The sequence below is a fragment of the Caldivirga sp. UBA161 genome (assembly GCF_002506515.1).
Lineage (GTDB): Archaea > Thermoproteota > Thermoprotei > Thermoproteales > Thermocladiaceae > Caldivirga.
Genome location: NZ_DAXS01000007.1, coordinates 1,170 through 49,056, shown reverse-complemented (window position 1 = coordinate 49,056; position 47,887 = coordinate 1,170). Strand labels below are relative to the sequence as shown.

Genomic DNA, 47,887 nt, shown 5'->3' with positions numbered 1-47,887 from the left:
TTAAGGTTTCGCAATTATGTTTAGGTACGTGGCATCTTCCCCCTTCTAGGGTTAGGGATGAGTATGGTGTTTATAAGGTTGATGAGGATGAGGCTGTTAGGGTAATTAAGAGGGCTATTGATTTAGGCATTAATTTCATTGATACAGCTAACGTATATCATGGGACAATGTCTGGGCCAGACTACATTCATGCAGGTAATGCAGAGAAGATACTTGGTAAGGCAATAAAGGGCTATGATAGGGAGTCCTTAGTCATTGCAACCAAGGTTAGATTCAGGATGGCTCCTTGGCCTAATGGTGAGGGCTTATCTAGNNGTGGCAGATTAAGGAATCACTAAGTAGAATGGGAATAAGCTACGTGGATATATACTTAATGCATAGGCCAGACCCATCCACACCAATTGAAGAAACCCTAGATACTTTAAAGGACCTGGTTACTCAGGGTCTTGTTAATTATATTGGTGAAAGTTACTTCCACCCAGAGGACATAGAGTATATTGTGAACTACTCAAGGCAAATTCACTTACCATTCATAGCCATGCAGGAGCCATATAACCTCATTGAGAGGGATATTGAGAAGGATAAGGTACCATTAGCCAGTAGATACGGTTTAGGCATAATGGCCTACATTCCTTTAGCCCAGGGAGTATTAACAGGAAAGTACCTTAATGGTATACCTGAAATGTCCAGGGCAAGTTACATCGATGAAATACGGTGGAGGTACTTAACTCCAGAAACGTTAAAGGCAATGAGGGAGTTCCATGAGTTGGCAAGGGAATTAGGGGTTACTGATGCTCAATTAGCGTTAGCATGGATTTTAAGGAAGTCGGAGGAAATGGGGGTTACTATAATTCCAATAATAGGTGCCACAAGTGTGGCTCAACTTGAGGATGATGTGGGAAGCATTAATGTTAAGTTAAGTAGTGACGTGATGAAGAGGTTAGATGAAGTTTCTAAGATGGCTAAGATTAATTGGGAGGTTAAGTACGAGAGGATAATTAAATTAACCCAATGATCTCCTCGCCTAGGGATTGGGGGTTGTTGGGGGAGTCTTATGTGATAGCCTCCTAGTGAATGTTTAATGTTGTGTTTACTGGTGTATTAAATGGTTCTACTGTTCTTGGGATCATGAAATTCACCCACACTGGCAACTGGGGCAGGAATATGCGTATTCACACGAGAATAATTGGGTTAAAAGAAATTAAGGAGAAGGAAAGTATGTACGCTCATTTTGAAGACAACACAATCCCTAAAAGTGAGGCCTTTAGTGTTTGAGTAATGCTCCATTACTTAGTAATTTAAAATATAATAATTAGGGTCATGCCGGGTTCAATTCATCATGCCCTCAGAAGCACCCCTACTCACTAATCACCACTGGTGTTGAATATCAGTATTTTTATTAATTACTCGCTTCAATAATGACTTTAAGTAACCCTGGTATTTTATTAGAAGGGGCATAATTTACGTTAATTTAAAATACCTATAGGGTATTTTTCACCATTACCTCTTTATCTCAACTTTAGCTGGTTTAATCTCTATTATTTGCCCAGCCGCCACGGTTCTACCCATGTCTCTAAGTGAGAACCTACCCAGTGCAGGTAGGTCTGAGAACCTTTCAACAACAACTGGCTTAAGTGGCTTAAGCCTAACCATTGCTACGTCGCCTCTCTTTATGAATTGAGGCTTCTGCTCAACAGTTTGCCCAGTGGCCGGATCTAGCCTTGATATTAACTCTATTATTTGGGTTGGTACAGTTGCCGTGTGTACGTGCATTACGGGGGTGTACCCTACACCTATTGTGGTTGGATGCTCTAGGACTGCTATTCTCGCCACTATCTCCTCAGCAACTGTTGGTGGATTGTTCAAATGGCCAGCTACATCACCTCTCTTTAGGTCCTGCCTCTCAAAGCCCCTAACGTTAATACCCACGTTGTCACCTGCCTTAGCCTCCTCAAGCTTCATATGGTGGGTTTCAATACTCCTCACGTCACCAACCTTAGCTGGTGGTAAGACAACAACTGTGTCGCCAACCTTAACCACACCTGACTCAACTCTACCAGTTATCACAGTACCAGCGCCTGTTATTGAGAATACATCCTGGATGGGTAACCTAAGCGGCTTATCAATTGGCCTTGGTGGTGGTTCAATTAAGTCAAGAGCCTCCAGTAGGACTGGACCATTGTACCAAGGCATGTTGCTGCTCTTAGCCTTAATGTTATCGCCCTTTACTGCACTTACAGGTATGAAGGGTACTTTATTAACATCGTACCTAAGTATCTTGAGTATCTTAGTTAACTCACTCTTTATTTGTTCATACCTCTTCTGATCATAATTAACAACATCCATCTTATTAACTGCAACTATCAGGTTCCTTATACCAAGTGTCCAAGCTAGGAATAGGTGCTCCCTTGTTTGCCCCTGTGGACCAATACCAGCCTCAAATTCACCTGGCCTTGCTGAAACAACTAATAGAGCTGCATCAGCCTGGCTTGCACCAACTATCATGTTCTTCACGAAGTCCCTATGGCCAGGTAGGTCTATTATCGTGAAGAAGTACTTCGGCGTCTCGAAGCCTATGTGCATGGCCTCAATGGTGACACCCCTCTCCCTTTCTTCCTTAAGCCTATCGGTTATCCAAGCATATACGAAGTCCTCCTTACCTAGCTTCTTAGCCTCGGATTCAAGCTCGGCGAATGCCTTCTCATCAACATAACCTGTTTCAAGCAGTAGCCTACCTGTTAATGTTGACTTACCATGATCCACATGCCCTATTATAGCTAGGTTTAGGTGAGGCTTCTTCAATGCACTCTCAGTAGGGTTCTTTATTATGCTCATCAATAGAAGCCATTAATCTACTCTTTAAAAATTTAACTGAATAGGCCCTTAATACATATGCTTAAACCGTAAGCTCCCACTCATAACTCTAATAATACTTCACTGAAAACCGGCCCATTTATCATTTCTTAACTAGTAAGGGCTACTAACTCTAAGTACTTAATTTAGCTGCCTATTATTAATGGGCGGCCATTAAGGCTCAGGTTGAATTAACGACTTAACGTAGCTTATTAGCCTACTTTTAAATGCCTTATAGGTGAATAACATTGAATGTTCCTTAACCCTCATACTGTACACATTAAATAACTCCTCATTACTTAGCAGCCTAATTATCGACTCAACAGCCTCATTATTGCTTAAGTACCCTAACCCAAATTCACCATACTTAACTATGTCACTCCATAAGCCACCTGACTTATGAACAACAGGCACTGCCCCAGCATACTGGGCCTCAGCTGCAACAAGGCCGAAATGCTCATTAACTGCAGTGTGGAGTAGTACCTTGGCCCTACATAAGTAGTCCCACTTAGCTTCCTCACTGGCATCAAGTATGAATTCAACATGCTTAGCCTGCTCCTTAACACGCCTAAAGTACTCCTGATTGTAGGGTAGCCCAATAATGTAGAATGAGGCCTTAGGGTAATAAGCATAGGTGGTTTCCATTATTTTAATTGCATCTGTAATTCTCTTATCAGGAGCTATTCTACCCACGGTAACCACTATGTCCTCCTTACCCGATGAACTGCATTGATGCGGCATTACTGGAGGGTAAAGCACACCACTTAGCCTTGGCCTATAGGGTAATTGATTAAGAGTCCACTTTGAGTTAGCTAGAAGTAGCCTAGGCCCTAAGATGGGTAACGCTATTCTATTAAACTCTAGGAAAACCCTCCTCCTAAGCCTGTAGGGTGGCATGTATGTTCCTGGGTTATTTAAGTAACCTATATCGAATGGCCAAAGCATAACATGGTAAACCGTGTTTATTGTTAAATCATACCCTAAACTCATTATGCCTGTTATAATGTTTCTAATTAATCCACGTATAGGTAATTTAGGATCATATTCAAATGCACTCACTATCCTCCGGGCTGGTATATCACTTATCCTGCGGTCTATCCCTCCATTGAAGAGTAGAATAATATCCACAGTGAATCCGCTTTCATTAAGAGCCTTAACCATAGCGTATGTTACCAACTCCTGCCCACCCCACCTACTTAAGGTATCATAGGCTACTGCTACATGCACTGATCACCTACTGCACTGGTGGTATTAAGCATTAATAATCATAGAAGGCTCTGGCTTAAATCCATGGCCTAAAGGGATTAACATACTTCGCATTATATTGAGCCTCAATTAATTATTAAATAATGTTTTTTAACCAGTTTATTAGATAGCTTATTACTTACCATGAAGAGTGTTAAGATTCTTAGGGTTAAGAGTGTGGGGGATTTTTACATTATTGAGGATGAATTATCTAGGCTGCTTCTTAGTGATAAGAAGCCCCTTGATCCAGATAAAATAGACCCAATAGAATTGGCTTACTTAATATACGCTGGTGATTTTAAGGTTTACGTTAATGGAAAGCAAGTCTCAATAAGTGATGTACTTCATTCAGGTGATTTAGAAAGGTTCGTGGTTTACCTGGACCTGAGGAATAGGGGATTATATGTTAAGCCTGTTAGGGATGGTAAAATAGATATGCTTGTTTGGGATAAGAAGAAGAATGCTCTCTCATCAAATCCCCAATATATGATTAAGATACTTGATGAGGGTAGGGGGATTAAAACAACGGAATTACTTGAATTAACTGATTACGCTGAAAGGAATAGGATGAAGCTGATACTAGCCCTATTGAGCTCAGAGGGGACATTAACCTACTATAGGGCATTCACAATAGAGCCTACTCAAAGAGATGCGGAATGGTTAAGGGTGAGGCAGGTTGGTGAGCTTAAGGGACCTTGAGCAGGTAATAGATGCATCAAGGACTAGGAGAATTAAGGTTCTAGTGAAGTTTAGGGGGATTAAGAACTTCATTATGATTGATGGTGAAATCAAGGCAATTAACATGGAGGGTTTAAAGATACCTTGGAGTAGGGCCTTCCAGAAGCCGCCACATGTGGTGCTTGATACGTATCATGTAGAGAGGATAGATGTGATATGTGGTGATAAGGTTGTTGCATCATATAGCAGCTTTAATGACTTGGTTAAATCATTAAATAGGCTTGAGTGCTAGTTTAATAGGGAATACTAATGCTGGTGCATAGTACGGAAACGCTTATATATAGGGGGCTGGGGCTGAGGACACATGGTCATGCTTGATGTCTTATCTAACGCGTTGATAAGCATAAAGAATGCGGAGTCCAGGGGTGATAGGCAGGTTATTATTTGGCCGTCTTCGAAGCTAATTGGTAATGTGCTAAGGGTTATGCAGAGGTATGGTTATGTTGGTGAATTTGAGTATGTTTACGATGGGAGAGGTGGTAAGTACGTTGTTCAATTACTAGGTAAGATAAATGATATTGGCGCCATTAAGCCCAGGTTCCATGTTAAGGTTAATGAACTGCAGAAGTGGGAGGAGAAGTACCTACCGGCTAGGCAAGTGGGTATACTAATATTAACAACATCTAAGGGAGTGATATCCCACTTGGAGGCTAGGGAAAATAAGGTTGGGGGTATTTTAGTAGCTTACGTTTACTGATTAATTGAAGCCTCCTTACTAATACCCATTATCACTAGGTTTGATCCATCATTAGGGCACTTTTCCTCCTCAACCTTACCAACATAGTCACCTGGCCTAAATTCCCTAACCTTAACGTAACCACATGTTGGGCATTTAAGGGTTGTGTACTCGCTTATTCTTCGGGAAACCGTTGATGCCATGATATTTCTCAAGTCCTTTGATGTAACGTAAAATAACGTTACTGCAATTGCAATGGTTACCAGTATTGGGATTACCACAGTGTATAAGTCAATGTTAATTAGCATTAATGGTCACTGGGCAACACCAATTGTATTGCCAACACCCACTATTATGACTTCATCATTGGGATCCGAGTAGGAGTCAATTACCTTACCTAGTCTTTCAATAACCTTATTAACAGCCTCATCAATGGGCTTTGTCATTGCATTGAGGGCCTCAGGCATGCTCATCTTTATTAAAATAGCGTAAATAGGCGTATTATACTTAGTTGCAATTGACTCTATGTTAAACTTCTCAACACCAATACCACCCATAGCCACACCAAGCCCCTCAGCTATTGACCCACTCTCCTCACCCTCCAGCTTTAAGGCAGCATCAATCGTTATCATTAGCCTTGGCCTAGCATTAATGTTCTCATAAATGTACTTAATAGCATCATCCAAGTGGCCCACTGTCCCACCTGGTCCTTCAGCCTTAACTAAGTATATTTTCCTACCCTTAAAGTTACATGAGGCTATGTAAGTATCCTTAACTGAATCACCCATTGGCTCCAGGTTACTGCATAGGTTCTTAAACCTAAAGATGGTTAATGGCCCTGCTGAATCACCAATAGGCTGCCCTTTCAGGAATGCTGGCACTGAACCATTTAATGCATCAATCTCCTCCTTTAATAATGGTAATATTGCTGCCAATTGAATAAGCAGGTAATAGCTCTTGTACTTCATTGCCAACCTGTAGTAATGATCAATAACCTTATATATGAAATTCAACTCCCTCAACACATCAACAACATTAGTGAAATTCTGGATAATGGGCCTACTATTACTTATGGCAGGTATGAGCCTTGAGACGTCCTTCTCAAGCCTATCATTATATGAGTTTATGAGGGCCTTATACTTCCTAACTAAACCCTCGGGTTCCATGCTAGTTGGTTCTATTATAACCATTTCCATTAAATCCCTTATCCTACTTTCTATTAGCCTTTTATCCTCATTAACCCTATTTGCTATGAAGTCTAATACCTGCGTAATATTGCTATTCATTGAGATCCTTAACCTATTTAAGAAGCCACTGACCTGTGACTGGTACCTCCATAGTTGGAATGTTTCATAAAACCATGGGAAGACTCCGAACCATAGTATTAAGAGGATAATATTGTATAGTATGTATTGTTGAGTACTCTGGCTACTCACTGGTGTTACTTGAAACACTTGAAGTATGCCTAAGGCAGTCAACGTATACACCACACTCTAAGGACGTAGTGGGGTAATTAAACGTTTTCACAGTATTTAAGCAAGTACCCTTCATGAATTAGGGACTTGATTTTTAAATTGTTTTCCACTTTGGTTAAAACTTTAGTGCATTATTTTTATAGGGTATAAAATTAAGCTATAGTGGTGAAGGATATTAGGGGGGTTAGGAGCACTAAGATAGCTAAGGAGGATTACTTAATGGCTATTAAAGTGTTTAATGACTTCTATGGGGAGGCATCATTAACATTAATAGCTAATGAACTTGGTGTAACCCCTGCCACAGCCCATAAGGTAATAGAACATTTAGAGAACGAGAATTACGTTGTTAAATTAAGTAGAGGCGTGTATTCACTAACCAATAGTGGCGATGAAATAGCTAGTAAAATGCTTAGTAAACATAGGATTCTTGAAATATTCTTAGGTATACTGGGCTTCAACATACTTGAGGTTCACATATATGCCCATGAATTAGAGCACGCTAATGATGCTGTAATTGACCGAATATACAATATGCTCGGTAGGCCCATGACATGCCCCCATGGCAACCCAATAACCGGTAAACCAGAGGGAATAAGGCTATCTAGGTCTTATCCAGGTAACGTAATTATAACTAATGTGGCTGAATCAAAAAATGTATTGAATTTCTTAATTCAACATAAGTTAAGTATTAATGATAAGCTAACAGTTGTAAGGAGGAGGAGGGGTAACGTAACTATTGAAGTTAATGGTAGGCAAATAATTGTGGATGAATCCATAGCCTCAGGGATAATGGTGGCTGAGGTAAAATAACATTACCTTAAGGATTAAGTGAACATTAATAAATTAAACATAGGGGGTGCCCAGGTGCAGTGCAATGATGAGCTAATTAATGCGTTGGAAGGCTTACTTAAGTTAATGTGCAATGGAGTTGGCATTAATGACGCATTGAAGGAGATTTTAACTAATGTTAAGAATAAGCAATGCAGCAGCATGGTAAAAGATACTATAGGTAGGATATTAAGGGGTGAAGTTAATGCGTTAAGTGAACCATTATTAAACAATTACCTACTTTACTTTAAACCAAAGGCAAGTAGTGAAATTAAGAGTATTTTACCTATAATCCTCACCATGGTTAATGAAGGTAAGATTAATGAGGCCTTAGGTTACCTAATGGGTAATATATGTAATTTACCAGATTATGATAGGGTGTACATCATTGACTTAGCTAGGTTAATAACGCTGGCTAAGCATGATAAGAATATTATCGATTATATTAAATGTAGGATTAACCTAATACTCCGCACATCACTTACCTAATTCAGGCGCCTTACTGGTTAAGACTGCTGCAAGTGCATTAGCCTGAGACTGAGCCTTAACCAGTATGAGGCCTATTGATTCAGCAGTGGGTATGTTGGCATTTAACGCTAGGTTACGTGCCTCAACCACCGCCCTACCTATTAACACACTTATCGTTTCTGGAATTAGTAATGCAGAGTTGACGGCAAGGTTAAACGCCCATGATGCAGCCTGCTTAAACATATCCTCATAAGCCTTAACGTCTATAGCTAACTCCTCACCCTTAATTATGTACTTAGCGTTCAGTAATACTGCCTTAACCTTAAGCGATTCATAAACAGGCTTAACGTTAATTAACCTAAGCAAATCAGCTAACTCAGGGGTGACTGTATCACCAGGCTTAGCAACTTGAGTATCCCTGGCAACCCATATTTTACCATCCCTAATCTGTGTTGGTATCTTAAGCTTACTGAACCTACTTAACACAGGACCTGGATTAATGCCAGTGTTACCTGCTGGGACAATTATATCGGATTGAAGTACGTCACCAGGCTTAGCGTATCTCCTAACTGAATTATCTACAATAATACGGTAAAGGTCAAAGGGATTCTTATTAGTGAATATGAAGCCATTCTCACCACTCAAATACTTCTCAACCTCAGTGTTAACTGAATCACCATAAACCCTCCTTAAGGCTATTATGAATAGTTTATTTCTAAAGATCTTAACAACACCATACTCCCTTAAAACCCTCCTGTATTGGTGAAGCATTGATGCGGGTAACCCCCTTAAGTCAAATATCATTATTACACTATACTTCTTGATTAATTCCTCAAGCTCCTTAAGCGCCTTAACCTTCCACTCTGGATACGGCTTAACCCTAACATATCTCTGCTGCTCAGCTGAAGTACTAGCCATCATTCACACTCTGAAGGATTATTATTAAAACTTTACTGCGACTTAGGTTAGTTAATTCCATATAGTTAAATATGCGTCATCACATTAGTAGCGAATTAGGGTTAATTAAGTTGAAAGGTAAATTTAACTTCTATGAAACCTATTGCTGTTGAGCAGCCTCCTGAATTACCTTAACCGCCTCCTTTTGAGGCTTTGCCTCAGGCTTCTTTGGATATTCAAGCACCTTAATCTTAATGACTTCAACCTTCCTAAGTGGATATATCCTCTTGGCTACATTAAATAAATCCACCTGCATCTTACCCATTATTGAATCCCTGATCAATGAATCAAAGTCCATTTCCTGACTTAACTTATCTAACCTATCCATTATTGACCTCCTTATTAAATGCTTATGAGTCCTAGTACACCTATACGTGGTTATTGCTAAAATCTCCATCCTTAATCTCCCACCATCCTTGGTTGTTACATCCTTAATTACCATTACCTTACTTGAACCTCTCCTAACAAGATTCCTAACATAATCCCTTGTTAACTCCATTCCATTAAATTGAGTTAAGGCCCTATCACCATCAACACCACTAACCCTGAACCTCAGCTTAACGTTAATGTGTGATAAATCCTTAGTTAAGTCATATAGCGTCGTCTCAACATTCCTACCTATAGCCTTAGAGGGTTCATCAACTGGAATCTCAACTATAGCCTGAGCCCCTAAGAATGCTGGTGTATAGACGGTTAGCCATTTCTTAAACGCCCACTTCCCCAATGGTATCCTCTGCTGTGTAGCCGCTTGTTGAGCTTGAGCCATCATTTAACCTACATAGTCTTAGTTTAAAAACTTTACCATAAGGGCATTACTGCTCCTTCTCAATAGTTATTTTCCCTCCCTGTATCTTAACGTAAACGTACTCGCCAACATCCATCTTCCCACCCAACTCATCCATCTCCTCCTCAGTCAGCATTAACGTTACCCTAGGTATCGGTACCTTACCGCCAATCATTTGGCCAAGCATTGGTATTGACCTAAAGATATTCTGCATCATTTCCAGCATATCCCTACTCAATGCTGATGACTCACCGGAACCAGTAGCCACTAATCCAGGGTTCTCCCTCTCCTCAACAATATCGATCTTAAACATCTTCCCACCGAAGGGATCCATTATCAGTGTTTTGCTAACCACGTAGCCTTTGAATCCAGCCATAGTTAAGTATCATTAATTCACTTAATATACTTTCCGCACAGGGTTTAACCATGAGTTATGAACTAAGCAGTGCCTTAATTGCCCTCTTTAATTCCATTAACTTAGCTTCACCACTCATTAATGCCCTTATTATTAATTCCCCTAATTCAGAGTCTTGAACCATTGTCCCTATTGAGTTCCCTAACACGTCTGGATCCATGTAAATCATCTTAACAGTCATCCCACCATCAATAGTGAAGTTAACCCCCGTTATCCATGATGCATCATCAGATGCCAGGAAGGCTATAAGATTAGCCACATCCATTGGATTACCAACCCTACCCGCCGGGTGCTGAGCATGGTCAAGGGGATTTAATGATGGCTTCCTAGGTGGGTATTGCCACTCAGAGGTGTCTATCCAACCTGGCGCCACTGATACTACCCTAATCCTATACTTAGATAGGCTAATGGCTAGGGAATGGGTTAATGCAATTATGCCGCCCTTTGATGCTGAGTATGGTTCAGTGTTGGGTTCTGATTGAAAGGCCCTGGTGGAGGCAATATTAACAATGACCCCACCGCCACGTTTAGCCATCTCCTGCCCAGCATACTTTGAGCATAACCATACGCCAGTTAGGTTAATTGATATTACCCTATTCCACTCATCTAGGCTTTGCTCAAATATTGACTTACCACTGAAGCCTACTCCGGCATTATTAATTAAAATATCAACCCCATTAAACCTCTTAACAGCCTCATTAACCATATTCTTAACATCATCCTCAACAGATACATCAGCCTTAACGAAAAAGGCATCCACGCCATTACTCCTAAGCCACTCTTCCCTCCATTTACCCGCCTCCTCATGAACATCAGCAATCACCACCTTAGCACCCTCCAACCCTAACTTATAAGCCACAGCAGCCCCAATACCCCTAGCTCCCCCGGTTACTATAGCTACCTTACCACTTAACCTACCGCTCATAGTATTAAAGAACCTAACCCCTTTTAACTATTTAATAATCTACTGAATCCTAGGTAACGTAACCGCACCCATTGATGCGGAGGATACCAGTGAGGCGTACTTAGCCAGTAACCCACTCTTATACCTTGGCGGCGGGGGCTGCCACCTACTTAGTCTCCTCTTAATCTCCTCCTCAGGGAGTTTCAAGTCAAGTCTACCATTTTCAACATCTATTATAATCACGTCACCCTCCTCAACAACCGCTATTGGCCCACCTACAGCAGCCTCTGGAGCAACATGGCCAATCATTAATCCCCTGGTTGCTCCACTGAACCTTCCATCAGTAACTAAGGCAACATCCTGCCCTAACCCAGCACCCACTATTGCTGAAGTAACCCTCAGCATTTCAGGCATGCCAGGTCCACCCTTAGGTCCCTCGTACCTTATTATTACGACATCCCCAGGCTTAATTTCACCCCTCCTTATTGCTTGGAATGCATCAACTTCACTATTAAATGGCTTAGCCTTACCCTCAAACTTCATTATGTTGGTTGCAGCAACCTTAACAACAGCACCCTCAGGCGCCAATGAACCCTTAAGTATCCTTATACCACCCCACGGTTTAATTGGTGTTGATGGGTCCTTAACTATGTGACTATGCTCAACGTTAGGTATCTTGTAGTCCCTAAGGTTCTCCTCAAGGGTCTTACCGGTTACTGTGATTACTTTACCGTTAAGTAAGCCAGCCTTCAATAACTTACTCATTACTAACGGTATTCCACCAACCTGATCCAACTCAGCTGGTACGTAGTCACCACCGGGTCTAAGGGCAGCTATGTAGGGTACCTTCCTTGATATCCTATCGAAGTCATCTAGGGTTAACTTTACCCCAGCCTCATGGGCTATTGCCAGTAAGTGGAGTATAGCATTCGTTGATCCACCTACCGCCATTAAGACTGTTATAGCGTTCTCGAAGGCTTCATAAGTCATTATATCCCTTGGCTTAATCCCCAACTCAGCAACCTTCATTAAAGCTAAGCCTGTTTCACGGGCATAAATAATCCTCCTAGCCGATGTTGCTGGGGGAGTTGCACTTCCAGGTAAGGCAATGCCTAAGGCCTCGGTTAGCGCAGCCATAGTATTGGCCGTGAACATACCTGCGCACGTACCGTAGGTTGGGTGGGCGTTTAACTCAATATTATATAACTCATCCTCAGTAATTTTACCAGCTATGAAGGCTCCAACAGCCTCATGAACATCCTCTATGGTTAACTTCCTACCACCGTAGAAGCCAGGCTCGGAAGATCCGCCGTAAAGGTATATTGATGGTATGTTTAACCTAGCCATTGCCATTAATAACCCTGGCGTAGTCTTATCACATCCCCCAATACCAACGAAGCCGTCGAAGGCATGGGCATTAATCTGGGCCTCAATAGTATCAGCTATAACATCCCTACTAACTAGGCTATACCTCATACCTTCCGTACCCATGCTGATATTATCATTAACAACTATTGTGGGTACAGTTAATGGAGTACCACCACCAGCCTTAATACCCTCCTTAACGTATGATGCTAATTGAAGGGTGTGTATATTGCATGGGCCAGCTTCACTCCAAGCCACTGCCACAGCCATTAGGGGCTTGGCAATATCCTCATCAGTTAGGCCGATTGATCTCAGGAAGGCCCTGTGAGTGGCATTTAAGACGCCATCATACCTATCACTACTCCTGATTTTAACCTTTATAGATACCATATGTTAGCCCTAATGATTTGCTGTTTTTATGCATTAAGTATTAGTAGCGCATTAGGATAATTACCCTCATTAAGCATACTACTATAAGTAATTCGTAGAAATTCCTTATTATGGTTTCCAGGTTAAGGCCATTATTGAACCTATAAGCAGTAGTAGGAATCCCAATACAAAGCCACCCATTAGTGCTGTAAAGAAACTTACTATTGATAGGATTAGGAGTACTGCACCTATTACATGAACAGTATCCTCATTTGTTAATCCACCTAACTTAGCTGATAGAACTAGGGCTACTACGCTAACTATGATCCCTATGATGGATAATACAACGATGGGTATCCCTATTAAGCCAATAAATGGTATGAAAGTGAACGCTGCTGAGAACACGAATTCAATAATTGCACTGATTAGAATTATTATACTACCCGCCAATGAAAACAAGTAAGCTCCTCGTGGTGTCTTAGGCTGCATTAAGCCTACTTCAACGCCTGGTTAATAAATATTCGCATACCAGTATTAGCCACTAGTATTCATTAATTCTAATACCTTCTCCCTGTAGTTAATTTACTTTATGCTGACTGCTGACTGAAGGTAAAGTACATTATATGCATCTCTCCTTTTAACCACAGCGAACGTGAATATGTGGTCCACTTGCCCATCATTAGCCACAGCCCTTACATATTTAACTTCATCAGGATTACCGGTTTCAACGCCATCAAGGTTAAGTAGCTTAACCTCAGTGACACTTAACCCCACGTTACTTAATTGCCCCCTTACACAGTTTACTATTGAATCAAAGGCTATACCTTCACATGAACCACTCATGAAGGCTTCCATTACCTTACCGTGGATTGATTGAACCCTCCTACGTAACCTCTCATCTATATCAGTATCCATAATTTAAGCCATAAGTAACCCTAATTTATGCTTAACTAAGCATTAAGTGAATTAGCAATTAGGAATTACCACTGATCAACCCTGTATATGTATGGTTCCTTAATTTCCCCATAATTAATGCCTCCTAGGTTCATTACCATATAAGTGCTTGGCGCCTTAAAGACTTGAGCATTAATGCATTTAAGTAATTTAGGTGGCGCATAGATTATTAAGCCCTTAGCCCCATTAACCTTGGCAATGTGGTTTAGTAATGTTAATGCTGATTCACAGTTAATTGAGGCAACCTCCTCCACAGTAATTACGCCATCATCATTAATACCAGTGGTTAAAGCATAAGCTAATGTGCCAGTGCCATTACTTAACTTAAGTACATTCACATTAGTGCCTCTTGTTAACCTTAACCAAGTGGCTTTAATCACATGACCCCTAACGTAGTCGCTATTCCTAATTAAAACTCCATCAAGGTCCTTAACCTCACTATTATAAATCCTAAGGAGCGCATCAGCATCAGACTCATTAGCATTACTTACGCTTAACTCCCTATCGCTAAACTGCCTCAGATCAATTACTGGTACTATGCCATACTCCCTTAGGTAAACATCCTTAAAACCAACCCTCCTATAGATTGAATAGGCTAAACTACCGTATGTTGTGAATAATGCTAAGGCGTCATAATTACCCCTCAACTCATCAACAGCATACTTAAGTAAACTACTAGCATAACCCCTACCCCTACGCTTAACACTAGTACACACTCCAGCAACACCACCAACATTAATAGCCTCACCATTAACCTTAATTAAGCGGTCAACAATGTAAAGCATGGAGGCTAATTCACCACCATCCTTCACTGCGAATACCCAGGTAGGCTTATAGTAAGGATAATTATTGAATAACTCCATTAAATCCCCATTACATGCATAATTGACGAGGCTACATGCATCCCTAAAGCACTCACAGAGTAGTTTAAGTATGAGGCATTGTTCATCACTTGAAGCATCCTTAGGCGAAATCCTAAGCATCATTAATCACATTACGCTGCATTTAGTGTAAAAACATTACTGTAGCCATAGTAGTAAGGGAGTTAATTTTTAGCCTCATAAATGCTTAATGATGTTTAAGGATTATTAGCTATCTCCTTCCGCTGAGTCATTGGTACTCTTGTCCTACTCCATGAGGTTACTATGGCTATAATTATTAATACCAAAGATACCCTAAAAGCCACGTGGAGGCTATTAATGAATGGCTCCATGAGGCTTGGGGTTAGTGTTGATGCACCAACGAATATTTGGAAGGCAATGCTCCTTGGTACTGCAGCTGATGACACCACTATAGCCACTATGAAGCTTAATAACATGCCTATGTTGCCTATGGTCCTATTAGTTCCTGAGGCAACCCCATATAGGTTACTTGGAACCTCATGCATAACCATTTTACCGTTTGCCGCAAAGAACATGGCTGCACCTGTACCACTTACTGTAGTTGCAACAACTATTAAGTAAAGTGGTGTGTTTAATGCCAGTAAAGTATCATAGAGTACGTAGGCTACCGCCTGAAGAGTTAAGCCAACTGAGGCTATAACCCTCGCATCAAACCTGTCAGCTAACCTACCACTAAGGGTTGCCGATAATGAACCTATTAAGTAACCTGGTATTAGCCAAAGCGATGCTTCAAAGGGATTAAGACCCCTAACCCCCTGCAGGTACATTATTATTAAGAAGAGTACAGCGTTATTAGCCATGTATTGGAAGAAGTATGATAAGCTAGATAAAGTGAACATCCTTATTTTAAATAGGCTTAACCCAATTAAAGGGTACTTAGCCCTCACTTCAACGTAAAGAAATAACACAAACAATACCGTAGCTACCACTAGCATTAAGCCAACCTCCTCACTATATCCAATTCCCGAATACGTTATCCCAGCCATCGAGTATAGGCCGAGGGATAAGCCTAATGTTACTGCACCAGGAACATCAAAGCCCTGCCATGTTCTAATACCCCTATCCTTAAGGTATATTAAACCCATTATGAAGCTAATGATGGCTATGGGTACATTAATATAGAATATCCACCTCCAGCCTATGAAAGTTGTTATAACACCCCCAGCTAGTATGCCGGCTACTGCACCTAGGTTCCAACCCATGCTGGTTGTACCAAATACGAAACCCCTCCTACTGGTTGGGAAGTAATCACTGGCTATGGCCATTGTATTACTGGACATTAATGAACCGCCAAAGGCTTGAACAGCCCTAAACCCAATTAACTCCACTGCATTGGTTGATAAACCACATAATGCACTACCAATACCGAATAGTATTATACCTAGGTTAAACATCATTGCCCTACCCTTTATGTCACCTAACTTACCTAGCTGTGTTGAGAATATTGTTACAGACAATATGTATATTAGAATCACCCATATTAATGTGGATAAGTCGGTATGAAGTGCAGTGAGCATTACTGGAAGCGCCAGAATCACTATGGTGCTGTCTAAGGCAACCATAAATGATGAGAGAGTCAATAGCAGTAACACAATGAATTGAACCTTATCCATGATGATTCAACGTAAATTTAACCTTTTAAATATTACTCAATCACTCAATTAAACTGAACTTACCATAACGTACCTAAGGTTTCATCACTTATGGTAGGATGGCTTATGAATTCTGTTTTTCCTACATTTTAAATTGCTTAAGTGAATCAGCAAACCATTAAATCCATACCAAAAAGCCAACATAGGAAACCCACATGGAACCTTACCCTTTAAGAAGGGGTAAGGAGATTATACGTAGTAGTAATTCCACGGCTCCTCATCACTCTTGAACACTAAGCAGCCGTAATTATCACACTGTATTGAGGCATAGGGATTACCTAAAGCCTTCTCCCTCACGTTACCTACACTTGGTAGCCTAACACCTATAATGGTTCCAACTTCCTCGGCAACCTTATCAGCATCCTCAATATTAATCACTAGGTCATTTAACCTGAGTTTATGAAGCCTAAGGAGTAAGTTAGATAACTTGCCGTTAATCCTATCAGCTAACTCTAAGTCGTCCAAGGTTGGTTCATCAATAGTCTTGTATATTGCAGCTAGCTTAATAGCGTGGTAAGCATTATTGAGGGCCCATGTTGAATTACCAAGGAGTATGTTCTCGTAGAGTAATGCCATGTTGTTTAATATTAATTGCCTAATCGCATCAATAGTCCATGTTGTTACATTAAACTTAAACTCTGGTGGTGAGCCGCAAATTATCCTAGAATCCCTAATTAACCATATGCATAATGGGTCACCATAGTAGCACCTATTAGTTAATGTATCTGCATTAGTTTGAATTAGTGAGATAAAGCCATTAACCTCATTAACCCTTGAACCACCTAATGCTAGGACATTAATGTCACTGAGGTATCTTGAGAAGTCCCTGGGCCTATTCACTGACCCGAATAATATAACTGTGGCTCCGCTACTGCATAATTCCTCAATGACTCTGCTTAACATGGGTTACTGGCCTTAATGAGCATTAATTAACCTTACTCATCCTTAATGACGAGGAGGCTTAAGCCAGGTTGCTTTAAAGAATGGTGTAGTTATTTTAACGTATTATTATTTAAGTATTCAGTTCTGCTTTAAAAGATGAGGAGGTGACTCATGCATGAGGTTGACTATTCAGAGGAGTATACCATTCCCTCGCATAAGCCTAAGTAGGCTCATTAACTATTTAACATACATTAGGGATAATGGGGTTGCTAACATTAATGACTTGAAGAATTCAGGCTTAGACTTCGGTAAGGGGAAGGGTGACATAACTAGGTTCTTTGAGAAGCTTGGGGTAGTAACCGTGCATGATGATGCCGTTTCATTAACAAGCCGTGGGGAGGAGTTGGTTAATGGTATTAAGGAGCATGGCATTATGGCGTTTCATGAGTATTTGGTAAGTGAACTACCACAATATAGGTTGCTTATTGATGTTTTAAGGGATTTAGGTAAGGCTAAGGAGGATGATGTTCTAATGGAGTTGAATAATAGGATTGCATTGGAATCACCTGCAGCATGGGTTAATAGGGTTGCATTAAGGTCTATGCTTGGTTTACTACAGGATATTGGAATTGTAGTTAAGGTTAATGGTACAATAACATATGTTAATAACGACTTCACAGATCCCATGGAATGCTTAGGCAGGATTTCAGTGCAGGTTAATGGCCAATACTTGATTGGTATTAGGGAATTAAGTAACTGCCTTGGTAGGGTTATTGATCCTTCATCACTCATTGAATGCGGAGTATTAATAACAGCCCCAAATAATACTCTATTAAGGTTTAACAATATGGAGTGTGTGGCTAGGTTACTGAGGGCATATCAAGTTAACGTTATTTAAAGTATATTGTAATCCATTAATATTAATTATCACTTTACCACTACTGCATGATACTGAGTAATCCTTAACTTGACTTAACTTAACCTGCGTTAACTTACCATACTTAATACTCACTAATGAACCATCATTCAGCTTCACTAAATCCACGTGATCCTTATGAAGAGACTTAATTAAATAATCAATACCACTAATGTTAACCACTTCCCCCTTACTTAATCCAATTAGGTGGATTGAGATTGACCTCTTCTCAATCCTCTTATCCCCCCTATAGCCTACTACCTTACTGGTTTCCTGCATGAAGCTTGGTAACTCCCTATGCACATTTAATGCAATAGACCTTGCCAATCTCTGGTTAGTGACCTTTATGTCAAAACCACCATTAACGTCCTCAACCTTAATCACCCTACCCCTATCCTCACCCTTAGCCAACGTCATTCTGACTATATCCATTACCTTAGCCTTAAATTCACCTAAATCACCACCAATAAGTCTTACTTGAATAATCGCCTCCTCCTTCTCCATTAATTCAGCCCTACAGGATGGGCATAAGTCCCTCTTAAACATTAACTTAACAGTGTACTCCTCCTCATAACTATTAGGCATTAATTCACTTGCCTTACCCTTAACCTTAATCTTAGCCTCATCTCTAAAGACCCTAATACTAATATTATCAGCAATACCCTTAATCCTTATTTTCGATGATATTAGCTTCTCAAGGCTTCCAATACCCCTACTCCACCTACCATTAATGAAGTAGGCGCCACAGCCATAGCACATGAGGATATTAACCTCACTCGGTACTTCAATTATCTTATGGGTTAACCTATAGCAGTCTGGGCAGACGCCCTCAATGAGTACATCAGTCTCCCTGCCACATACTGGGCATATTTTCCTCAGCATTATAATTAAACTTAGGTACCCTTGGCTTAAATAACTTTACTATGGTATGAATTAAATTAATGTTTAAATCAAAACTTAGATTATGATTTCAAGCGGCCTTTAAGTACCTCTCATATTCCCATGGCGTGATTACGTTCCAAGTTTCCTTCCAATTATACACAGCTGAGTACTCACTCCACTCCTGGTTCTTAACCTCAATGTAAGCCTTAGCCGTTTCACTGGGCAGGAAGCTGAAGGCCTCACTCTTGGCGAATTCCTCCACGGCTTCACCAAGGTTAACTGGTGTTTCCAGTACCCCCTTTAAGTCATAGGCTATGTCAGTTATTGGGGCTGGTGGCTCAACCTTATTCTTAATTCCGTAAACCGCAGCCTTAATCATTGCAGTGAAGGCTAAGTACGGGTTCATGCTTGGGTCAGGGTGCCTATACTCAATCCTGTTAACCCTCTTATTATAGTAGGGTATCCTAATCATAGCTGACCTATTTGCATAACCCCAAACTATCCTGGTTGGCGCCTCATGATGAGGTACAAGCCTCTTATATGAGTTAACGGTTGGTGCAACTAGTACACTTATTGCTTTAGCAAACTTCAATATACCTCCAATGGCGTAGCGGCACTGCTCAGTGACCTCCTCAGTCTTTGATTCAAAGAGGTTAACACCATCACTCCATATACTTATGTGGGTGTGCGCGCCACTACCATTAATCCCCCAGAAGGGTTTAGGCATAAAGGTTGAGACTAGGTTAAATTCACCGGCAACATCCCTGGCCATTAACTTATATATGGTCATCATGTCGGCTATCTTCAATGGATCATTAACTGGGATGTTTATCTCATACTGTGATGGCGCAACCTCATGATGAACCTTACTCCAACCAATACCTAGGGCCTCAAGGTTCTCAAGTATCTTGGATATTGGGTTAAGTAACATGGAGCTATTTCTACCCTCAAAGTATAGGCCATCATCAGCTAACTCAGGCTTACCCCCATTCTCCTTAACGATGAAGAACTCAACCTCAACACCCATCTTAACATACATGTTCTCAGCTGCTAATTCACTAAGGGTCTGCATAAGTACATTGCGTGGGTCAAGTACATTGGGTTTACCTGAATCGTCAAGTACACTGAGGAATATGTCAACTATCTTTGAACTATTCCAGCTCTCGATGAATATTGATCTAAAGTCGGGTAGGGCAACGAAGTCGCTCTTATTAACAGTGGCGTAGGCTGGTATTGATGAACCATCGAAGGGCATTCCATCAGTGAGTATATCCTTGGCGGCATCTATGGGCATTAACTCAGCCCTGGGTCTACCATGTATGTCCATTAGTATTGGTTTTACATATTTTACCCCCGCCGACTTCAGTATCCTCCACACGTCTAGTGGGTCTATTTTACTTAGGGTTTCCTTTATTGAACCCTGTGGCACGGTGATCTTCTGAATACCCCTTATAAACCTTTACTGTCTAGTTAACTAAAAATTACGTTCAATATATTGCCTATTAGAATATTCCTACTACTGTTATTGTAGTCAATTTGCCTGGTATTTCACCTTACAGTAAGTTAATTTTTTACAAGTATAGGTGCAGTAAGCCATCTCTCATTCCGTACACTAAGTCGGAGTACTCTAGTAGTATTGGATCATGAGTCGCCACTATTACTAATCTACCCTGCCTTGACGCCGCTTTAAGTAATTCACCAACCCTACGTGCATTATCCTCATCTAAACCCACTGTGGGTTCATCAATTAGGATTACCCTCCGACCCTTAATTAAGGCAACAGTTAACTCAACCCTCCTTTTTTCACCGGTGCTTAATTCAATTATCCTCCTATTACCTAAGTTACTTAAACCAAGCCACTCAAGTAGGCTACCTACGCTTACACTACCACCATGATTGCTCATTGAGGCTAATTCAACGGATTCATTAACTGTTAAGTCATTAATAAGCACCTCACCCACTGGTAGGTAGAATACTAGTTCATCCATCTTCCTCTTATTATCCTTAACTTCAAGACCCATTACTTTAATTGACCCTTCATAGGGAATCCTACCTGCAATGGCCTTAAGTAGCGTTGTCTTACCACTACCGCTAGGACCAATCACAGCGACTAGAAGTGGATTATTAAGCCTAAGTGATACGCCCCTCAATGCCTCAATTACGCCTCTCCTACTCTTATACTTAACCTTAACATTAATAACCTCAAGCATTGGTAACCCTAGCCACTAAATAAAGCATTTAAATTTAGGGCTAGAGACCCATACATATGAGTCAAGGGGAGGGTGAGAAGAAGCCTGAGGAAAAGCCTAAGCTACTTATACCATCCTTCCTAAGGCCTGATGCTTACGTTAAGGAGGAGAAGAAGGCCGCTAGGGAGAGGAGGCTCAGGGTTAGGAGGAGCAATGATGTTGAGGAGGGTAAGGCAATGCTTAATCCACAGGTTGCATCAGAGCTCGGCATCACTGATAAGGTTGAGTTAGTGCTTGTGGGTGGTGGATCGAGGGAGAGGAGGTACATAATGAACACTGTTGTTAATGATAAGGTGCCTAAGGGTGAGGTTTGGTGTAATGCAGAGGAGATGAGGAGGTACGGTATTGCTGATAACTCAATAGCTACTGTTAGGGCTTCAAGGTGAATTTAAAGTAAATGAGTACTAACGGTGATTTAAGAATTATGTTAATTTACGGTTTATTAATCTATGTGGCTTCATATATGCTTGTTCTTTCATCATTAATGATAGCGGGTATTGAGGATTACAGGAGTAGGTTAATTAATGATAAGCTTTGGATACCGGCCATTGCAGCTATACCATTAACCATTTACCTAGCCATTAACAACATGATTATTGAGGGGGGATACATTATTGATGTTGTGGTTGGCGTAATACTTGCAGCCTCAATATATATAGGTAAATTTATGGGTGAAGCTGATTCAATAGCCGTATTACTCATATCACTTGCCACGCCACCACCGTTAATCCTTAATCCAATGCTCCTAATCCTTAACCTACCAATTATCTCAGTTTTAATAAATTCAGTTATACCAACGCTTACCTTAATGATGATTAACATTCATAATAATGTTAAAAACCGTAGAAGATGCGGTAACTTAAGTTTAACTAAGCTAATTCTACTAAGATGCTCCAGTGTTGAGTCAATACTCAAAACACCCCTAGCCTACTCAAGTCCAGGTGGTTCATTAATTAGGGCTGGGAGTGATGCGGAGTCCTACGTGTCTAACTTGCCTAAGGACTCATGGATCTGGATGATGTATAATTACCCCTACGTATTTATCTTGGCAGTATCCTACGTAATCTACTTAGTGGCAGGCAACATAATAGCTGATTACGCCCTAATGCATGCTTTAATAATCCCCTTAATTAGCCAAAACGTAATCTGAACCAGTTAACTTAGTTACTTCATTTAATATTCTTAACTCATCCCTAGTGGCTAGGGTTATTGCCTTACCTCTCCTATTAAGCCTTGCTGTCCTCCCTATCCTATGTATGTACGTTTCAGGATCCCTAGGCACATCAAAGTTAAGTATTAGGCTTACATCAATTATATCAAGCCCCCTTGATGCTAAGTCAGTGGATATTAATGAACCAGTGGGCAATTCCCTAAACCTATGTAGAGCGCTTTCCCTAGCTTCCTGCCTCATGCCACCATGCAGTAGAAGCACCCTTAAGCCATCATCCCGCAGCTGCCTATACAATTTATAGGCCCTTTCCCTGGTGTTGGCAAATATTATTGACTTACCTTCAATTATTTTACCAGTTAACTCATACTTACTCCTCCATGAGCCATTCACAAGGTAAACTAATTGATCAACCATTGGTAATTCATACTCATGATTACTAACCCTTATGAATACTGGATTCCTTAAAATCCTCTTAACAGCATCATGAACCTCACTGGGTAATGTTGCCGTAGCCGCGTGGGTTTGCCTCCTATTACTAGTTAGGCTTGATATAGTGTACACATCATTTATGAAACCCATATCAAGCATCCTATCTACTTCATCAATAATAAAGTACTTAACATTACTTAAATCCACAATTGACCTATCAGTGAGGTCAAGTAGCCTACCTGGGGTTGCCACTATTAGGGATGCATCCTTAAGAGCCTTAATTTGACTACCGTATCCGACACCACCATAGATAACTGCACTGTTAAATTTAGTGTACTTATTGAAGATTAGGAATTGATTCATTATTTGAAGCGCAAGCTCTCGTGTTGGTGAAATTACCAGTGCCTCACCTAAGTTACCCTTCATCATGTTCATGGTTGGAAGCAAGTATGCTGCAGTCTTACCGCTTCCAGTCCTAGCCTGCATTGCTACATTAAAGCCATTAAGTATCTTAGGGATAACGCTTCTTTGAACCTCAGTGGGTTCACTAAAACCGTATTCACTTATTGCTTGCCTAAGCTGTTCCTTAAGTAGGTTGAAAACCATGATTCCTCGAACTACTAAGCCTAGGTATTAATAAAACGGTCCCTTTAAACGCTTTAAGGCAAGTATAATAATGCCTTACTAATACTGTGGGGAATTAGCTAAATATATTATTGTTATTTTACTTACATTAGTATAATATACGTTGAAACACCATGGAGTAATACTTATAAATAGGCTACTCTACTGTAATAACAGAGGGTTAAAACTCGGGCTTTCGTTTAAAATCAAATGCCTTTTTGCCTCTCCTCCTCAATAAGGTTAAACCCACTCACCAATGCTGTAATTTAATTGCACCTAGGAATCACAATACTCCATTTCCTCAATATTACCAGTAATACTTATAAATAGCTTAAGTAAACTCCTCAGAGCAGGTGGGGGTTGTGGAGGAAACAGGATAGGGTTAGGTAAGTATATTTTTAAATGCCCTAAATGTGGGTATGAAACCCAACCTGAGGCGGGTAGGTTCACATGCCCAAGATGCGGCTCACTAATGGAGGCTATTCTGGCTGAGGTGCCTAAGGATGTTAAACTTAAGTATAGGAGAAGGCTGGGTGTTTGGTCGTATTCCCAGTTACTGCCTGAACCTAAGCATAGGATTACGCTTAATGAGGGTGGGACGCCATTAATAAGGATTAGTAAGGGTTTATTCGGTAAGTTTGAGGGCCTTAATCCAACTGGTTCATTTAAGGATAGGGGTATGGCTATTGGGGTTAGTTTAGCTAAGGCAATAGGGGTTAGTAATATTGTTGTTGCATCCACCGGTAATACTGCAGCCTCAGCCTCAGCTTATGGTGCCAGGGCTGGGTTAAGGACCATAGTGCTCTTACCCAGTGGTAAGGTAGCTAGGGGGAAGTTAGTTCAATCAATTATCCATGGTGCAGACATAATGAGTATCAATGGTTACTTTGATGATGCGTTAACTGAGGCAATGAGTATGTTTAAGGCTGGTAAGGCATACTCCCTAAACTCAATAAACGTCTGGAGGCTTGAGGGGCAAAAGAGCATAGCCTATGAGGTGTATGAGGACATTAAAGCACCAGATAATGTAATAGTGCCTGTTGGCAATGCAGGTAACATATACGCAATATGGAAGGGTTTCTGGGAATTAATGCAAGTTGGGTTAATAGATAAGATTCCTAGAATGATTGGTGTTCAGGCTGAGGGCGCATCGCCACTTTATGAAACATGGAGGAGGGGGGCTAATGAGTTAATTGAGGTTAAGGAGCCTAAGACTGTGGCGTCAGCGATAAGGATTGGTAGGCCAGTGAATTGGCTTAAGGCTCTTAAGGCTGTTAATAATTCAAGTGGGTTATTGGTTACGGTTAATGATAATGAGATAATGATTGCTAGAAGTAGGTTAGCTAGGAGGGGTATCTTTGTTGAACCAGCCAGTGCATCAACATATGCTGCTTATGTTAAATTAATCAGAAACGGCGTGATAAGCAATGGTGAGTGCACTGTACTGGTGTTAACTGGGCATGGTTTAAAGGATCCTGATTCAGTCAAATAAAATGACTAATGAGTAATGAGAGATACTAAAGCCATGGCTTCCATTAAATCACCGCTTAACTTAATTAAACCACTTAAATATGCTTGAACTGGGTCTATTTGCCCATTAAGCAATTTAACAAGAATATCCCCTGAAACTTGAATTGTTAACGTTGGGTTGCTGTAAGTACCCTTATTAATTATTAATGATCCATTATTAATCATTACGTAGAAGGGTTCATAATCATTACCCTTGAATTGAAACACCTTAACACCCTTAACATTGCTTAATAATCCCTCAGCTTCCTTAACCTTAGCCTCAATTAAAGCGTATGGATCGTTACTTGTACTCATACCTAAAGTACCTTAAGTCCACTTATTAAACGTTACTTAAATTATCACCACTTATGATTTAACATTATACTTAGTATTGATGGCCATTTAACCACCGCCTATAAGCTTAGGAATCTTACTTATACCTTATCAGGTCCTTAATATGAATATTCCTTTCCGCCACAGTCCTACTAATGAGTGGTAGTGGGTTTATTAAAGGCCACTTATAGATTACTACATCAAGTATTTCACTTTCATCATAATTCACTGTAAAGTAGCCCACTGGTTTAACATCATTCCTATTCAGCATGCTTTTAGCTACCTCCCTATGAATTACATCACTTACAAATGGATGAACTAGTATTGATCTATCGAAACCAAATGAAAGGTACCTAGCTGACACAGTGAAACCTCTGTGTTCGGTTCTCCTAATGTCTAGGAAGTGATGTGCTATCAATTCGTCATCAGCTATTATGACTAAGTCAACCTGTTCATCAAACCTCACGCCACCAAGCCCCCATATCCTATAGAGGGCATCATTATATGAACCACTTATGTACTTGCCATAAGCCTCAATAACCTTAACATACCCACTCACCACATCCCCATACTCTAGGTATGGGAATGGTGAGAAGCCCAGCAGCCTCATACCAATGGGTTCAACCTCCTCAACCCCCACCTCTTCGCAGAGTCCATTAATCCACGGTATCCAATTGAAGAATTCCTGCAGGTAAAGCCCATTACTTATCCTCAACCCCACACCACTCTCCTCAAATCTTTTAACAACATCACCCACCAGCATTATTGAGCCATCTAATGTTACGTAGGCTGACTTAATTAATCCACCTTCATTATCAACCACACCTAGTCTTAACCACTTACACACCATGGCCCTTAAATCCTCAGGTAGCCTCGCCACAGCATGCTGGTACTGCATTACTCATGCACCGTTCACGGTTTAATACCTATGGCCATGCATCATCAGGGTAGAAGGCAATCCTCATAACTCTACCCCCCTTCCCCCAGGCCCTGGCCATGGCGCTTGTATTAAATGAGGAGGCAACGTTACCTTTAGCATCAATTCCTATTACGCCAACCAACCCGTTACCATACCTCTCAGTAACATTACCCACAACCCTCCTTAACGCCTCCCCTATGCTTAACCCATTCTCAACTAGGTAAGCTGCCCTAATGCAAATCATGCTCCTCACTATGATCTCTCCCAGCCCTGAGGCTGAGAAGGCTGCAACACCGTTTTGAGCCCAATAGCCTGCCCCAGGTATTGGTGAGTCACCAACCCTGCCGTCAAGCTTCAGCCACACACCACCCGTGGATGTACCGGCAGCTAAGTTACCATCCTTATCCAACGCCACAGCCCCCACAGTATCTCCTATTCCTAATTCACTAATTAACTTAAGGTTGCTGCTGAAGTAACCTTTACCGTTCATGTAATCCCTAAGCATATCCTCATACCTCCTTGACTTAGCGTCACTGTAGAGTTTATGCGTTGGTGTATATAGTTTCCATAACCTAGCTAATTCCGTTGCCCCATCCCCGGTAATAATGACGTGGTTTGTCTTCTCCATAACCATTCTAGCCAACTTAATTGGGTTGGCTACATTCTTAACCGCGGCCACCGCCCCTATCCTCATTGATCCCCCATCCATTATACCAGCATCCACCTCCACATTACCACTTATGGTTAGGACCGAACCCTTACCAGCATCGAAGAACCCTGAATCCTCCATATCGGATACTGCAGCCTCAACAGCATCCACTGCGCTTCCATTCTGTAATGCCTTAAGCCCATTAATGGTTGCATTTTCAAGCTCCTTCACATACTTAAGCCTCTCCTCATCATTACTGAACCTATATCCACCTGCGCCACCGTGAATCACTATTATTGGCTCCACTTGAGGGTGCTTAAATGAACCTTTTAAATTAATTAGCCTTAGGAACTTGGTAAACAGGCTCCTTAATGATCTTAAGCAGTAGTATTAGTAGTAATGACATTAACCCAATTACCAAGTAACCTACCTTAATTCCTAGGGCTAACCCTATTGGGATTGTTAACACTGATGATATTCCATAGGCTACCGCCAGGGTAGGCATGTAGAGTATTGGGCTTGAAATTGATGCAAGCAATTGAAGAATTATTGAGTAAATCATCATTGATGATGCAGCCACTGCGATTAAAGCGAATTGGTTATTGAAAATGTAGGTTAATATCGATGATGCAGCAAGCATAATTATTGAAAGCCTTAATGAATATGATAATCCCCACCTCTTAACCATTAGGTGCACTGGAATTATTGATAATGGTATTGACAATACGTATAGTGAACCAAGCCAATACTTAGACAGTAATATGGCTGAGGAAACCATATATGGTAGGGAGAAGGACACAAACACAGCTATTATGAACATTGCTTGATTAGTTACTGCATATCTTAACTTAGTTCCCCTCGGCTTGAAGTAAATCGAGGATAAGGATAAGTAGAATGATAATGAAAGCATTAGGACTGTTATAGTTATGAAGAGTACGCTACTGTTAAGTACTGATGATAAAACACCTATTACTAAACCAACGCCGAATAAGCCTGAATAAACATACATTATATAGTCTATTAAACCACTACTGCTTAATATTATTCCAATAACCCCTATTAACGCCATGAAGTAAAGCCCCATTCCTAAGCCTAATAATGAGTTACCAATGTACGAGTTATTTAATGCATGAATGAAACTACCAACTGCACCTATTGATAAGGCGATTGAGAGTGTATCACCGGCCCCTATTCTTGACACTAGGAGTAGGCCTATTAATTGGGATAAAGTGAACATGGCTATGAATAAGACTCCAGCGGCTATATTGGTTAGCCTAAGGGAGGCTAAGAAAAGTATGTATCCAGCTAGTGTAACAATACCATATGCACTATACTTTAAAGTACCCACTGTGTTACTAAGAGTGGTAAGTACTTAATATATTTTATGCGAGTATTAAGTAACTACTGTACTTCACAATCATTAATCCGAAGCAAAATACAGAGACTTAACTGAGCTTAATCATGGGTTAGTTAAGGATGACGATAACTTATTAAATCCCAACATAAAAACCTAGGTATGAGTAGGCTTAGGTTAATTATAGTAGTTGCCATAGTGATAATCGTAGCCGTAGTTGGCGTATTATCCTACATGCTGCTAACCCCACCAGCTAAGCCTAGCCCAACGGTAATGTTGAGCAAGTGGAGTAGTTCAACATACACCGCTAACTACACTATTACGTATAGTGGAAGTATAAGTATCTTCGGTATAATAGGTATTTCATCATCAATTATTGGACCAAGCATAACCTGGTCCCAGAATACATTAAATAAGGTCCTACTTATATTAAGCCTTAGGAATCAAACCAATACCCTAGTGGCAATGAATAATATTGGTAATAATGAATATAACTTATGCGTGGCACTTATGAGTGGGTTAACTTTAAGTTACTGCCAGCATACGTCACCTTCTGAATTACCTTTGATTAACTCATTATCATCCTCATCATGGAGTTTCTTATCTAGAATTAACGTTAATGGCATATACAGTTACTGCTATGCATCAGTATCGAATAGTAGTGCGCAATCTTATAATGTAACCCTCTGCATATCGTTAAATGGAGTACTCACGAAGGCATATATAACTAAGCATACCCTCTCAGGTTTCTACAGCATTACAATGACTATTAATGGTGTTGAGTTTAATCAATTCCTATCAAGTGAATTCAATAAGGTTAATAGTAGCTGATAATCTTTAATTTCCAATATACTGATGCCATTAATGATTTACCTTTAACCTTAACACCAATGCATACATTTAATCAAATAATACACCTTAAGGGTTAAGGTTCAGGAATGCATATAAAAGTTAATTGAAGTACACCCATTAGGTTGCTTAATGTGTAGGTTCTCGTACTATTTCTATTTAATTTTTATAAGGATCCAGCGTATTGCCCTATTATGATTTTCAGGTATAGGGATTATCATAAGGTGGATAATGAGTGGGTTAAGGTGTTTGAGGATGGCTACTTCAAGCTTAGTTCAATAACTACCAGTAAGGTGGTATCAACAGTAATTAATATTAATAATGGTGAGGGATTATTATTTACGTTAAAGGGGTCTGTGAGCATTAACGGTGTACACATGAGCAGCTTTGATGCCGCATATATTCCTAAGGGATCAAGTTTAAAGGTTGAGTTAAACCCAGGTACATTAGCCTACTTAGCTGAATCATGGGCTGATAACGTTAGGGAATTTTACGTGAAGAGGAGGGGGTCAGTAAAACCAGTGATATCTGGTGTTCCACCCTATGAGAGGAGTGTATACACAATGATAGGTGAAGGCGATCCAGCAGACTCCTTCCTAATGGGTTATACTGAGGGGTCTGTTGGCAACTGGACCTCCTACCCACCTCATAGGCATGATGGGAAGCCTGAGGCCTACATATTCTATGGCGTAGACCCTGGCTTCGCTGCTCAATTTATTCTGAGCGAAGAGGAGGAATTAGCATATGTGGTGCATGACTTCGATGTGGTTTTAATAAGGAAAGGCTACCATCCCAACGTAGCATCAACGATTAATAGGATAAGCTATGCATGGGTTATAGCTGCCCCAAGGGGGCAGAGGACACTTGCAGTTAACATGCATCCACTATACAGTGGGCTACCAATGGGTCAAACCCACTTAAGGCTAGGTAAGTAATTGTAGTTAACCACAATTTAAGCAAACTGAATACTTAATTCTCCTTAACCTATCCCTCAATATCGTGTACTCTATGATAATTGTTAATACTATTGACGCTACTAGTATGTAGAGTAATACTTGATTGGTTACTGAGTAATATAGTGTTGTTGCCAGTAGGGCAATACCAATTGCTATAATGACTTTACCATATAGCTTAACAATCATAAGTGCCCCCACCGCCACTAATATTAGGCTTATTACATAGTAGAGTGAGTCTATGGCGTAGGCGTACTGCATTGCATTGTATGTTAACTGAATTGGCTTAATGTAGCCGCTTAAGTATGATGCTAAGTAAGCCAGTACTATGGTTAATAATGATATGGCTGTACTGAAGTAGAGGGCCTTATGTGGGCTCCCATATTTTGGGTGAGTATCGGAGAGCCAGGCTGGTAATAAGCCATCCCTAGCCATACCATAAAGCATCCTGGCTGTGGCATTTAATGTGGCTAAGTAGCAGCTGAACACACTAATAATAACGCTTACTGCAAACAATAATAGGCCTGGTTCACCTAAATAGTGGGCGATGAGTGTGTAAACTGGGTTAACACCCATGCCTGAAGCCTCATTCACAAAATTATCCACAGCATACTGTGAGTAACCAATGTTGACAAGTATTGAGTAAGTGACGAGTACGTATAATATGCCCATAAGCGCAGTAGCCCATAGCGTGCTCACAGGTACATTCCTCCTCGGGTCCTTAACCTCCTCAGATAATTGAGTACTAACTTCAAAACCCATGAAGTAAGTTATTGCGAAGACTAAACCACCTGATAATGCTGATAATGCACCTAAGGGGGTTGATGCGAATGCTCCATTTATGGTAAAAGGTAATGCTGAAAGCTTACTTATATTAGTAATGAAGGTTAATGCAGCGAAGATTAATAGTACAGCTATCTCAATACTGGTTAAAGTAGCCTCAGTCCTAATACTCGGCCTTATACCTAATACAGCTGGGACTAGGGCAAGCACTACTGGTATTGGTAGTAGAATGAATGGATTAATCTGTTGGCCAGTAACCGCATAAATACCCTCAACACCCAGGTAAGCAAATGCCACAGCAACTGACCCAATGCCCACTATACTGTAGAATATGGTATATACAATACCGTTTAGGAATCCAACCCTAGAGTTAATTGTATTTGCCACGTAGGCGTAAAAGCTTGCTGCATGAGGATACCTACGTGCAGTAGCGAATATTGAGTAAACTATTGTTAAGACGCCGAGTAGTGTTATTAACATGGCTAATGGCGCAGCAGCCTTAGCACTACCCATTATTAATGCAGCACCACCAGCTATACTGTATGCTGGAGCTTGACCCGCAAGTGAATTATAGAGTGAACCCAGGAAGCCCACTGAGCTTCTCTTTAATTCACGGCTAGTGGCCACAGCCATGAGTAATGGGTAATTCAAGCCGGGACTTATTTCTTATTAAACGTTTAATAAACCTAATCATGAGGAGTGCACCATGCATTAATTGAAAATTCACTAGCTCTATAGGATATTCATTTCACTGAAACTTAATAGGGCTGGGTTTAAATGTACTTAAGGTATTAAATGATTAGTAGCCGATGTATATTGCCTTAATCCTAGTGAAGAATTCAATAGCCTCCTCACCCATCTCCTTATACATGTCATTCCCTGAACCCTTAACGCCACCGTAGGGTACCCATGGTTCAAGGCCTATTGTTGGCTTATTAACCTTAACAACACCAACCTTAACACCCTCAGTGAACTTAGCTGCTTCACTAATATCCTTAGTTACTATTCCCGCTATTAGGCCGTATTCAGTGGAGTTAACTATGTCTATTGCCTCATCAAGTGTCCTATAGGTCATTACGGCCAGTACTGGGCCGAAGATCTCCTCCTTAGCTATCCTCATGTCTGGTGTTACGCCATCAAATATTGTGGGCATTACGAAGTAGCCGTGGTCAAATTCCTCACTCCCCTTTATTGGTTGACCACCATAAACTAACTTAGCTCCCTCACTCTTCCCTAACTCAATATAGCTAAGTACCTTATCATACTGCTCCTTACTGGCTAATGGCCCCATATCCACACCATTCTTTAACCCATTACCAACAACAATTTTCTTAGTCCTCTCCACAAGCTTACCTAAAACATCATCATGCATATCCTCGGGGACTAGGAATCTTGAGGTTGCTGTACATGCTTGGCCTGTTAAACCGAAGGCTGACCTAACCGTTAACTCAACGGCTAAGTTAACGTCTCCATTCTTGGATAGGACTGTGGCATTCTTGCCGCCTAACTCAAGTTGAACCCTAATGAACCTGTTCATTTTACCAATCTTCTCATTAATTTCCTTACCTGTCTGTAAACTACCTGTGAAGGTTAAGGCATCAATATCCTTATTAGTCACTAACTCATCACCAACCTCACTGGCTGACCCAGTGACTAGGTTGAGTACACCCTCTGGTAATCCTGCATCGTAGAATGCCTTAACAAGCTCATAGGCTATTGTCGGCGTTATGCTTGCAGGCTTCCAAACCACAGTATTACCTGTGGCTATTGCCGGTATTATTTTCCAGGCTGGTAATGATAATGGGAAGTTCCATGGTGTTATTACTGATATTACGCCAAGTGGTTCCCTGATAGCCATTATGATCGTGTTCTTATCCTGTGATGAAATAACCTTACCCTGGCCCCTTGTTATTAGGCCTGCATAGAACCTTAGTAGGTTAACTGTCCTAACAACTTCAAACATGCTATCTGGAATAGTCTTACCCTCCTCCAGCGTCAGTGTCTTCGCCATCTCATCAGCCCTGGACTCAATAATGTCTGCAACCTTATACAGTATCCTAGCCCTCTCCACAGGTAGTGTCTTACTCCACTTAATGAAAGCCTCCTTAGCCTTACCTATGGCCTCCCTGGCATCATCCCTCCTTAACCTGGGGAACTTAGCTATAACCTGCCTAGTATCAGCAGGATTCCTGATTTCATAGAATTCCCTATCCCGTGGAATTATGAACTTACCAATGAATACACCCCTTTCACTCATAATACTGCGTCATGTGGACTTTTTTTAAATTTCACCTATGTAACATGAATATAATGTAAGCGTATTACTGGATAATCGTTAATCAGTTCGTCCCTTCCTACATCATTAATCATCACTTCATCGACCCATCATCACCATGATTACTCACCCTGCGGAGTTTTTAACCTTACCTCATGAATTAACCTAAACTAACCATAATGCCCACTCTAAGCCATGTGTCCTTAATCCCATAATAAGAGTATTCTCTCCAGGGTAGGAATAGTCAATTACCCAGTAATCTCATTGAAAATTAATCCATTTACTTGTAATATATTGTTAATAAAGTATTATAAGGGCTCTACTTAAGCCTAACCGTGGCTTACTCTGAGCGGGTTAAGGCGCTTCTAGGGGGGATTGGGGAGTTTAGTAGGGTTAGGGTGCATTTAAAGGATGGTTCAATACTGGAGGGTTTAATATTACCTAGGCCTGAGGTTGGTGATCCTGATGTATTACTGGTGAAGCTTGAGAATGGGTACAACGCAGGCATTCATGTAGATAAGATACAGGCAGTGGAGGTTCTTGGCAAATATGAGCCACCTAAGGTTGAGGTACCACCATATGGCACAGTAATGGCTGAGAGGGGTACTGGGGGTAGGGTTAGATTTGTGGCTACTGGGGGTACTATAATGTCCAGGGTTGATTACGTCACTGGCGCTGTTTACCCAAGCTTCAGCCTAGAGGATCTTTACCTAATGTACCCTGAACTGAGGAACTTGGCGTCAATAGAGATGGTTAACTTAATGTCAATATTCAGTGAAGACATGACCCCAACCAGGTGGAGTGCAATTGCAGAGGAGGCGTGTAAAGCCTTTAATGATGGTGTTGTTGGGGTTGTTATCCTACATGGTACAGACACAATGCATTACACAGCCGCTGCATTAGCCTTCGCCCTTAAGTCAGCCCCAGGCCCAGTTGTCCTAGTGGGGGCTCAAAGGAGTAGTGATAGGCCTTCAAGCGACTCCTTCGAGAACCTCTACGCAGCAACCCTAGTGGCTTCTCAAGCCAACTTCGCTGAGTCGGTGGTTGCAATGCATGAGGGTACGAGTGATGGTGTAGTGGCTGTTCATAGGGGTGTGAGGGTTAGGAAGATGCATACGTCAAGAAGGGATGCATTCATATCAGTGAACCATGAGCCAATAGCCAGGGTATTAACTAGGGAGGGTAAGCTAATAATGAATACTAGTGATTATAAGAGGAGGGGGCAATTGGAGTGTAGTACTAAGTTTGATGATAAGGTGGCCTTAATTAAGTATTACCCAGGCATGAGTAGTGAATTACTGGATTACTTGGTGGATAAGGGTTACCACGGTATAGTGATAGAGGGTACTGGCTTTGGGCATGTAGGGGAGTGGTTACTTAAATCAATAGCTAGGGCAATTGAGTCAGGCATACCTGTGGTAATATCCAGTCAAACAATATTCGGTAGGGTTAATTTAAACGTGTATAGGAGGGGTGTGGAGTTGCTTAGGATTGGTGTAATACCAAGTGAGGATATGCATCCTGAGGCCGCCTTCGTTAAATTATCATGGGTCTTAGCCAACTCTTCAAGGGATATTAATGAGGTTAGGAGGCTGATGCTTACGCCACTTGCCTATGAGATTGATCAAAGGACAAGGCCCATTGATTATATAGTTAAGCCAAGTATATGAGGATTAGGCATTTTTAAAAGCCTGGAGCAGTTGGCTTAATTAGTGATGTTAAAGCTGCAGGCCACTGATTATTGATGAGGAACTTGGGCCTGATAATAATGCATTTTCATGCCGTGCCCTTAACTAAGGCACTTAACTATGCCATTAACCGTATCATTAGCTATCCTCTCAACCATTGAGTCAATGTTAATGAACCTACTCATCATTTGGAGAAGCCTACCTAAACTCGCATCAGCACTCCAATTAATCCTAGAGCCACCATCACTGGGTTCGATGATTATGCTTAAGTTAACTTCTATTGAACTACCAGCAGCCCTACCACTCACCCTCAACTTAACACCATTTCCAGATGCCTCAATAACCTCAATGACGGTGTCTGATGTTACCCTCCTTAATTCCGCCACTGGAACCTCATCACCTAAGTCAACCCTAAACTTAACCCTAGCCTTTGATTCACTAATTAACTCGTAATCAGTGACGTTGGGTATGCATTTAATTATTAAGCCTAAATTAGATAAAGCCCCAGCAACCTCCCGCTGGGGTTTGGTTAGGTTGAATGAACCACCATAATGTAGGTTAACCACTTAAGACCACCCCATTAACCTTCTACTATTCTTAGCTACTTCACTAAGCAGTAGCGTTAAGGCAGCAGCCCTACCCCTCTCCTCATCAATGCTGCCCTTAAAGTCTGAGGCAAGGCTACGTAGTGGATTATCCAATTCCCTTAAGTCATCATAGAGGTTAGCGCCAAACAATGGGTGATCCCTAGTCATAGATCCCTTACTTGAACCCAGTAGGCCGCTAACCTCATCACTAAGCCTCTCACCCACTAACCTACCTGTGGTGAATTTCCCCCCAATTACTGAGACTAGGTTACTTGGCTTCTCGTGTTTAATAATGGCGAAGTCCCTGGCAGCCTCCCTTGCATTAACCCCAGGCATCTTAATTAATGGCCTAACTGATGCATAAGCCCTAACTACACTCACCTTACGTAATGCTGGAACCATTCTTGAACCCTCTGATGCAAGGAAATTAACATCATCATCAGATATAGTTAAGTTATCTGGGTCATCAACTATGACTGCGGTAGTCCCAACTATCGATGATGATGCGTAGGGTAGGAGTATGTCACCATCAGAGGGCATCCTCATCCTATTAATAACCCTCCTCGTTAACCTACGATTATAAACAACCATCACACCCATCGTAGGCATCATATCAACATCAATGTTAACCATCTTAACCACCCTATATGTCCATGGGCCAGCGGTAACTACAATAATCCTCGGCCTAATCCTCCTAACATCACCAGCCACATGATCCTTAACCACAACCTCATTAATTGAATCACCACTTACATTCAAACCCACTACCTCAGCCCCCTGAATTATTAAAGCCCCCTCCCTATATGCAGATACAGCTACACTGAACATTAGGTCCTTAGCGAAAACCACCTTATCCGGAACCTCAACCACAGCCTTAACCTCAGGGTTTAAGTTAGGCTCCTCCCTAAGCGCATCCTCAGGGTTAACCTCCCTATAATTAATGTTAACTGCCCTCAACCCCTTAATGAATTGCTCCACATACTCCTCATCATCCTTATCCACAGCCACATAGTAGCCACCAGTATCCTCAACCGCGTGGGGGGCTATGCCTGCTATTATCCTATTCTCCTCAGCGCACTCTACTGCAGCCTTAGGGTCAGTTGCCACGTATCTGGCTCCACTATGGAGTAAGCCATGCATCCTACCGCTTGCCCCACTACCAATAACACTCCGCTCCAGTAGCATTACTTGGAAGCCCCTTAATGATAAGTCTAAAGTTGCAAATAAGCCATTAACCCCGCCGCCAATTACAACTACATCTGGGTTTTTAACCACCATTGAATCCTTGCTTATATTCTACATTTAAACGCATTACTAATCACCTAAGTTCATAAGCCCATGGAACCTCCTTAGCCCACCCTAAAGCCCTCTGCACAGCAGCCTTCCAACCTCTATATAGCCTCTCCCTAGCTTCAGGATCCATCCTGGGCTTAAAAACCCTATCAAGCTTCCAATTCTGCTTAATCTCATTGAGGCTCCTCCAGAAGCCAACAGCTAACCCAGCCAAGTAACCGGCGCCTAATGATGTAGTCTCAAACACTGTGGGCCTCCAAACCTCAATACCTGTTATGTCAGCTTGAAACTGCATTAGGAAATTATCCTTAGCCGCACCACCATCAACCTTAATCCTAGGTATTTTAATACCCGTATCATTCATCATTGCCTCAAGCACATCCCTAGTTAAGTAAGCTATTGACTCAAGGGCAGCCCTAGCAATATGCTTCCTCTCAGTGCCGCGGGTAATACCTATTATGAGCCCCCGGGCGTATTGATCCCAGTAGGGTGCACCTAACCCAACGAAGGCTGGTACAAGGTATAGGCCACCTGTATCTAATGCTGAGGCCGCCAATGGCTCCACCTCATCTGATACTTCAATTATCTTAAGGCCATCCCTTAACCATTGCACAGCAGCACCGGTTATGAATATGCTGCCCTCAAGCGCATACTTAGCCTCACCCTCCTTAATTGAGTAGTAGATTGTTGTTAATAGATTCATCCTAGACTTAACTGGTTTATCACCGGTATTCATTAGTATGAAGTTTCCTGTACCGTAGGTTGACTTAACCTCCCCAGTATCGAAACCCACCTGCCCAAATAATGCCGCCTGCTGATCACCAGCATCCCCACACACCGGTATGCTAACGCCACCAAGTAGTTGGGAGACCTCGGGTCCAGTGTACCCGTAGAGGTTACTATCACTTGATGGCCTTGGTAATGGTAATATATCCTCAGGTATTTTACCCTCAATCTCAAGTAGCTCATTATCCCAGTTAAGCCTATGAATGTTGAAGATCATTGTCCTGGAGGCATTACTGTAATCCGTTACATGAGCCCCACCCCTCCCTGGGGTGGCTACATCCCTATTACCCCTGGTTAGGTTCCAGATTACCCAGGTATCAATGGTACCGAAAACCACCTCACCCCTCCTAGCCTTATCCCTAAGCCCAGGTACATTATCCAGTAGCCACCAGATTTTAGTCCCGGAGAAGTAGGCATCAGGTACTAGGCCAGTCTTCTCCTGGATTACATTTAAGTAGTTTTGCCTAAGATAATCAACCGCCTGTGATGTCCTCCTATCCTGCCAAACAATTGCATTATAAACTGGTTGGCCATTCCTGGGGTCCCATATTACTGTTGTCTCACGCTGATTGGTAACTCCTATAGCTGCAATTTCCCTTGGGTTAACCTTAGTGTACTCAATCACCTCCTTAATAGCCAGCTTAACCTTCTCCCAGATCTCCAATGGATTATGCTCAACCCACGCAGGCTTAGGGTATATTTGGGCATGCTCATTGTAGGCGTAACCAATTAAGGAGCCATCACGGCTGAATAAGGCAGCCCTAGTACCGGTAGTGCCTTGATCTATTGCCAGAACATAACTGCCCTCAATCATACTTACGTTATTAAGGTTAACTACACGTATATTTAAATACATACTGCGCATAACATCAATATGGAGATAGGGCACTTCAGGTGGCTGAGTGAACATAAGGCTGATTTAAACATAGCCAGCAGCGGTATGATACCGATTAGTAGGAGTGATATTGAGCAGTTGGGTGAGCCCACAAATATCATGGAGGTGTTAAGCAATATTTACAATGCGTCCACTAAGGCTATCTCATTAACGCACGGTACACAGGAGGGTAATTTCGCCGCCTTATCCGCCATTAAGAGTATGATTGACCAGGTTGTAACAGTAGTGCCTGAATATGAACCAATTAGGATACTGCCAGGTTTCCTTGGGCTTAAGCAGGTTGAAGTTAATGTAGGTAATGGATTAAGTGAATTAATTAACTATGTTAAACCCAGGACAGCATTATTCTTCTCTAACCCAAATAATCCATTGGGTGCGTATTTAAGTAGGAGTGAGATTAGAGATATTGCTGATGAAGCGAGGAGGAAGAGTTCATACTTAATTATTGATTCAATATTCTTGGAGTTTGTCATGGATGAGTTACGCAACCTACCACTGGAGAATACAGTATACACCTTCAGTACATCAAAGTTCTACACTGTTGACTCATTTAAGATTGGTTGGATTATTGGTGATGAGGAGTTGATTCAGAAGGCAGTTAATGTAATTGACCTAGTTAGTCCACTGGTTATGGGGCTTGAAGCATCTTACGCCTCTATAATACTTCAGAACAGGGATTGGTTTAGGAGGAGGAACCTAGGCATAATTATGCCCAATCGGGAGTACTTAATGAGTATTAGTGAATCCTTAGGTGGCTTAATTAATGTGTCCTACTTCAACCACATGCCCATAGCCTACATCACCACTAAGTGTGATGTAGGTAGCCTTAAATTAGCTAATGAGTTATTAAATAAAGGAGTATTAACTGTCCCAGGTTACTACTTCGGAATTAATAATGGGGTTAGGGTTGGCTTAGGTTCGGTTAATCATGATACATTTACTAAGGCAATTAACATAGTGGCTAATGTGATTAAAGGCCTATGCACCAAGTAACTTAAATTAGCCTAAGCTTAGCCTAAGCTTAATGAAGCTTAGGACGCATATAATATTTTCAATAGGCTTAACTGCACTAATTGAGTCAGCCTTGGGAATTAGCAATATTATCCTTCTCCTGGGGTCCTCCATTGTTTTATCATACTTAATCAACTTACTCATAGATGTGCTTGGCCATGAGGAGAGAAATGGATTCACACGTAGATCACCTAGAACACACACCATGGGTAGGTCATTTGCAGTGGGTTTAATCGTAAGCATACTGGTTGCCTTATTCCTCTACTATATGTCACCCATAGGCATATATAAGGCATTAATCATTGTATTAATGGGTCCTGTAGTTGGTTGGAGCCATATGCTGCTGGATATGCTGACTGAGAATGGTATATACGTTAAGAGGAGGGGGAGGTGGGTTAGGTTCGCCCTAGCTCACTATAAGTATAATAATCCCGTCTTAAACTGGTTATTCATAATAATTGGGGTAATGCTACTAATAAAATCACTACTAATAATATATTAATGGAAATGCTCTTCCTAATTCACTTATGAATATGGCATAATTACTTAATTAACCATAAAAATGAGCATTATGAATGAACAATCCATTAATGAATGCGTATTACAATACCAATAATGGTGAAGCTTAGGTTAAAATAGGGTCATTAAAATGGATGAGGGTTAGGGAATTAGCAATAATCAATTAGATTTTAGAGGCGATTACTGATTAGGCATTAATATTGGCTTCTTATTGCATTAATCAGTATTGCTTAATCTATTACTGTAATCACCACTACTTAAGTTAATCTTAGTAATATTTTCCTTACTTGAATTTAACATTAATTCGCCATTCTTAATACTGCTAATTAATTCTTCAACCTTACTCTTCGCAATACTCCTAACCTCATCAATGGGCTTACCCTTAGGGTCTGGAATATTCCACTCAATGAGCTTAACCTTCATGGCCCTTAACATTGGTGCTGGGCAAACCTCCTCTATTGAGCAACCCATGGTCACAACCACATCAGCCCACTTAATCATATCCATGGTCAGTAACTTAGGCTTATGCCCACTAATATCAATATTAACTTCCTTCATTACCTCAACTACAGTTGGATTAATGTTCCAGTACTCATTGCCTCAACACCCAGCAGCCTGGTAAAGGCCTCAGCCATCTGGCTTCTGGCAGCATTCTCAACGCATGTAAATAGTATTTTCACTGGCTTATCCATATGATGGCTTACAAATAAGCATTAATAAAGTTTATATGCATATAGTTAGTATTCTATATAGGGTAGAGGTAGCGCTCTGTAAGCTCAGGAATCAGCGGCATCATCAGTAATCAGTGCTGCAAACCATCATCACTTACACTTAACCCTCACGCATTCATTAATATACTTAACTAATAACTCAACCCACCTCAATTCAATTAATCCTCCATAAGCCTTTAAAGGGCGGCTATTTCATTATTTCAAGTAATCAAGTATTGAATTATCCCTACGCCTACTCCTCCACTCATCCTCCTCGGTAATACAATTGACACCGTAGCTACTGCATAGTTGTGTTAATTCATCCACCACCCTCCTCCACCAATTGGTAGTTGGCGTCGGGTTAATGTTTAACTTAGCCTTCATTAATTTCACCGCCATCTCCCTTGGCCTAAACTTATCTATTATTAATTGGCTATTAGTCTCCTTAGCCAGTTTAATTATTGGCTCATAATCGAGCCTGGAGTCATTAATGCCTGGTATTATTGGGCCTAGGAATATCCACGTCCTCACACCAGCCTTAGCCAGCTTCCTAATGGTCATTGCCCTAACTAATGGTGCTGGGGTATTTGGTTCAATTAACTTATATGAATCCCTCATTGTGGTTATTGTTAAGCCAACATCAACCATCTCACCACATTGCCTAAGGACATCAATATCCCTAATCACTAGGGCTGACTTAGTCTGAACACTAACATGAAACCCTGAATCACAAAGTAGGCTTAATGCCCTCTCACTTAACCTATACTTCGACTCAATTGGCTGATATGGGTCAGTTATTGTCGATAATCCCACAATACCCCTCCTAAGCACCTTAACCTCACTACTGAGCACCTCAATTAAATTAACCTTAACGTAAACAACCTCACCCCACTTAATGGCCGGCTCCCCCTTGGTGAAGTCCCTTGCGTAGCAGTATAGGCACCCATGTTGGCAACCTAAATATGGGTTAAGGGCATAGTCATATTCAGGTAGGCCGGATTTACTTAAAGCCCTCTTAACCTTAATCTCCTTAATAATTAGACTCATAGTAACCTAGCCTCCCTCAACCTCCTTAATACGTAGGATTTTGAGGCCCACTTTGCTAATGGTAATTTAAGTTGACTTGAAGCAAACTTGAGGGCTTCATCAAGGCTACTGAAGCTTGTGTACTCACCCTTAAACATGGCTCTAGCATTCTCCCTAACGAACCAAACACCAACAGGTATATTGAATCCTGGGTAAATCTCCCTCCAAAGAATTACGGCTGCCTGCCTACGCATACTATTAAGCGCCTCAGCTGCAGCTAGCCTGGCTGCGTAGTAGCATCCACCAATGCTTGGATACGTATCCCTACCCCAGTAGCCTTCAGCATCAACCTCAACCACTGGCTCACTACCCCAGGTATTCCAAGTGCTTCCAGGCCACCATGCCTCACCCCACTCGTAGAGCCAAGTATGTGGGGCAAGTATACCTAAGAATAAGTTGCTGTTACTCCTCCTAACGTAAACCCTGTACTCACTTAACTCTGGGTAATCCTTAACTTTATCAATAAGCCTATTTGAAACCTCCTCATCAACGGCGGTTATAGACCATCTTGTTGGTACAAGTCTCCTAGCCCTACCCCTGCCTATAGCCCCAATGCTCATTAACCTTGATATAACGTGAACATCAATGCCTGAGCCATAAAGCATCCAAACTGCATCATTAGCCTTTAAATCCACGTCCGAGTAAGCCTTCTCCACGGCCCTGGTTGGTTGAGGGGTTGTGGATAATTTAATGCTCCTTAATGGGGCTGAGGGGCCTATTGGTGGTTCCTGTTCATTAAGGGTTACATTACCCTTAATAGGCTTAGCTAATGTTAATTCAGCATCCACGGGTCCGCTTGAAATAGCCATTACCTGTATATCGTGAAGTTGCCTAGGTGGGTTCCTTGGGTCATTAATATTAAAGGCTATTGAACCCCTAATTAACGTGAGCCTACTTGATAGGAAATCTTCAAGCCTCATATTCAGCCAAACCCTAGGCTCCTCAAGCCAACTGGTGTTTCCATGTGTGGGTGGGGTGGCTGGGTAAACCCTAACCTTAGGGTAACCTAACCTACCAACCATGACGCTTGGAGGTGAGGAACCATTAACATCCTGCTTACCCTCAAGAGGCTTAATCCTCCTAAGCGTCCATTTATTCACTAGTATTGGGCAGTAGGCTAATCCACATAGGTTATATTCCCCACGGCACCTAATGCATAATTCAGGATTAATACGCACTGTACATTAATAGCGCCTAGGATGGTTAAATACCTTTCACTCAATGTGAATACGCACTTACCTTAATGTGTTTTATGGTGCCCTGCCTAGCGTTTAAGTATCCTGACTCCTATTACGTCCTGGAAGAACCTAATGGTCTCCTCCCTAGTTACCCTATGGGCCTTACCTACATCCGCCCTTGCCCTACGCCTATACTGAACCCTATATCCAGGTCTAGCTAAGGTTACTGCAACATCAAAACCAAATATGCCTAATGCCGGCTCATACCTGGAGCCAGGCACAAGTATGTGTTCCCTAATCCCGAAGCTCACATTACCCGCATTGAAGCTCTCCTCCTTAAGCGTGAAGTCAACTGCGGCTAAGGCCCTGAGTAGGAACCAGACCGCCTCATTTTTCCTTAAGGTGACTAATAGGCCTATTGGCTCACCCCTCCTTATTCCGAAGTCCTTTATTGACTTATGCGCAAGCCTATATGATGGCGTCCTCCCGGTTAACTCCGCCATAACCTTAGCAGCCTTCTCAAGCCTCTCGCCACTCTGCCCAATCCCCATATTAACGGCAACGCTCCATATGAATACCCTCCTCATTGGGTGGCCTGCATCAAGCGTGAACTTCCTCCAGTCCAGGTCGCTGGGTTTTATTGTCCTTAAGTCAACAGTTGATAGGTCAATGGCCGGCATCACTCAGTCACCTTTACCACTGGTGATTCCTTACCAATAACCAGTAGGTAGTCTAGGATTGTTTTGAACTCCCCCTCCTTAGCCTTAACTGTGGCTATAGCATCCCTCTTCTTAAATGACCTAACCCAGTTAATTAAAGTGCCGTGTTTCCCAACGTTAATACCGTTAAAGGCTATTACGTATTGGTTAGGCTGCATTGGGTAATAATCCATTAACTTACCGTCCTCAAGGCTAACTACAACGCTTCCAAGGGTCTCATATTTCCTGCCCTCATCCTGGTCAACAATGATGTTCCTCCCATCATGTAGGTTTAACTGAATCTTACCTGCCTTAACCATGGTCTTATCCTCAATTCTGCATACCTTTACACCGGCCTCAGCCTTATCAATCTTAATGGGTTTTAGGAAGTTAACTGGGTCAGGTACAATCCTGTAGTATTCGCTTATTGGTGTTAACTCAATAACATCCATTAAGCCAACTGGGTACTTGTAATCCCTCCTAACCTTACCATCAATCTTAACGTAACCCTTACCTATTATTAACCTCGCCTCCTTAAGCGTCTTAGCATAGTGGAATACGTCCCTAAGAAGCACTGCAAGAGGTATGCTTGAGTTGGCTGGGTGGGGGCCTGGGCTTGGTTTAATTGACCATGGTACCCCCTTCCTCTCCACAGGCCACCATTCAGGCGATGCCGACCTCCTTAAGTGCGTCATGATTGACCACCCTGCTGAGGTGTTATAACTTCCCTGCCACCTGCCTTAGCCTCCCTAGCCTTCCTAATCCTCTCAATTGCAGTAACCCTAGCCTTATCGCTTTGGTCAAGCTCCACAATAATTACCTTGGATGGGTGTATTGGGTAATATAAAGCCTCACCACTGGGTTTCTTGAATGATGCCGAGTCAACGTATATCCTCACCCTCCTGTAATCAACCCTAGTCACTTTACCCCTAGTACCCTTAAAATCCCCCCTCATTATTAAAACAGTATCCCCAACCCTAACAGGTATCCTCCTTATACCCAATTGCCTCTGAAGATCCTTAGATAATGGTGCAGTCAATAACTTACGCCTAGCATGCCAGGGTGCCTTGGCAAGCGCCTTATGCTGCTTCCTAGGTTGGCTTGATGATGTTAACACAGGCATGTTATTATCCTTAAACCCACGCTTAATCGCCCTTATAAAATTAACTATAAGTCACCTGAATGCAATGCCCCTTAACTTCATTAACTAGTGATAACGCGTATTGAAAAGCCTTCCTCAATAACTCATTACTTATTGAACACTCTCCACTTAAACCCCTCAATGACCTTAATAAACACTGAATAACCATAATATACTCACCGCTTAGAGATTCATTCGGCTCAATCTCGCCTACGTTTAACTTAATTAGCCTTAATGATTGAGCCAAGGCATATATGCCCAATACCTTAATTAACTCATCATTATTAATACCTAATTCAGCGGCGTCAATTATAGTGTTCTGAACCTCAGAATGCATTCTATCAAGGAAGCTCCCGGAGCCGCAGGTATTCATTAATTCCACCACTAACTCATCAATATTAAGCATCAGTTAATTGAGATTCATGGGTTTATAAATGAAACTTCATAATTTACTGCAAGTAATTTTAATTCATTAGGCCAATGAGGAGGCTACTGAGAAGCCTTTTAAAAGGGGTGTTTTAATTTAGGTTGCGTGAAGATAAAGTACTATGAATGGGTTAGGCATGGTATAACTGAACCATTACTTAAGGTTCAAGTATATAAGAAGGTTGAGGATGGTAAGATTGTGGCAATGTATGATATAATGTATTACTCAAATAAGTTAATAACAGTGTATGAGAATTCAACATTAGATGGACCAGTCATAGTTGAGGAGAATGATGAAGTAAACCTAGCTAACGTACTTAAGTTAATTAGGAAGTACTATGATGAGGCTAATGACGACTTAATAATAAGGGGGGAAAGGTACCTTGGAGAGAAGCTCATTGAATTAATTGCACTAGAGGAGTCTGAGTAATCTTAACTTAAAAATCAATTAGTCTGGTGATTTCAATTTACTGCTAACTCTACTATGAACCTCATTAATAAGCTTCTCAATCCTAACGATGGCTGCATTAACGTGAGGTATGATGCTTTATCCTTCATGGAAGCATATATACATTGAATCAACAGTAAGCATCCTCAACACAATTACCTAAAATATGAAGTCAATGTAATTCCATAAATCCTCCCACCTCACGCCTATAACTACGCACAATTCACTTGAGGGTGAATAACTAGGTATTTTATGGTTACTCTTGGGTTCATTATACTGACGGCTCTCTACCCTGAGGGGGTCTCTTCCCACTAGGACTTACTGCCACTCTTCTAGAGCCCTCCATGATGATGGCAGCACTATTCAATGCCCACCACCAGCATCGGGTAGTGCGGCTCATTACCTGTTAGGCTCACCACACACCAATTACATCTCTAATTAAATGTAGGATTTTAAACCTTCTAGCCACTCTTTATATGAGTGAATCCTCGTGGAGACTGGGCATGTCCTACTTTAATGAGGGCGTTAAGGCTAGTGCTAGTAGGGTTAGGGTTTTACCAGTATGTTTTTCGGGAAGAGGGGAATTTAGTTTGGTTAAGCTTGGATCCGGTAGAGTTTGGGTTAGGAGCGTAAGTAGGCAGTAGGTGATCATGGGCTCATGCTTGAAATAACCCAAGTGGTTAAAGGTGGTTGATGGTACGCCAAATTCAAGGGCCAAACATAATCAATACTGTGGGTTTATTACAATACCTATACTCCCATGATTCAAGTGAATTTATTGCTAAATGTGAAGTAATGTATTAATTATTAACTCACCATACTGTTCACCTAAGCGTGATTTTGCCATCCTAGATTCATTATGGCCTCCCTGGGTTTTCGAGAACCGTAGAGTCATGAACCCTAAGCAACGGGGTGAACCACTACGGTGAGGGAACTCAAGGCCACAGAACTCGGGAAGCCTTTAAGCCCGGCTTAGGGATAATAAAGATTTATTAGATTCTGCATTAATTAGAATATAGAGTTGGGTGAGCCGTTAATATGAACAATAATAATAAAGAATTAAGCCCACTGACAGCCTTATGCTTGAAGATAATGGGCTTCTACACTAAGTTTAATATTTCTCATCATGACTGAATCCTGTGAGGAGGGTGGAGGACTGGTTGAGGCAGGCGGAGGGGGACTTGGAGGAAGCTAGGTATGCGGAAGCTGGAGGATATTACGATGTTCCCTTGAAAGTGGATCCAGTCTTCATGAATACTGAAGTGTTCTTAAAGAAGTTAAGGAATGGAGTACCATTCATTTTGCAGATAATTAAGGAGGGAAAGGTTATTGAAAAAGATGAAGAGTTCTAGAAAGAGATTATTCTAGAGATTTATAATAAAGTTAGGTCCCTCTACGACAGGAGAGGGAAGGTATGGGTAAGGAAGAACTTTACTGCAAATACGTAGCTTCACTAATACTATGCTAAATACTACATACTACTTATTATTTAAAAATATGGATGCCATTCCTCAATAGAATAACAGAATAGAAGAGATGTAAAGAATTTTAATTTTTAATGAAATGTACAAAATAATGGCTAATAAACTTAAATATACCTAGGAAGAATAGAAAGATCTTAATACTCCCACTTCCTAAAGATCCCCATCTTACGTTTTATTCCAGTTAAGTGGTTTGCAGGGAGTTGTAAAACTTAAAAAATGATGGAAGTCATATTTAAATCATTTAACACATTACTAAGAAATACTAAATAGCGGGTAAAATTTATTAAGTATTCTAGTGTATTACTGGTATGCATAATCTGAGTATACGGGGGNNGGGGGAATTTGCATCTTTGAGTACTGCTCTTGGTGAGGTTAGTAATGTTTTTAGTCATGTATATAGGAGTATTTTATCGTCTCCTAATGGAGTCTTCATATTCTTCATTGCCTTACCTAATAAGTCTGGTTCATTAGCTAGGCTAACATCATTGTTAGCTGAATTAGGGTTAAACCTACTACTGGCTTATGCATATACAGCCAATGAGGAGTTGGCAATGGCGTTATTAATCTATGAGGCC

General features: G+C 41.3%; 52 protein-coding genes and 1 pseudogene. 18 read left to right on the top strand and 35 right to left on the bottom strand.

Features of this window, described 5'->3' with window-relative positions:
- Positions 1–1,015: pseudogene (locus BP896_RS01120) on the top strand (aldo/keto reductase); the annotation flags it as partial.
- A gap of 485 nt (positions 1,016–1,500) precedes the next feature.
- Here BP896_RS01120 and tuf read toward each other — a convergent pair.
- Complete coding sequence (gene tuf / locus BP896_RS01115; protein ID WP_291764783.1) at positions 1,501–2,838, bottom strand: translation elongation factor EF-1 subunit alpha; 1,338 nt, start codon at positions 2,836–2,838, stop codon at positions 1,501–1,503.
- Between the two features lie 189 nt (positions 2,839–3,027).
- Positions 3,028–4,080 carry a glycosyltransferase family 4 protein gene (locus BP896_RS01110; protein ID WP_291764781.1) on the bottom strand — a complete coding sequence of 351 codons (1,053 nt, stop codon included), beginning with the start codon at positions 4,078–4,080 and terminating at the stop codon, positions 3,028–3,030.
- A 162-nt stretch (positions 4,081–4,242) separates the two neighbouring features.
- On the opposite strand from BP896_RS01110, the gene BP896_RS01105 reads away from it, so the two are divergent.
- The 3 genes from BP896_RS01105 (at position 4,243) to BP896_RS01095 (ending at position 5,533) form a co-directional block, all read left to right on the top strand.
- The gene (locus BP896_RS01105) at positions 4,243–4,797 is read left to right on the top strand and encodes a hypothetical protein (RefSeq protein WP_291764779.1); all 555 of its coding nucleotides are present in this window, start codon (positions 4,243–4,245) and stop codon (positions 4,795–4,797) included.
- Positions 4,778–5,068, top strand: coding sequence for a hypothetical protein (locus BP896_RS01100; RefSeq protein WP_291764777.1), 291 nt, complete (start codon positions 4,778–4,780; stop codon positions 5,066–5,068). The genes BP896_RS01105 and BP896_RS01100 overlap by 20 nt, the downstream gene beginning before the upstream one ends.
- 72 nt (positions 5,069–5,140) lie before the next feature.
- Positions 5,141–5,533 (top strand): 30S ribosomal protein S8, encoded by a 393-nt coding sequence (locus BP896_RS01095; RefSeq protein ID WP_291764774.1) that lies wholly within the window; start codon positions 5,141–5,143, stop codon positions 5,531–5,533.
- On the opposite strand, the gene BP896_RS01090 is transcribed toward BP896_RS01095, so the two are convergent.
- Both BP896_RS01090 and BP896_RS01085 read right to left on the bottom strand, forming a co-directional pair.
- Positions 5,527–5,820 (bottom strand): hypothetical protein, encoded by a 294-nt coding sequence (locus BP896_RS01090; RefSeq protein ID WP_291764773.1) that lies wholly within the window; start codon positions 5,818–5,820, stop codon positions 5,527–5,529. The two genes, BP896_RS01095 and BP896_RS01090, sit on opposite strands and share 7 nt — an antisense overlap.
- Before the next feature lie 6 nt (positions 5,821–5,826).
- Complete coding sequence (locus tag BP896_RS01085; RefSeq protein ID WP_291764772.1) at positions 5,827–7,002, bottom strand: DUF1512 domain-containing protein; 1,176 nt, start codon at positions 7,000–7,002, stop codon at positions 5,827–5,829.
- A gap of 147 nt (positions 7,003–7,149) precedes the next feature.
- Here BP896_RS01085 and BP896_RS01080 point away from each other — a divergent pair, with 147 nt between their 5' ends.
- The gene (locus BP896_RS01080) at positions 7,150–7,797 is read left to right on the top strand and encodes a metal-dependent transcriptional regulator (protein ID WP_291764770.1); all 648 of its coding nucleotides are present in this window, start codon (positions 7,150–7,152) and stop codon (positions 7,795–7,797) included.
- Between the two features lie 54 nt (positions 7,798–7,851).
- Complete coding sequence (locus BP896_RS01075) at positions 7,852–8,304, top strand: hypothetical protein (RefSeq protein WP_291764768.1); 453 nt, start codon at positions 7,852–7,854, stop codon at positions 8,302–8,304.
- Here the strand turns inward: BP896_RS01075 and BP896_RS01070 are convergent.
- From BP896_RS01070 to BP896_RS01025, 10 genes are all read right to left on the bottom strand, one after another.
- Positions 8,293–9,204 (bottom strand): 50S ribosomal protein L10, encoded by a 912-nt coding sequence (locus BP896_RS01070; protein ID WP_291764767.1) that lies wholly within the window; start codon positions 9,202–9,204, stop codon positions 8,293–8,295. The two genes, BP896_RS01075 and BP896_RS01070, sit on opposite strands and share 12 nt — an antisense overlap.
- A gap of 136 nt (positions 9,205–9,340) precedes the next feature.
- Positions 9,341–10,009 (bottom strand): 30S ribosomal protein S3ae, encoded by a 669-nt coding sequence (locus tag BP896_RS01065; RefSeq protein WP_291764766.1) that lies wholly within the window; start codon positions 10,007–10,009, stop codon positions 9,341–9,343.
- 43 nt (positions 10,010–10,052) lie between these two features.
- Positions 10,053–10,400, bottom strand: coding sequence for an arcadin 1 (locus BP896_RS01060; protein ID WP_291764765.1), 348 nt, complete (start codon positions 10,398–10,400; stop codon positions 10,053–10,055).
- A 55-nt stretch (positions 10,401–10,455) separates the two neighbouring features.
- Positions 10,456–11,364 (bottom strand): SDR family oxidoreductase, encoded by a 909-nt coding sequence (locus BP896_RS01055; RefSeq protein ID WP_291764763.1) that lies wholly within the window; start codon positions 11,362–11,364, stop codon positions 10,456–10,458.
- 39 nt (positions 11,365–11,403) lie between these two features.
- Entirely contained in the window at positions 11,404–13,098 is a 1,695-nt protein-coding gene (gene ilvD, locus BP896_RS01050; RefSeq protein WP_291764762.1) for a dihydroxy-acid dehydratase, read from the bottom strand.
- Between the two features lie 108 nt (positions 13,099–13,206).
- A complete protein-coding gene (locus tag BP896_RS01045) occupies positions 13,207–13,566 on the bottom strand; it encodes a hypothetical protein (protein WP_291764761.1) in 360 nt (119 codons plus the stop codon).
- A gap of 93 nt (positions 13,567–13,659) precedes the next feature.
- Complete coding sequence (locus tag BP896_RS01040) at positions 13,660–13,992, bottom strand: hypothetical protein (protein WP_291764759.1); 333 nt, start codon at positions 13,990–13,992, stop codon at positions 13,660–13,662.
- 65 nt (positions 13,993–14,057) lie between these two features.
- On the bottom strand, positions 14,058–15,017 hold the full coding sequence (locus BP896_RS01035) for a GNAT family N-acetyltransferase (RefSeq protein ID WP_291764757.1): 960 nt from the start codon (positions 15,015–15,017) through the stop codon (positions 14,058–14,060).
- Positions 15,018–15,109: 92 nt separating this feature from the next.
- The gene (locus BP896_RS01030; RefSeq protein WP_291764755.1) at positions 15,110–16,546 is read right to left on the bottom strand and encodes an MFS transporter; all 1,437 of its coding nucleotides are present in this window, start codon (positions 16,544–16,546) and stop codon (positions 15,110–15,112) included.
- A 228-nt stretch (positions 16,547–16,774) separates the two neighbouring features.
- Positions 16,775–17,488 (bottom strand): hypothetical protein, encoded by a 714-nt coding sequence (locus BP896_RS01025; RefSeq protein WP_291764753.1) that lies wholly within the window; start codon positions 17,486–17,488, stop codon positions 16,775–16,777.
- Positions 17,489–17,642: 154 nt separating this feature from the next.
- On the opposite strand from BP896_RS01025, the gene BP896_RS01020 reads away from it, so the two are divergent.
- The gene (locus BP896_RS01020; RefSeq protein ID WP_291764752.1) at positions 17,643–18,365 is read left to right on the top strand and encodes a hypothetical protein; all 723 of its coding nucleotides are present in this window, start codon (positions 17,643–17,645) and stop codon (positions 18,363–18,365) included.
- On the opposite strand, the gene BP896_RS01015 is transcribed toward BP896_RS01020, so the two are convergent.
- The 3 genes from BP896_RS01015 to BP896_RS01005 form a co-directional block, all read right to left on the bottom strand.
- The gene (locus tag BP896_RS01015; RefSeq protein ID WP_291764751.1) at positions 18,333–19,265 is read right to left on the bottom strand and encodes a 60S ribosomal export protein NMD3; all 933 of its coding nucleotides are present in this window, start codon (positions 19,263–19,265) and stop codon (positions 18,333–18,335) included. The genes BP896_RS01020 and BP896_RS01015 overlap by 33 nt on opposite strands.
- Before the next feature lie 88 nt (positions 19,266–19,353).
- A complete protein-coding gene (locus tag BP896_RS01010) occupies positions 19,354–20,694 on the bottom strand; it encodes a glutamine synthetase family protein (protein ID WP_291764750.1) in 1,341 nt (446 codons plus the stop codon).
- Between the two features lie 142 nt (positions 20,695–20,836).
- On the bottom strand, positions 20,837–21,475 hold the full coding sequence (locus BP896_RS01005; RefSeq protein ID WP_291764749.1) for an ABC transporter ATP-binding protein: 639 nt from the start codon (positions 21,473–21,475) through the stop codon (positions 20,837–20,839).
- A gap of 56 nt (positions 21,476–21,531) precedes the next feature.
- Between BP896_RS01005 and BP896_RS01000 the strand changes: the two genes are divergently transcribed.
- Together BP896_RS01000 and BP896_RS00995 are read left to right on the top strand one after the other, a co-directional pair.
- On the top strand, positions 21,532–21,900 hold the full coding sequence (locus BP896_RS01000; RefSeq protein WP_291764748.1) for a hypothetical protein: 369 nt from the start codon (positions 21,532–21,534) through the stop codon (positions 21,898–21,900).
- Between the two features lie 11 nt (positions 21,901–21,911).
- Positions 21,912–22,664 (top strand): hypothetical protein, encoded by a 753-nt coding sequence (locus BP896_RS00995; RefSeq protein WP_291764746.1) that lies wholly within the window; start codon positions 21,912–21,914, stop codon positions 22,662–22,664.
- Here BP896_RS00995 and BP896_RS00990 read toward each other — a convergent pair.
- A complete protein-coding gene (locus BP896_RS00990) occupies positions 22,641–23,720 on the bottom strand; it encodes a DEAD/DEAH box helicase (RefSeq protein ID WP_291764744.1) in 1,080 nt (359 codons plus the stop codon). The genes BP896_RS00995 and BP896_RS00990 overlap by 24 nt on opposite strands.
- A 490-nt stretch (positions 23,721–24,210) precedes the next feature.
- On the opposite strand from BP896_RS00990, the gene thrC reads away from it, so the two are divergent.
- Positions 24,211–25,230 carry a threonine synthase gene (gene thrC, locus BP896_RS00985; RefSeq protein ID WP_291764742.1) on the top strand — a complete coding sequence of 340 codons (1,020 nt, stop codon included), beginning with the start codon at positions 24,211–24,213 and terminating at the stop codon, positions 25,228–25,230.
- 5 nt (positions 25,231–25,235) lie between these two features.
- Here thrC and BP896_RS00980 read toward each other — a convergent pair whose 3' ends face one another.
- From BP896_RS00980 to BP896_RS00965, 4 genes are all read right to left on the bottom strand, one after another.
- On the bottom strand, positions 25,236–25,562 hold the full coding sequence (locus BP896_RS00980; protein ID WP_291764740.1) for an SCP2 sterol-binding domain-containing protein: 327 nt from the start codon (positions 25,560–25,562) through the stop codon (positions 25,236–25,238).
- Between the two features lie 115 nt (positions 25,563–25,677).
- On the bottom strand, positions 25,678–26,478 hold the full coding sequence (locus BP896_RS00975) for a hypothetical protein (RefSeq protein ID WP_291764739.1): 801 nt from the start codon (positions 26,476–26,478) through the stop codon (positions 25,678–25,680).
- 28 nt (positions 26,479–26,506) lie between these two features.
- The gene (locus BP896_RS00970; protein ID WP_291764738.1) at positions 26,507–27,454 is read right to left on the bottom strand and encodes an isoaspartyl peptidase/L-asparaginase; all 948 of its coding nucleotides are present in this window, start codon (positions 27,452–27,454) and stop codon (positions 26,507–26,509) included.
- A gap of 28 nt (positions 27,455–27,482) precedes the next feature.
- Positions 27,483–28,496 (bottom strand): hypothetical protein, encoded by a 1,014-nt coding sequence (locus BP896_RS00965; protein WP_291764736.1) that lies wholly within the window; start codon positions 28,494–28,496, stop codon positions 27,483–27,485.
- Between the two features lie 168 nt (positions 28,497–28,664).
- Here BP896_RS00965 and BP896_RS00960 point away from each other — a divergent pair, with 168 nt between their 5' ends.
- Entirely contained in the window at positions 28,665–29,333 is a 669-nt protein-coding gene (locus BP896_RS00960; protein ID WP_291764735.1) for a hypothetical protein, read from the top strand.
- A gap of 212 nt (positions 29,334–29,545) precedes the next feature.
- Positions 29,546–30,286, top strand: a complete 741-nt coding sequence (locus BP896_RS00955) for a 5-deoxy-glucuronate isomerase (protein ID WP_291764734.1) — start codon at positions 29,546–29,548, stop codon at positions 30,284–30,286.
- Between the two features lie 6 nt (positions 30,287–30,292).
- Here BP896_RS00955 and BP896_RS00950 read toward each other — a convergent pair whose 3' ends face one another.
- Together BP896_RS00950 and BP896_RS00945 are read right to left on the bottom strand one after the other, a co-directional pair.
- Positions 30,293–31,738, bottom strand: a complete 1,446-nt coding sequence (locus BP896_RS00950) for an APC family permease (protein WP_291764733.1) — start codon at positions 31,736–31,738, stop codon at positions 30,293–30,295.
- A 148-nt stretch (positions 31,739–31,886) separates the two neighbouring features.
- Complete coding sequence (locus BP896_RS00945; RefSeq protein WP_291764730.1) at positions 31,887–33,344, bottom strand: aldehyde dehydrogenase family protein; 1,458 nt, start codon at positions 33,342–33,344, stop codon at positions 31,887–31,889.
- A gap of 353 nt (positions 33,345–33,697) precedes the next feature.
- On the opposite strand from BP896_RS00945, the gene gatD reads away from it, so the two are divergent.
- Positions 33,698–35,032, top strand: a complete 1,335-nt coding sequence (gatD, locus tag BP896_RS00940; protein ID WP_291764728.1) for a Glu-tRNA(Gln) amidotransferase subunit GatD — start codon at positions 33,698–33,700, stop codon at positions 35,030–35,032.
- 119 nt (positions 35,033–35,151) lie between these two features.
- On the opposite strand, the gene BP896_RS00935 is transcribed toward gatD, so the two are convergent.
- Genes BP896_RS00935 through glpK form a run of 3 tightly spaced genes read right to left on the bottom strand, consistent with a single transcriptional unit; the run spans position 35,152 to position 38,527 of the window.
- Positions 35,152–35,616, bottom strand: a complete 465-nt coding sequence (locus tag BP896_RS00935) for an SRPBCC domain-containing protein (RefSeq protein ID WP_291764726.1) — start codon at positions 35,614–35,616, stop codon at positions 35,152–35,154.
- A complete protein-coding gene (locus BP896_RS00930; protein WP_291764725.1) occupies positions 35,617–36,915 on the bottom strand; it encodes an FAD-dependent oxidoreductase in 1,299 nt (432 codons plus the stop codon).
- Between the two features lie 40 nt (positions 36,916–36,955).
- A complete protein-coding gene (gene glpK / locus BP896_RS00925) occupies positions 36,956–38,527 on the bottom strand; it encodes a glycerol kinase GlpK (RefSeq protein WP_349681908.1) in 1,572 nt (523 codons plus the stop codon).
- Between the two features lie 63 nt (positions 38,528–38,590).
- Between glpK and BP896_RS00920 the strand changes: the two genes are divergently transcribed.
- The gene (locus tag BP896_RS00920) at positions 38,591–39,604 is read left to right on the top strand and encodes a pyridoxal phosphate-dependent aminotransferase (RefSeq protein WP_291764721.1); all 1,014 of its coding nucleotides are present in this window, start codon (positions 38,591–38,593) and stop codon (positions 39,602–39,604) included.
- Positions 39,605–39,635: 31 nt separating this feature from the next.
- Entirely contained in the window at positions 39,636–40,124 is a 489-nt protein-coding gene (locus tag BP896_RS00915) for a DUF1286 domain-containing protein (RefSeq protein WP_291764719.1), read from the top strand.
- Between the two features lie 233 nt (positions 40,125–40,357).
- On the opposite strand, the gene BP896_RS00910 is transcribed toward BP896_RS00915, so the two are convergent.
- From BP896_RS00910 to BP896_RS00875, 8 genes are all read right to left on the bottom strand, one after another.
- Positions 40,358–40,699 carry a hypothetical protein gene (locus BP896_RS00910; protein ID WP_291764718.1) on the bottom strand — a complete coding sequence of 114 codons (342 nt, stop codon included), beginning with the start codon at positions 40,697–40,699 and terminating at the stop codon, positions 40,358–40,360.
- Positions 40,700–40,707: 8 nt separating this feature from the next.
- Entirely contained in the window at positions 40,708–40,833 is a 126-nt protein-coding gene (locus tag BP896_RS00905) for a hypothetical protein (protein ID WP_291764716.1), read from the bottom strand.
- 234 nt (positions 40,834–41,067) lie between these two features.
- Positions 41,068–41,898, bottom strand: coding sequence for an SPL family radical SAM protein (locus tag BP896_RS00900; RefSeq protein ID WP_291764714.1), 831 nt, complete (start codon positions 41,896–41,898; stop codon positions 41,068–41,070).
- Entirely contained in the window at positions 41,895–43,115 is a 1,221-nt protein-coding gene (locus BP896_RS00895; RefSeq protein ID WP_291764712.1) for an Nre family DNA repair protein, read from the bottom strand. Before BP896_RS00895 ends, BP896_RS00900 begins: the two co-directional genes overlap by 4 nt.
- Positions 43,116–43,201: 86 nt before the next feature.
- Positions 43,202–43,702, bottom strand: a complete 501-nt coding sequence (locus BP896_RS00890; RefSeq protein ID WP_349681907.1) for a 50S ribosomal protein L5 — start codon at positions 43,700–43,702, stop codon at positions 43,202–43,204.
- 92 nt (positions 43,703–43,794) lie between these two features.
- Positions 43,795–44,508 (bottom strand): 30S ribosomal protein S4e, encoded by a 714-nt coding sequence (locus BP896_RS00885; RefSeq protein WP_291764710.1) that lies wholly within the window; start codon positions 44,506–44,508, stop codon positions 43,795–43,797.
- Entirely contained in the window at positions 44,505–44,936 is a 432-nt protein-coding gene (rplX, locus tag BP896_RS00880; RefSeq protein WP_291764708.1) for a 50S ribosomal protein L24, read from the bottom strand. Before rplX ends, BP896_RS00885 begins: the two co-directional genes overlap by 4 nt.
- 40 nt (positions 44,937–44,976) lie before the next feature.
- Complete coding sequence (locus BP896_RS00875; RefSeq protein ID WP_291764706.1) at positions 44,977–45,360, bottom strand: hypothetical protein; 384 nt, start codon at positions 45,358–45,360, stop codon at positions 44,977–44,979.
- 126 nt (positions 45,361–45,486) lie between these two features.
- Between BP896_RS00875 and BP896_RS00870 the strand changes: the two genes are divergently transcribed.
- From BP896_RS00870 to BP896_RS00860, 3 genes are all read left to right on the top strand, one after another.
- Positions 45,487–45,810: a hypothetical protein gene (locus BP896_RS00870; protein WP_291764705.1), complete on the top strand. Its 324-nt coding sequence runs from the start codon at positions 45,487–45,489 to the stop codon at positions 45,808–45,810.
- 521 nt (positions 45,811–46,331) lie between these two features.
- Complete coding sequence (locus tag BP896_RS00865; RefSeq protein WP_291764703.1) at positions 46,332–46,472, top strand: hypothetical protein; 141 nt, start codon at positions 46,332–46,334, stop codon at positions 46,470–46,472.
- A gap of 495 nt (positions 46,473–46,967) precedes the next feature.
- Positions 46,968–47,180, top strand: coding sequence for a hypothetical protein (locus tag BP896_RS00860; protein ID WP_291764701.1), 213 nt, complete (start codon positions 46,968–46,970; stop codon positions 47,178–47,180).
- Positions 47,181–47,887: the final 707 nt, after the last annotated feature.

Coding starts and splice junctions, on each gene's coding strand:
- thrC (WP_291764742.1), top strand. CDS start 24,211: ATGGAGGCTATTCTGGCTGAGGTGCCTAAGGATGTTAAACTTAAGTAT.
- BP896_RS01000 (WP_291764748.1), top strand. CDS start 21,532: ATGAGTCAAGGGGAGGGTGAGAAGAAGCCTGAGGAAAAGCCTAAGCTA.
- BP896_RS01025 (WP_291764753.1), bottom strand. CDS start 17,488: ATGTTAAGCAGAGTCATTGAGGAATTATGCAGTAGCGGAGCCACAGTT.
- BP896_RS00910 (WP_291764718.1), bottom strand. CDS start 40,699: ATGAAGGAAGTTAATATTGATATTAGTGGGCATAAGCCTAAGTTACTG.
- ilvD (WP_291764762.1), bottom strand. CDS start 13,098: ATGGTATCTATAAAGGTTAAAATCAGGAGTAGTGATAGGTATGATGGC.
- BP896_RS01015 (WP_291764751.1), bottom strand. CDS start 19,265: ATGCTGAGGAAAATATGCCCAGTATGTGGCAGGGAGACTGATGTACTC.
- BP896_RS01090 (WP_291764773.1), bottom strand. CDS start 5,820: ATGCTAATTAACATTGACTTATACACTGTGGTAATCCCAATACTGGTA.
- BP896_RS00980 (WP_291764740.1), bottom strand. CDS start 25,562: ATGAGTACAAGTAACGATCCATACGCTTTAATTGAGGCTAAGGTTAAG.
- BP896_RS00990 (WP_291764744.1), bottom strand. CDS start 23,720: ATGGTTTTCAACCTACTTAAGGAACAGCTTAGGCAAGCAATAAGTGAA.
- BP896_RS01065 (WP_291764766.1), bottom strand. CDS start 10,009: ATGATGGCTCAAGCTCAACAAGCGGCTACACAGCAGAGGATACCATTG.
- BP896_RS00885 (WP_291764710.1), bottom strand. CDS start 44,508: ATGACGCACTTAAGGAGGTCGGCATCGCCTGAATGGTGGCCTGTGGAG.
- BP896_RS01105 (WP_291764779.1), top strand. CDS start 4,243: ATGAAGAGTGTTAAGATTCTTAGGGTTAAGAGTGTGGGGGATTTTTAC.
- BP896_RS00865 (WP_291764703.1), top strand. CDS start 46,332: ATGTCCTACTTTAATGAGGGCGTTAAGGCTAGTGCTAGTAGGGTTAGG.
- BP896_RS01035 (WP_291764757.1), bottom strand. CDS start 15,017: ATGATGCTTAGGATTTCGCCTAAGGATGCTTCAAGTGATGAACAATGC.
- BP896_RS00915 (WP_291764719.1), top strand. CDS start 39,636: ATGAAGCTTAGGACGCATATAATATTTTCAATAGGCTTAACTGCACTA.
- rplX (WP_291764708.1), bottom strand. CDS start 44,936: ATGCCTGTGTTAACATCATCAAGCCAACCTAGGAAGCAGCATAAGGCG.
- BP896_RS01095 (WP_291764774.1), top strand. CDS start 5,141: ATGGTCATGCTTGATGTCTTATCTAACGCGTTGATAAGCATAAAGAAT.
- BP896_RS01030 (WP_291764755.1), bottom strand. CDS start 16,546: ATGGATAAGGTTCAATTCATTGTGTTACTGCTATTGACTCTCTCATCA.
- BP896_RS00975 (WP_291764739.1), bottom strand. CDS start 26,478: ATGCAGTACCAGCATGCTGTGGCGAGGCTACCTGAGGATTTAAGGGCC.
- BP896_RS00920 (WP_291764721.1), top strand. CDS start 38,591: ATGGAGATAGGGCACTTCAGGTGGCTGAGTGAACATAAGGCTGATTTA.
- BP896_RS00930 (WP_291764725.1), bottom strand. CDS start 36,915: ATGGTGGTTAAAAACCCAGATGTAGTTGTAATTGGCGGCGGGGTTAAT.
- BP896_RS00960 (WP_291764735.1), top strand. CDS start 28,665: ATGAGTAGGCTTAGGTTAATTATAGTAGTTGCCATAGTGATAATCGTA.
- BP896_RS01020 (WP_291764752.1), top strand. CDS start 17,643: ATGAGGTTGACTATTCAGAGGAGTATACCATTCCCTCGCATAAGCCTA.
- BP896_RS00955 (WP_291764734.1), top strand. CDS start 29,546: ATGATTTTCAGGTATAGGGATTATCATAAGGTGGATAATGAGTGGGTT.
- BP896_RS01045 (WP_291764761.1), bottom strand. CDS start 13,566: ATGCAGCCTAAGACACCACGAGGAGCTTACTTGTTTTCATTGGCGGGT.
- BP896_RS01060 (WP_291764765.1), bottom strand. CDS start 10,400: ATGGCTGGATTCAAAGGCTACGTGGTTAGCAAAACACTGATAATGGAT.
- BP896_RS00900 (WP_291764714.1), bottom strand. CDS start 41,898: ATGAGTCTAATTATTAAGGAGATTAAGGTTAAGAGGGCTTTAAGTAAA.
- BP896_RS00995 (WP_291764746.1), top strand. CDS start 21,912: ATGAGTACTAACGGTGATTTAAGAATTATGTTAATTTACGGTTTATTA.
- BP896_RS00905 (WP_291764716.1), bottom strand. CDS start 40,833: ATGGATAAGCCAGTGAAAATACTATTTACATGCGTTGAGAATGCTGCC.
- BP896_RS01005 (WP_291764749.1), bottom strand. CDS start 21,475: ATGCTTGAGGTTATTAATGTTAAGGTTAAGTATAAGAGTAGGAGAGGC.
- BP896_RS01055 (WP_291764763.1), bottom strand. CDS start 11,364: ATGAGCGGTAGGTTAAGTGGTAAGGTAGCTATAGTAACCGGGGGAGCT.
- BP896_RS01040 (WP_291764759.1), bottom strand. CDS start 13,992: ATGGATACTGATATAGATGAGAGGTTACGTAGGAGGGTTCAATCAATC.
- BP896_RS01070 (WP_291764767.1), bottom strand. CDS start 9,204: ATGATGGCTAGTACTTCAGCTGAGCAGCAGAGATATGTTAGGGTTAAG.
- BP896_RS00890 (WP_349681907.1), bottom strand. CDS start 43,702: ATGAGGAGGGTATTCATATGGAGCGTTGCCGTTAATATGGGGATTGGG.
- BP896_RS00875 (WP_291764706.1), bottom strand. CDS start 45,360: ATGCTTAATATTGATGAGTTAGTGGTGGAATTAATGAATACCTGCGGC.
- BP896_RS00945 (WP_291764730.1), bottom strand. CDS start 33,344: ATGAGTGAAAGGGGTGTATTCATTGGTAAGTTCATAATTCCACGGGAT.